46 protein-coding genes are annotated in these 56,243 nt (G+C 65.8%); 31 read left to right on the top strand and 15 right to left on the bottom strand.

The window, feature by feature from the left end; genetic code table 11:
* The first annotated feature begins 60 nt into the window (after positions 1 to 60).
* On the top strand, positions 61 to 1,425 hold the full coding sequence (locus PMN64_RS14010; RefSeq protein ID WP_411781096.1) for an MFS transporter: 1,365 nt from the start codon (positions 61 to 63) through the stop codon (positions 1,423 to 1,425).
* 22 nt (positions 1,426 to 1,447) lie between these two features.
* A complete protein-coding gene (locus PMN64_RS14015; protein WP_321177649.1) occupies positions 1,448 to 1,822 on the top strand; it encodes an SPW repeat protein in 375 nt (124 codons plus the stop codon).
* 89 nt (positions 1,823 to 1,911) lie between these two features.
* Here PMN64_RS14015 and PMN64_RS14020 read toward each other — a convergent pair whose 3' ends face one another.
* Positions 1,912 to 2,184 (bottom strand): hypothetical protein, encoded by a 273-nt coding sequence (locus tag PMN64_RS14020; protein WP_321176984.1) that lies wholly within the window; start codon positions 2,182 to 2,184, stop codon positions 1,912 to 1,914.
* A 207-nt stretch (positions 2,185 to 2,391) separates the two neighbouring features.
* Between PMN64_RS14020 and PMN64_RS14025 the strand changes: the two genes are divergently transcribed.
* Positions 2,392 to 2,616 carry a hypothetical protein gene (locus tag PMN64_RS14025; protein WP_057016719.1) on the top strand — a complete coding sequence of 75 codons (225 nt, stop codon included), beginning with the start codon at positions 2,392 to 2,394 and terminating at the stop codon, positions 2,614 to 2,616.
* Between the two features lie 68 nt (positions 2,617 to 2,684).
* Here the strand turns inward: PMN64_RS14025 and PMN64_RS14030 are convergent, their stop codons facing one another.
* Positions 2,685 to 3,386 carry a fumarylacetoacetate hydrolase family protein gene (locus PMN64_RS14030; RefSeq protein WP_411781097.1) on the bottom strand — a complete coding sequence of 234 codons (702 nt, stop codon included), beginning with the start codon at positions 3,384 to 3,386 and terminating at the stop codon, positions 2,685 to 2,687.
* 153 nt (positions 3,387 to 3,539) lie between these two features.
* On the opposite strand from PMN64_RS14030, the gene PMN64_RS14035 reads away from it, so the two are divergent.
* Entirely contained in the window at positions 3,540 to 4,718 is a 1,179-nt protein-coding gene (locus PMN64_RS14035) for a dipeptidase (RefSeq protein ID WP_411781098.1), read from the top strand.
* Between the two features lie 6 nt (positions 4,719 to 4,724).
* Here the strand turns inward: PMN64_RS14035 and PMN64_RS14040 are convergent, their stop codons facing one another.
* Together PMN64_RS14040 and galE are read right to left on the bottom strand one after the other, a co-directional pair.
* Positions 4,725 to 6,536 (bottom strand): ABC transporter ATP-binding protein, encoded by a 1,812-nt coding sequence (locus PMN64_RS14040; RefSeq protein ID WP_411781099.1) that lies wholly within the window; start codon positions 6,534 to 6,536, stop codon positions 4,725 to 4,727.
* Between the two features lie 109 nt (positions 6,537 to 6,645).
* The gene (galE, locus tag PMN64_RS14045; protein ID WP_411781100.1) at positions 6,646 to 7,659 is read right to left on the bottom strand and encodes a UDP-glucose 4-epimerase GalE; all 1,014 of its coding nucleotides are present in this window, start codon (positions 7,657 to 7,659) and stop codon (positions 6,646 to 6,648) included.
* A 138-nt stretch (positions 7,660 to 7,797) separates the two neighbouring features.
* Here galE and PMN64_RS14050 point away from each other — a divergent pair, with 138 nt between their 5' ends.
* On the top strand, positions 7,798 to 8,838 hold the full coding sequence (locus PMN64_RS14050) for a glycosyltransferase family 4 protein (protein WP_411781122.1): 1,041 nt from the start codon (positions 7,798 to 7,800) through the stop codon (positions 8,836 to 8,838).
* On the opposite strand, the gene waaF is transcribed toward PMN64_RS14050, so the two are convergent.
* Complete coding sequence (waaF, locus tag PMN64_RS14055) at positions 8,820 to 9,884, bottom strand: lipopolysaccharide heptosyltransferase II (RefSeq protein WP_411781101.1); 1,065 nt, start codon at positions 9,882 to 9,884, stop codon at positions 8,820 to 8,822. The genes PMN64_RS14050 and waaF overlap by 19 nt on opposite strands.
* 135 nt (positions 9,885 to 10,019) lie before the next feature.
* Between waaF and rfaD the strand changes: the two genes are divergently transcribed.
* The 6 genes from rfaD to PMN64_RS14085 all read left to right on the top strand — a co-directional run bounded on the left by rfaD (position 10,020) and on the right by PMN64_RS14085 (position 17,980).
* Positions 10,020 to 11,000, top strand: coding sequence for an ADP-glyceromanno-heptose 6-epimerase (gene rfaD / locus PMN64_RS14060; RefSeq protein ID WP_411781102.1), 981 nt, complete (start codon positions 10,020 to 10,022; stop codon positions 10,998 to 11,000).
* Positions 11,001 to 11,018: 18 nt separating this feature from the next.
* Entirely contained in the window at positions 11,019 to 12,491 is a 1,473-nt protein-coding gene (rfaE1, locus tag PMN64_RS14065) for a D-glycero-beta-D-manno-heptose-7-phosphate kinase (RefSeq protein ID WP_411781103.1), read from the top strand.
* An 8-nt stretch (positions 12,492 to 12,499) separates the two neighbouring features.
* A complete protein-coding gene (locus tag PMN64_RS14070; RefSeq protein ID WP_411781104.1) occupies positions 12,500 to 13,780 on the top strand; it encodes an O-antigen ligase family protein in 1,281 nt (426 codons plus the stop codon).
* 85 nt (positions 13,781 to 13,865) lie between these two features.
* The gene (locus tag PMN64_RS14075; RefSeq protein WP_141340692.1) at positions 13,866 to 15,779 is read left to right on the top strand and encodes a nucleoside-diphosphate sugar epimerase/dehydratase; all 1,914 of its coding nucleotides are present in this window, start codon (positions 13,866 to 13,868) and stop codon (positions 15,777 to 15,779) included.
* Between the two features lie 48 nt (positions 15,780 to 15,827).
* Positions 15,828 to 17,042, top strand: coding sequence for a glycosyltransferase family 4 protein (locus PMN64_RS14080; RefSeq protein ID WP_411781105.1), 1,215 nt, complete (start codon positions 15,828 to 15,830; stop codon positions 17,040 to 17,042).
* Positions 17,039 to 17,980 (top strand): NAD-dependent epimerase/dehydratase family protein, encoded by a 942-nt coding sequence (locus PMN64_RS14085; protein ID WP_253607831.1) that lies wholly within the window; start codon positions 17,039 to 17,041, stop codon positions 17,978 to 17,980. The genes PMN64_RS14080 and PMN64_RS14085 overlap by 4 nt, the downstream gene beginning before the upstream one ends.
* A gap of 5 nt (positions 17,981 to 17,985) precedes the next feature.
* Here PMN64_RS14085 and PMN64_RS14090 read toward each other — a convergent pair whose 3' ends face one another.
* Positions 17,986 to 18,996, bottom strand: coding sequence for a glycosyl transferase (locus tag PMN64_RS14090; RefSeq protein ID WP_253607832.1), 1,011 nt, complete (start codon positions 18,994 to 18,996; stop codon positions 17,986 to 17,988).
* A gap of 10 nt (positions 18,997 to 19,006) precedes the next feature.
* The gene (locus PMN64_RS14095) at positions 19,007 to 19,993 is read right to left on the bottom strand and encodes a lysylphosphatidylglycerol synthase transmembrane domain-containing protein (RefSeq protein ID WP_253607833.1); all 987 of its coding nucleotides are present in this window, start codon (positions 19,991 to 19,993) and stop codon (positions 19,007 to 19,009) included.
* Positions 19,994 to 20,347: 354 nt separating this feature from the next.
* Between PMN64_RS14095 and PMN64_RS14100 the strand changes: the two genes are divergently transcribed.
* The 6 genes from PMN64_RS14100 to PMN64_RS14125 all read left to right on the top strand — a co-directional run bounded on the left by PMN64_RS14100 (position 20,348) and on the right by PMN64_RS14125 (position 28,833).
* Complete coding sequence (locus tag PMN64_RS14100; RefSeq protein WP_411781106.1) at positions 20,348 to 21,760, top strand: mannose-1-phosphate guanylyltransferase/mannose-6-phosphate isomerase; 1,413 nt, start codon at positions 20,348 to 20,350, stop codon at positions 21,758 to 21,760.
* 263 nt (positions 21,761 to 22,023) lie between these two features.
* Complete coding sequence (locus tag PMN64_RS14105) at positions 22,024 to 23,028, top strand: Gfo/Idh/MocA family oxidoreductase (RefSeq protein WP_141713452.1); 1,005 nt, start codon at positions 22,024 to 22,026, stop codon at positions 23,026 to 23,028.
* 33 nt (positions 23,029 to 23,061) lie between these two features.
* A complete protein-coding gene (locus tag PMN64_RS14110) occupies positions 23,062 to 24,213 on the top strand; it encodes a DegT/DnrJ/EryC1/StrS family aminotransferase (RefSeq protein WP_411781107.1) in 1,152 nt (383 codons plus the stop codon).
* Positions 24,214 to 24,315: 102 nt separating this feature from the next.
* Positions 24,316 to 25,845 carry a murein biosynthesis integral membrane protein MurJ gene (murJ, locus tag PMN64_RS14115; protein ID WP_411781108.1) on the top strand — a complete coding sequence of 510 codons (1,530 nt, stop codon included), beginning with the start codon at positions 24,316 to 24,318 and terminating at the stop codon, positions 25,843 to 25,845.
* A gap of 128 nt (positions 25,846 to 25,973) precedes the next feature.
* A complete protein-coding gene (locus PMN64_RS14120; protein ID WP_411781109.1) occupies positions 25,974 to 28,283 on the top strand; it encodes a xanthine dehydrogenase family protein molybdopterin-binding subunit in 2,310 nt (769 codons plus the stop codon).
* Between the two features lie 103 nt (positions 28,284 to 28,386).
* On the top strand, positions 28,387 to 28,833 hold the full coding sequence (locus PMN64_RS14125; protein ID WP_304496181.1) for a c-type cytochrome: 447 nt from the start codon (positions 28,387 to 28,389) through the stop codon (positions 28,831 to 28,833).
* A 154-nt stretch (positions 28,834 to 28,987) separates the two neighbouring features.
* Here the strand turns inward: PMN64_RS14125 and PMN64_RS14130 are convergent, their stop codons facing one another.
* Positions 28,988 to 29,410, bottom strand: coding sequence for a CHRD domain-containing protein (locus PMN64_RS14130; RefSeq protein WP_028341629.1), 423 nt, complete (start codon positions 29,408 to 29,410; stop codon positions 28,988 to 28,990).
* A gap of 165 nt (positions 29,411 to 29,575) precedes the next feature.
* Here PMN64_RS14130 and PMN64_RS14135 point away from each other — a divergent pair, with 165 nt between their 5' ends.
* Positions 29,576 to 30,511 (top strand): c-type cytochrome, encoded by a 936-nt coding sequence (locus tag PMN64_RS14135; protein ID WP_209911139.1) that lies wholly within the window; start codon positions 29,576 to 29,578, stop codon positions 30,509 to 30,511.
* Positions 30,512 to 30,617: 106 nt separating this feature from the next.
* Here PMN64_RS14135 and PMN64_RS14140 read toward each other — a convergent pair whose 3' ends face one another.
* Positions 30,618 to 30,863, bottom strand: coding sequence for an Lrp/AsnC ligand binding domain-containing protein (locus PMN64_RS14140; protein WP_016845986.1), 246 nt, complete (start codon positions 30,861 to 30,863; stop codon positions 30,618 to 30,620).
* A 203-nt stretch (positions 30,864 to 31,066) separates the two neighbouring features.
* Between PMN64_RS14140 and thiD the strand changes: the two genes are divergently transcribed.
* The 4 genes from thiD (at position 31,067) to PMN64_RS14160 (ending at position 35,115) form a co-directional block, all read left to right on the top strand.
* The gene (gene thiD / locus PMN64_RS14145; protein ID WP_411781110.1) at positions 31,067 to 31,864 is read left to right on the top strand and encodes a bifunctional hydroxymethylpyrimidine kinase/phosphomethylpyrimidine kinase; all 798 of its coding nucleotides are present in this window, start codon (positions 31,067 to 31,069) and stop codon (positions 31,862 to 31,864) included.
* 304 nt (positions 31,865 to 32,168) lie between these two features.
* Positions 32,169 to 32,981 (top strand): UDP-2,3-diacylglucosamine diphosphatase, encoded by an 813-nt coding sequence (locus PMN64_RS14150; RefSeq protein ID WP_026193024.1) that lies wholly within the window; start codon positions 32,169 to 32,171, stop codon positions 32,979 to 32,981.
* Complete coding sequence (locus tag PMN64_RS14155) at positions 32,978 to 34,069, top strand: glycosyltransferase family 4 protein (protein ID WP_411781111.1); 1,092 nt, start codon at positions 32,978 to 32,980, stop codon at positions 34,067 to 34,069. Before PMN64_RS14150 ends, PMN64_RS14155 begins: the two co-directional genes overlap by 4 nt.
* Positions 34,070 to 34,125: 56 nt before the next feature.
* Entirely contained in the window at positions 34,126 to 35,115 is a 990-nt protein-coding gene (locus PMN64_RS14160; RefSeq protein WP_411781112.1) for a threonine/serine dehydratase, read from the top strand.
* Between the two features lie 139 nt (positions 35,116 to 35,254).
* Here the strand turns inward: PMN64_RS14160 and PMN64_RS14165 are convergent, their stop codons facing one another.
* A complete protein-coding gene (locus PMN64_RS14165) occupies positions 35,255 to 36,487 on the bottom strand; it encodes a hypothetical protein (RefSeq protein WP_411781113.1) in 1,233 nt (410 codons plus the stop codon).
* A 75-nt stretch (positions 36,488 to 36,562) separates the two neighbouring features.
* Between PMN64_RS14165 and PMN64_RS14170 the strand changes: the two genes are divergently transcribed.
* Positions 36,563 to 37,735 (top strand): MFS transporter, encoded by a 1,173-nt coding sequence (locus PMN64_RS14170; protein ID WP_411781114.1) that lies wholly within the window; start codon positions 36,563 to 36,565, stop codon positions 37,733 to 37,735.
* On the opposite strand, the gene dgcA is transcribed toward PMN64_RS14170, so the two are convergent.
* Positions 37,732 to 38,733 carry an N-acetyl-D-Glu racemase DgcA gene (gene dgcA, locus PMN64_RS14175; RefSeq protein ID WP_411781115.1) on the bottom strand — a complete coding sequence of 334 codons (1,002 nt, stop codon included), beginning with the start codon at positions 38,731 to 38,733 and terminating at the stop codon, positions 37,732 to 37,734. The two genes, PMN64_RS14170 and dgcA, sit on opposite strands and share 4 nt — an antisense overlap.
* A gap of 141 nt (positions 38,734 to 38,874) precedes the next feature.
* On the opposite strand from dgcA, the gene PMN64_RS14180 reads away from it, so the two are divergent.
* The 3 genes from PMN64_RS14180 to PMN64_RS14190 all read left to right on the top strand — a co-directional run bounded on the left by PMN64_RS14180 (position 38,875) and on the right by PMN64_RS14190 (position 41,770).
* Positions 38,875 to 40,008 carry an MlaE family ABC transporter permease gene (locus tag PMN64_RS14180; RefSeq protein ID WP_411781116.1) on the top strand — a complete coding sequence of 378 codons (1,134 nt, stop codon included), beginning with the start codon at positions 38,875 to 38,877 and terminating at the stop codon, positions 40,006 to 40,008.
* Positions 40,009 to 40,010: 2 nt separating this feature from the next.
* On the top strand, positions 40,011 to 40,781 hold the full coding sequence (locus PMN64_RS14185; RefSeq protein WP_168855021.1) for an ABC transporter ATP-binding protein: 771 nt from the start codon (positions 40,011 to 40,013) through the stop codon (positions 40,779 to 40,781).
* A 119-nt stretch (positions 40,782 to 40,900) separates the two neighbouring features.
* Positions 40,901 to 41,770, top strand: coding sequence for an MlaD family protein (locus PMN64_RS14190; protein ID WP_028341638.1), 870 nt, complete (start codon positions 40,901 to 40,903; stop codon positions 41,768 to 41,770).
* Between the two features lie 258 nt (positions 41,771 to 42,028).
* Here PMN64_RS14190 and PMN64_RS14195 read toward each other — a convergent pair whose 3' ends face one another.
* The gene (locus PMN64_RS14195; protein ID WP_411781117.1) at positions 42,029 to 48,049 is read right to left on the bottom strand and encodes a negative regulator of septation ring formation; all 6,021 of its coding nucleotides are present in this window, start codon (positions 48,047 to 48,049) and stop codon (positions 42,029 to 42,031) included.
* A 381-nt stretch (positions 48,050 to 48,430) separates the two neighbouring features.
* Here PMN64_RS14195 and PMN64_RS14200 point away from each other — a divergent pair, with 381 nt between their 5' ends.
* On the top strand, positions 48,431 to 48,808 hold the full coding sequence (locus tag PMN64_RS14200; RefSeq protein WP_411781118.1) for an Hpt domain-containing protein: 378 nt from the start codon (positions 48,431 to 48,433) through the stop codon (positions 48,806 to 48,808).
* A gap of 161 nt (positions 48,809 to 48,969) precedes the next feature.
* Complete coding sequence (locus PMN64_RS14205) at positions 48,970 to 49,290, top strand: 2Fe-2S iron-sulfur cluster-binding protein (RefSeq protein WP_018272592.1); 321 nt, start codon at positions 48,970 to 48,972, stop codon at positions 49,288 to 49,290.
* Between the two features lie 7 nt (positions 49,291 to 49,297).
* Here the strand turns inward: PMN64_RS14205 and PMN64_RS14210 are convergent, their stop codons facing one another.
* Positions 49,298 to 49,759 carry an acyl-CoA thioesterase gene (locus PMN64_RS14210; RefSeq protein WP_076825837.1) on the bottom strand — a complete coding sequence of 154 codons (462 nt, stop codon included), beginning with the start codon at positions 49,757 to 49,759 and terminating at the stop codon, positions 49,298 to 49,300.
* Positions 49,760 to 49,923: 164 nt separating this feature from the next.
* On the opposite strand from PMN64_RS14210, the gene PMN64_RS14215 reads away from it, so the two are divergent.
* Positions 49,924 to 50,952 carry an NAD(P)/FAD-dependent oxidoreductase gene (locus tag PMN64_RS14215; RefSeq protein WP_411781119.1) on the top strand — a complete coding sequence of 343 codons (1,029 nt, stop codon included), beginning with the start codon at positions 49,924 to 49,926 and terminating at the stop codon, positions 50,950 to 50,952.
* Positions 50,953 to 51,079: 127 nt separating this feature from the next.
* On the top strand, positions 51,080 to 51,646 hold the full coding sequence (locus PMN64_RS14220) for a DUF2147 domain-containing protein (RefSeq protein WP_411781120.1): 567 nt from the start codon (positions 51,080 to 51,082) through the stop codon (positions 51,644 to 51,646).
* A 170-nt stretch (positions 51,647 to 51,816) separates the two neighbouring features.
* Here PMN64_RS14220 and PMN64_RS14225 read toward each other — a convergent pair whose 3' ends face one another.
* Together PMN64_RS14225 and PMN64_RS14230 are read right to left on the bottom strand one after the other, a co-directional pair.
* The gene (locus PMN64_RS14225) at positions 51,817 to 53,784 is read right to left on the bottom strand and encodes a hypothetical protein (protein WP_411781121.1); all 1,968 of its coding nucleotides are present in this window, start codon (positions 53,782 to 53,784) and stop codon (positions 51,817 to 51,819) included.
* Between the two features lie 103 nt (positions 53,785 to 53,887).
* Positions 53,888 to 54,964, bottom strand: a complete 1,077-nt coding sequence (locus PMN64_RS14230; RefSeq protein ID WP_028337716.1) for a YbhN family protein — start codon at positions 54,962 to 54,964, stop codon at positions 53,888 to 53,890.
* Between the two features lie 618 nt (positions 54,965 to 55,582).
* Here PMN64_RS14230 and PMN64_RS14235 point away from each other — a divergent pair.
* On the top strand, positions 55,583 to 56,243 hold a 661-nt coding region (locus tag PMN64_RS14235; RefSeq protein WP_411781123.1), incomplete at its 3' end, for an MFS transporter.

A 56,243-nucleotide genomic window follows, 5' to 3' on the forward strand; every position in this document is an offset into this window, starting at 1 on the left:
TTCGTACTCAAACGAACCACAGTCAATATCCGTCCGGGGGCCTGCGAGGGAGACACCCCCATGGCAACATTTGGCTCAACGCTTCGTCCACCCCCCGGCCTCGACGCCAACCAGCTCACGCCATCCGAGCATCAGCTGCAGATGCGCCGTGCGGTGATCGCCTCCACCGTCGGGACCGCGATCGAGTGGTATGACTTCTTTCTCTACAGCACCGTCACCGGCCTGGTTTTCGCAAAACTGTTCTTTCCGCATTCCGATCCCTGGGTCGGCACGCTGGAAGCCTTCGCCATCTATGCGGTCGGCTTCGTCGCGCGGCCGATCGGGGCTGCGATCTTCGGGCACTATGGCGACCGCATCGGCCGCAAGTCGACGCTGATCGCGACGCTGCTGTTGATGGGCCTGGCGACCGCTGCGGTCGCATTGGTGCCGACCTATTCCAGCATCGGCATCTGGGGCGCGGTGATCCTGACCGTGCTACGCTTCATCCAGGGCGTCGGCGTCGGCGGCGAATGGGGTGGCTCGGTGCTGATGTCGATGGAATGGGCGCGCAACGATCGCTCCCGCGGCCTGATCGCGTCGTGGCCGCAATTCGGCGTGCCCTGCGGGCTGTTCCTCGCCAATCTCGCTGTGCTGGCTTTCAGCCAGATGTCGGGCGACCAGTTCCTGGCGTGGGGCTGGCGCGTTCCGTTCGCGCTCAGCATCGTCCTGGTCGGCGTCGGCCTCTACATCCGGCTCGGCATTCTGGAAACGCCTGTGTTCAGCAAGCTGCTGGCCGAGCGTCAGCTCGACCGCACGCCGATGCTGACGGTGATCCGGGACCATCCGAAGGAGATCCTGCTGTCCGCCTTCGCGCGGATGTCCGAGCAGGCGCCGTTCTACATCTTCACCGCCTTCGTGTTCTCCTACGGCACCGGCACGCTGCACGTTTCGCGCGATTTCCTGCTCACCGCGGTGCTCGCGGCCTCGGTGCTGTCGTTTGTCTCGATCCCGGCGTTCGGGCATCTGTCGGACCAGATCGGCCGCAAGAACATGTACATGATCGGCGCGTTGGTGACCGGCATCTTCGGTTTCATCTACTTCGCGATGCTCAATACCGGATCGGAGTCGATCATCTTCCTCGCGATCATTCTCTCGCTCATTCCGCACGATATGCAGTACGGGCCGCAGGCCGCGCTGATCGCCGAAAGCTTTACCGGACGGCTGCGCTACAGCGGCGCCTCGCTCGGCTATCAGCTCGCATCCGTGATCGCCGGCGGTCCCGCGCCGCTGATCGCGGCGTGGCTGTTCGGCACCTATCATTCGTGGATCGCGATCGCGGTCTACATCGCGCTCTGCGCCGTCATCACGCTGGTCGCGACCGCGCTGATGACCGACTTTACCGGCAAGGACATCAATGCGGCCGGCGCGCATGAACGCCGGGCTTGAGACAGCAATGGAGCAGCAGATGATGAAATGGCGAAAAGAATCGGCGCTCGATCTCTATAACCTCGTCGCCGCGATCTTCCTGCTCGCTGCGCCGTGGCTGTTCGTGCAGGCCAATCCGACCGCGGCGATCGATCTCAGGATCAGCGGTGCGGCGATCGCGATCATGTCGCTGGCGGCGATCGTCGCGTTCTCGATCTGGGAAGAATGGATCAACCTGGTCGTCGGGTGCTGGCTGATCGTCTCGCCCTGGCTGCTCGGCTTCACGCATACCCGCGCGATGCATTTTGCCATCGCCGCCGGCGCGGTGGTGGCGTTCATGGCGCTGCTCGAGCTGTGGCTCGAATACGAGAAGACGCATTTCGGCCCGGACACGCCGCAGGCTGCCGAAAGGCAGTAAGCTCCGCCGCCGGAGAGACCGAGGTGTGGCTCTTCGTCTTTGAGCATGGTCTTCTCGGAAAACCGCTTCGCGCTTTTCCGGATCATGCTCTAGCAGCCGCGGCAAATCCCCTTGATCTTGCGGTCGACGATCGCGTCCTCCTGATCGATGACCTGCTGCGATGTCGATGTCGTCGCCGGAATATCGGCGGCGCGCGGTTGGCGATGGCCGACCGGCGCCGACCACGGCCTGCTCGCGGTTTCGTTTGACGCGTAGGCGCGGGGCTGCTGGACCGCCGCCTGTGCAAAGCAAGCGGTCGCCATTGCCGCGGACATAATCGCAGCCAAGCCCAGTCGTACGCCGGGTCGTCGAAGATCGATCATGAAAATCTCCATACATTCGTCGCCGCGTTTGTGCGCGGCCTTGATGACATGGAGTGCTCCGGTCGCTCCGGTATTCCCCGCTCCATCCGATGTGATCAGGCGCTCGCGGCGCGGTGATCGCGCGTGATGAAATAATTTCCGGGCACTCGCGGTCCTTGATCACAGGAGCCGAGCTAGGTCGGCTTCACCACCGTACGGAGAAATCGCATGACCAAATTGACCCTCGCGGCGCTTGCGCTGGTTGCCGCAGCCGCCTGTTCGGCGCAGGCGTCGGCCGCCGGCAACAACGCTGCGGTGCGGCGCGCCAATGCTTCGATGACGACAACGACGGTCAGCAGCAAGACCACCGATTGTGTGCGCGCGCCGAAGGTCGGATCGTTCGCGACCGCCCCGTTCACCGAGCCGCCCTGCATGCCCGGCACGATGCGCTGACCGCGCACAGCAAAAAGCCCCGGACTCGAGGTCCGGGGCTTTGGGCCTTGCCTCGTCTGCTGAGGCGGTTATTCCGGCTTGCCGATCGTCACCGCGAGCTTGCCGACGCCGTCGACACCGCATTCGAGCTTGTCGGCCACCTGCAGCTGCGAGACGCCGGCGGGCGTGCCGGTCATGATGATGTCGCCGGCGGCGAGCTTCACCTGCTGCGAGAGCTGCCAGATGATTTCAGGCACGTTCCAGATCAGCTCGGTGAGGTCGCCCTTCTGCGCTTCCTTGCCGTTGACGGTGAGCCAGATCTTGCCCGCGGTCGGGTGGCCGATCTTCGCGGCCGGCTGGATCGCCGAGCAGGGCGCGGAATAGTCGAACGACTTGCCGATCTCCCAGGGCCGCTCCTTCTTGCGCGAGGCGATCTGCAGGTCGCGGCGGGTCAGGTCGATGCCGACGGCATAGCCGTAGACATGCTCGAGCGCCTTGTCGGCGGGAATGTTCAGCCCGCCACTCTTCATCGCCACCACCAGCTCGACCTCGTGATGCAGGTCCTTGGTCAGCGGCGGATAGGGGATGGTCGCGCCGTCGGGCACCAGCATGTCGGCATGCTTGCCGAAGAAGAACGGCGGCGCGCGCTCGTCATTGCCCATCTCCCTGATATGCTCGAGATAGTTGCGGCCAACGCACCAGATGCGGCGGACCGGATAGGTGCCGGATTCACCGACGACGGGAAGCGAGGGCTGCGGGGGAAGCGGAATGACGGTGGATGCGGCGTTCATGAACGGGTCCCGGAGGGTTGAAGGAGGGAGCGCGGGCGGTATTTACGCGCTTACGCCGCTCAGGGCTAGTGGCCGCGGCTGCATCCGGCGCAGAGGTGAGGCCAGCTTTCCGCCGAGCGCGGCCGCCTTTGGTCGACAATGGCGGTGGGGCCCATGAGGAAATGGCTTTCGATCGGCGTGGTGCTGATCGTTGTGGCCCTGATCGCCGCCGCCGTCCGCTTTTTCATGGTCGTCCCGGAGCGGATCGACCGGGCGCAGAACAGGGTCCAGCGCGTGGCGCTGGATATCACGCCCGCCGCAACGGACTTGCAGGCGACGCTCGTCGTGGCGGACATGCATGCGGACAGCCTGCTGTGGAAGCGTGACCTGATCGCGCGATCCGATCGCGGCCATATCGATCTGCCGCGCCTGATCGAGGGACACTACGCGCTGCAGGTGTTCTCGTCGGTCACCAAGTCGCCCAGGGGCCAGAACTATGATGCCAACGGCGCCGACACCGACACCATCACGGACCTCGCCATCATCGATCTGCAGCCGCCGCGGACGTGGTTCTCGTTGCTGCAGCGCTCGCTGTGGCATGCCGAGAAATTGCACAGCTTCGCCGAACAGTCCGCCGGACGGCTGCGCCTGATCGCAACGCCGGCCGACCTCGATCGCCTGCTCGCCGACCGCAAGAGCGGCGCGACGGTGGTTGGCGGCATGCTCTCGATCGAGGGTTTGCAGGACATCGAGGGCAATATCGCCAATCTCGACGTGCTCTACGCCGCCGGATTCAGAATGGCCGGTCTCGCGCACTTCTTCGACAATGATGTCGCGGGCTCGATGCACGGCGTCGCAAAGGGCGGGCTGACGCCGCTCGGCCGGCAGGTGGTGCAGCGGATGGAGGCGATGGGCATGATCGTCGACCTCGCGCATGCGAGCCACGCGGCGGTCGGCGAGGTGCTGGCGATGGCGACGCGTCCGGTGGTCTCGAGCCACGGCGGCGTTCAGGCGACCTGCAAGGTCAACCGCAACCTCACCGACGACGAAGTCCGCGGCGTCGCGCGGACCGGCGGCGTGGTCGGCATCGGTTTCTGGCAAGGCGCGGTCTGCTCGCTCGATCCGAAGGACGTGGCGCGGGCGATCGCCCATGTGCGCGACCTGGTCGGAATCGGCCATGTCGGCCTCGGCTCGGATTTCGACGGCTCGACCACGACGGGCTTCGATGCCAGCGAGATCGTCGCCGTGACCCAGGCGCTGATGTCGCGCGGGTTCTCGGAGGACGACATCCGCAAGGTCATGGGCGGCAATGTCCTGCGCGTGCTGCGCGCAGGCATTGCCCCGAGGGGATGACAGGCCCTAGCCGGTGGCGCTGATCGGCGCCAGCGCCAGCGGCGACGGGTCGTGGTGGTGCTGCAGGCGGAAGAACGAGGCGTAACGGCCGCCGCGGCGCAGCAGCTCCTCGTGCCGTCCGCGCTCGACGATCTCGCCGCCCTCGACCACCAGGATCGCGTCGGCATGCATGATGGTGTGCAGGCGGTGCGCGATCACGATCGTGGTGCGGCCCTGGCAGAGATGCTCGATCGCTTCCTGCACCTGCTTCTCGGACTCCGAGTCGAGCGCGGCGGTGGCCTCGTCGAGCAGGATGATCGGCGCGTTCTTGATCAGCGCGCGGGCGACCGCGATGCGCTGGCGTTGCCCGCCGGACAGCTGGGTGCCGTGCTCGCCGACCGGCGTGTCGTAGCCGAGCGGGAAGCTCATGATGAAGTCGTGCGCGCAGGCGGCCTTGGCGGCGTCGACGATCTCTTGCTCGCTGGCGCCCTGCTTGCCGAAGGCGATGTTGGCACGGATGGTATCGCGGAACAGATAGACGTCCTGTCCGACATAGGCGGTCTGCTGCCGCAGCGACTTGCGCGACACTGACGAGATCGGCTGTCCGTCGATCAGGATGTCGCCCTCGCGCGTCTCGTAGAAACGAAGCAGCAAGGCCAGCACGGTTGATTTGCCGCCGCCGGAGGGGCCGACCAGCGCGGTCACCTTGCCGGGCTCGGCCACGAAGCTCATGCGGTTCAGCACCGGCTCGCTCGGCCGATAGGCGAAGCTGACGTCGCGCAGCTCGATCCGCGCGTCGGAGAGTTTCAGGGCCGGCTTGCGGTCATCGGACTGTTCGCTCGCGGGGCTATCGACCACCTCGAGCAGCATCCGCGCGCCGACCAGCTGGCTGTTGAGGTCGATGTTGAGCCGCGCCAGCCGCTTGGCCGGCTCGGTCGCCATCAGGAAGGCGGTCAGGAACGTGAAGAACTGGCCCGGCGTGGAACCGAGCGCCACCACGCTGTAGCCGCCATACATCAGGCAGCCGGCAACCGCGAAGCCGCCGAGCATCTCCATCAGCGGATTGGAACGGTTGGCGACGCGCGCCATCTTGTTGGCATTGCTCTCGACGGTTGCGATGTGCTCGTCGATCCGCTGCTGCATGGTGCCTTCCAGCGTGAACGCCTTCACGGTGCGGATGCCCTGCAGCGATTCCTGCATCGTCTCCATGATGTCGGCGGTGCCGGTGAACTGGTTGTAGGCGAGCCCCTTGATCCGCTTCACCAGCCTGCGCAGCATCAGCATCGCCGGCGGCACCGCCACGAGCCCGATGAACGACATCAGCGGGTCCTGCCAGACCATGACGGTGACCATGCTGATCAGCATCAGGAAGTCGCGGCCGATCGCATTGACCAGCATGTTGAGTACGTCGGTGATCGACTTGGCGCCGGCGGTCAGCCGCGCCAGGAATTCCGACGAGTGCCGCTGCGAGAAGAAGCCGATGCTCTCGCTCATCAGCTTGGCGAACAGTTGCCGCTGGTTGCTGGCGAGGATGGCGTTGGAGATCTTGTTCAGGATCACCATGTGGCCGTAGGTCGCCACGCCCTTGATGAACAGCAGCACCACCGTGATCCCGGCGAACATCGCGATGCCGGGGATGTTCTTGTCGACATAGGCCTGGTTGATCACCTGGCCGAGCACGTAGGTGGCGCCGGCCGTCGAGCCGGCCGCAATGGCCATCAGGGCGAACGCTGTCAGATAGCGCCGCCAATAGGTAATCCCTTGTTCCATGACCAGGCGGCGAATCAGGATCGCCGCGCCATAGGGATCGTCGGTAATTTTCTTTGGAAACTGGGCCATCCGCGTTCCATTGACGGCGGGCAGCGCCGGCCGTCAGGGTTGCGGGACCTCCTTGCCCGCTTGGCGGGGCTTTTTCAAGTACAATAACTGCTTGATAACGGTTTGTTTTTTAGGCCGATTCCGCGTGTCGCGCGGAGCCGGCGCGCTCCCGGAACAGCTTCTCCTCCCAGGCCAGTGCGTGGCTCGCGATGGTCTCGAGATCATCGTAGCGCGGCGTCCAGTCGAGCAGAGAACGGATCCTTGTCGTGTCGGCCACCATGGTCATGATGTCGCCAGGCCGGCGCGCGGCGTAGGCGACCGCGAAATTGCGCATCGAGACCCGGCGCACCGCCTCGATCGTCTCGAGCACGGAATAGCCGCGGCCATAACCGCAATTCATCGTCACCGATTGCCCGCCGGCGCGCAGATAGGACAGCGCCGAGCGATGCGCCTCGACGAGGTCGCTGACATGGATGAAATCCCTGATGCAGCTGCCGTCCTGGGTCGGATAGTCGGTGCCGAACACGTCGATCTTGGCGCGCTGGCCGGTCGCGGCCTCGACCGCGATCTTGAGCAGATGGGTGGCGCCGATGGTGGCAAGGCCGGCGCGGCCCGTCGGGTCGGCGCCGGCGACGTTGAAGTAGCGCAGCACGACGTAGCTCATGCCGTGAGCGGACGCGACGTCGTGCAGCATGATCTCGGTCATCAGCTTCGACGAGCCGTAGGGCGACAGCGGACGCGTCGGTGCGATCTCCGGCACCGGCACCTGGTCCGGGTTGCCGTAGACGGCCGCGGTCGAGGAGAAGATGAAGCGGCTGACGCCGCCCTTCACCGCCGCGTTGAGCAGGCTGCGCGTCGTCATGGTGTTGTTGCGATAGTAGCCGAGCGGATCGCGCATCGAGTCCGGCACCACGACGGAGCCCGCGAAATGGATGATGCTGTCGATGCCGTGCTGGGCGATCACGCCCTCGACGAGGTTCTCGTCGCCGGCATCGCCGATGAACAGCGGCACGCCTTCGGGCAGGAACGCGGAGAAGCCGGTGGAAAGGTTGTCGACCACGACGACGCTCTCGCCGGCATCGACCAGCGCATGAACCATGTGACTTCCGATATAGCCGGCGCCGCCGGTCACGAGCACGGTCATGGATAGAGCTCTCCCGATGTTCTTTAACCGGCGATGCTAGCGGGAGTGCGGTGAAGAGGGGGTTTCGCCGCGGCCGAACTGGCCGCTATGCTTAATGTTGCGTATAGGAACTGGCACGAAACGGAGACTTGAGTGCCGATCGAGAACACACCTGCCGGCGAGCTCGAGCTCATCGTGCCCAATCTGCACCGACGCTATTCGGGTGTTACCGCGACCAATCGCATGGTCGCGCCGAAGCTCGCCAAGATGTTTCGCGCAGCCTGGCTCGGCTCGCATCGGCCCGACGGCATCGACGCGATCGGATTCGCCGGTCTCCTGCGGCTGTGGCGGCGCGCATCGCCGCTGATCTGGCATGCGCGGCGCAACGACGAGATGATCGTCGGGCTCGCGCTGCGGGCGCTCGGCTGGCCGCTGAAACTGATCTTCACCTCGGCCGCGCAGCGCCATCACACCTGGCTGACGCGCTGGCTGATCCGCAACATGGATGCGATCATCGCCACCAGTCCGCTGTCGGCCTCCTATCTGAAGCGCGACGCGACAGTGGTGATGCACGGCGTCGACACCGACCGCTATGCGCCGCCGGCCGATCGCGCGAGCGCCTTCGCCGAGAGCGGATTGCCGGGACGCTATGCGATCGGCTGTTTCGGGCGGGTGCGCGCGCAGAAGGGCAGCGACGTCTTCGTCGAGGCGATGTGCAGGCTGCTGCCGCGCTATCCCGATTTCACCGCCGTCATTGTCGGCGCCGTGGTGCCGGAGCAACTCGCCTTTGCCAACGAGCTGAAGCGGAAGATCGAGGCCGCCGGCCTGCAATCGCGCATCATCATCACGGGCGAACTGCCCATCGAGGACGTCATGCGCTGGTATCAGCGGCTGACGATCTACGCCTTCACCTCGCGCAATGAAGGTTTCGGCCTGACCCTGATCGAGGCGATGTCTGCGGGCGCGGCGCTGGTGGCAGCGCGCGCGGGCGCGGCCGAGTTCGTCGTCGAGGACGGCGTCACCGGCGTGCTGACGCCGCCTGGCGACGCCGATGCGCTGGTGGCCGCGCTGGAGCCCTTGATGCGCGATCCGGCTGCGGCCGCGGCGATGGGGGCGCGGGCGCGGCAACGAGTTGTGGATAAGTTCAGCCTCGATGCCGAGGCGAACGCGATCGCCAAGGTCTACCGCGCGCTGACCTGAGCCAGCACGCGCTGCGCAATCTCCACGACCTCTTCGGGTGCGATGTCGCGCATGCAGCGATGGTCATTCATGGTGCAGACCGTGCGCTGGCACGGCTGGCACGACAGCTTGCTCCTGGTCTGCAGCACCGTCGCGGCGAGGCCGTTGAGGGGCGCCCAGAGATAGGGATCGGTCGGGCCGAAGATGCCCATGGTCGGCGTGCCGATTGCGGCGGCGATGTGCATCAGGCCGGAGTCGTTGGTCACAGCGACGCTGGCCGCGGCCATCGCAAAGATGCCGTTGCGCAGATCGCTGCCGGTGAGGTCGCGGACCCGCGCGCCGCCGACGGCCGAAATCTCCTGCGCCAGCGCCTTCTCGCCGGGGCCGCCGACCACCCAGACGTCGAAGCCGCGTTCGGCGAACAGGCGCGCGGCCTCCGGATAATAGGTCCAGCGTTTCGAGGCGCCGACCGAGCCGGGGCCGAGCGCGATGGCGGGACCGCGGCCGAGGCCGTTAGCCTGCCGCCAGCGTTCGATTTCGTCCGCGGGAACCCGAAGCTGCGGCACCGGCCATTCCGGCGGGCGGGCAGTGCCGTCAGGCAGCGCCAGGATCGCGTTCTTGTCGATGAAGCGCGGCTGCTGCTTTTCACCCCATCGCATCGCGTTGATCAGGCCGAATCGCACCTCGCCAAAGAAGCCGACCCGTTCCGGGATGCCCGCCAGCGCCGGCGCGAGAGCGGCCTTCCAGGTTCGCGGCAGCACCAGCGCGGTGGCGTAGTTCCGTCGGCGAAGCTCGGCCGCGAGGGCCTGCTGCTGGGCCAGCGCCAGCCGGCTGCGCGGCAGGTCAGACACGATCCCGGCGCGAACATCGGGCATATAATCGACCAAAGGGGCGCAAAGCCTGGACGTCAGAAGGTCGATCGGCCGGTTCGGCCAACGCTTGCGGAGCACCCTGACCACGGTGTGGCCGCGCACGAAATCGCCGATCCAAACATAGGGCACGACGAGGATAGGTCTGGTATCCCCGGCATCCTGTGTTTCGATATCAGATATTGAATCAATATTCATTTCTAAATAGGCCAAGGCCGATCGGGCGCGGCCAAGTCGGTAACCGGTTCGCGATGAGAGGTAAAGCCGTCGTTGCCTGCGACGCGGGAGTGGGGCAAAGCTGACGGCTGCAAAGGAATCTGGCGGGATTTCATCATGTTTCTGGTAACCGGGGGCGCCGGTTTTATCGGATCGAACGTCGTGGCCGCGTTGAACGACGCCGGGCGCAGCGACGTCGCGGTCTGCGATCTGCTTGGGCAGGACGGCAAGTGGCGGAACCTGGCCAAGCGCCAGCTTGCCGATGTCGTTCCGCCGGCCGAGCTCGGCGACTGGCTGAAAGGGCGGCGGCTCACCGCCGTGATCCATCTCGGCGCCATTTCCGAGACCACGGCAACCGACGGCGACCTGGTGATCGAGACCAATTTCCGTCTCTCGATGCGGCTGCTCGACTGGTGCACGGCGAATGCCACGCCGTTCATCTATGCCTCCTCGGCCGCGACCTATGGCGACGGCGAACAGGGGTTTGACGACGACGCGTCGGTCGAGGCGCTCAGGCGGCTGCGGCCGATGAACCTGTACGGCTGGAGCAAGAACCTGTTCGACCTTGCGGTCGCCGAGCGCGCGGCGAAGGGCGCGCCTCTGCCGCCGCAATGGGCCGGGCTGAAATTCTTCAACGTGTTCGGCCCCAATGAATATCACAAGGGCCCGATGATGAGCGTGCTGGCGCGCCGCTTCGACGACATCAAGGCGGGCCGCGCCGTGCAGCTGTTCAAGTCGCATCGCGAGGGCATCGCCGACGGCGATCAGCGCCGCGACTTCATCTATGTCGACGACGTCGTGCGGGTGATGATGTGGCTGATCGCGACGCCGCGGGTCTCCGGGCTGTTCAATGTCGGTACCGGCAGGGCGCGCAGCTTCAAGGACCTGATCGTCTCGGCCTATGGCGCGCTCGGGCTGGAGCCGAACATCCAGTATGTCGACATGCCCGAGCAGATTCGCGGCAGCTACCAGTACTTCACCCAGAGCGTAGTCGATCGTCTCGGGCGCGCCGGATACAATGGCGGTTTCACCCGCCTGGAAGACGCAGTCGGGGCCTATGTGAAGGGCTTTCTCGACCGCGCGGATCGCTATCGCTAGAGCGGATGACGGTGACTGATGTTCGATTTTGAAGCGATCTCGCGTGCGATGTCCGGCCAGACCGTGCTGTGCGTCGGCGACCTCATGCTCGACGAGTTCGTCTACGGCGAGGTGTCGCGAATCTCGCCGGAGGCGCCGGCGCCGGTGATCGCGGTCAGGCGCAGCGAGACCAATATCGGCGGCGCCGGCAACGTCGCGCGCAACATCGCTGCGCTTGGCGGGCGCTGCATCTTCGTCGGCCTGATCGGCGAGGACGCCGCCGGCGCGGCGCTGGCGCTGGCGCTGGCGAAGGAAGCCGCTATCGAGACCGTGCTGGTGCGCGACGCCGCCCGTCCGACCACGCGCAAGGTGCGCTTCGTCTCCGAGCAATTCTCGACCCACATGCTGCGCTCCGACTGGGAGTTCGCCGCGCCGGCCGCGCCGGCCATCGAGCAGCAGCTGATCGACGCGATCCTGCCGCGGCTTGCGCGGGCCGACATCGTGCTGCTGTCGGATTACGCCAAGGGCGTGCTCACCGCGCGGGTGATCCGCAATGTGATCGACGCGGCGCGCCAGGCGCAAAAGCGCGTCATCGTCGACCCCAAGAGCGCCAATCTCGCGATCTATCGCGGCGCGACCGTGCTGACGCCGAACCGCAAGGAATTCGCCGAGGCGACCCGCAGCCGCGCCGACAGCCAGGACAGCATCGCGCAGGCCGCGCCCGATGCGATGTACCTCGCGGATTGCGAGGCGATGCTGGTGACGCAGGGCGAGCGCGGCATGACGCTGGTGACGCGGGGCGGCGAGTCGATCCATGTGCCGGCGCTGCCGGTCAAGGTGCGCGACGTCTCCGGCGCCGGCGATACCGTTGCCGCGGCGCTGGCGCTGGCGCTGGCGGGCGGCGCCGACTGGGAAGGCGCGCTGCGGATCGCGAGCGCGGCGGCGGCGGTTGCGGTCGGCAAGACCGGTACCGCGATCGTCAAGTCCGCCGAATTGCGCCGAAGGATCCTGCCGCACGCTTCGCTGGCGGCCGAGGAGAAGATCGTCCCGGCCGGCGGCGACATCGATGCATGCCTCGAGGAGTGGCGCAGGCAGGATCTGCGCATCGGCTTCACCAATGGCTGCTTCGACATCCTGCACCCCGGCCACGTCAAGGTGCTGACCGCCGCGCGCGGCGCCTGTGATCGCCTCGTCGTCGGGCTGAACAGCGACGCCTCGGTGAAGCGGCTGAAGGGCGAGGGGCGTCCGGTGCAGGACGAGCGCGCCCGCGCCGAGGTGCTGGCGGCGCTGGAAGCCGTCGACCTCGTCGCGATCTTCGAGGAGGACACGCCGATCAATCTGATCACGCAGGTGCGGCCGAGCGTGCTGGTCAAGGGCGGCGACTATACCCGCGAGCAGGTGGTCGGCTACGAGATCGTCGAAGCCGCCGGCGGCGAGGTGGTGCTGGTCGAGATCCTGCCCGGCCACAGCACGACGTCGCTGGTTGCGCGGGCCCGTGAGGGCAAGGCGTGAGCGCAAGCATGGCATCCCCGGCAGGCGCCGCGGCGTGTCCGGCCTGGCGCGATCCGGCGCGCTGGCAGACCGCGACCGATGTGGTCGCGGTCCTGATCGCGCTGTCGCTGCCGTGGTCGACCTCGCTGGTCGGCATCTTCGGCGTGGTGCTGCTGATCGCGATTGCGCCGACGGTCGATCTGAAGGCGTTCTGGGCGCTGCTGAAGCGGCCGATCTGCCTGGCGCCAGTCGCGTTGTTTTGCCTCGCGCTTGTCGGCACGCTCTGGTCGGACGCGGCCTGGGGCGCGCGATTCTACGCGGTCGGGCCGACCGCAAAGCTCCTCGTGCTGCCGGTCCTGCTCTATCATTTTCAGCGCTCGGCCCGCGGGACCTGGGTGTTCGTCGCTTTCCTGGTCTCCTGCACGCTGTTGATGCTGATGTCCTGGCTGGTGCTTGCCTATCCGCACCTCGCGCTGAGGGCGCCTGCGCCGGGTGAGCAGGGAGTTTTCGTCAAGAACTACATCGACCAGAGCCAGGAATTCACCTTGTGCGCGGTCGCGCTGGCCTATCCGGTCGTGATGCTGCTGCGGGCCAAACGCATCCTGCCGGCCATGTTGCTGATTGCGATTGCGCTCAGCCTGTTCGCCAACATGGCGATGGTGGTGGTATCGCGGACTGCATTGGTGACGGTTCCGATTATGTTCGCGGTGTTTGCGCTGCTCCATCTGCGCTGGCGCAGCATCGTCCTGATCCTTTGCGCGGCCGCTGCGTTCGCCGTGGTGGCGTGGTATGGCTCGCCGCAATTGCGCTCGACGGCCGAGTCGTTCGAGCGCGACTACAAGCTCTACATGCAGCGCAACGAGCCGACCTCGGTCGGTCTGCGGCTCGAATTCTGGCGAAAGTCGCTCGGCTTCTTCGCCGAGGCCCCGGTCATCGGCCATGGCACCGGAGCGACCCGGGGCCTATTCGAGCGCGTGGCAACGGGTGGTGTGACCCAGGCCTCCGGCGAAGTGATCGGCAACCCTCACAATCAAACGTTGAACGTCGCCGTGCAGTGGGGCATTGTGGGTGTGGCGATCCTGTATGCGATGTGGCTGCTGCACCTCTTGCTGTTCCGCGGCGACGGTCTCGTCAACTGGATCGGGCTTCTCGTCGTAGTACAGAATATTACGAGTTCGTTGTTTAATTCACACATCTTCGACTTTCACGAAGGCTGGATGTATGTGCTGGGCGTCGGGGTCGCGGGCGGCATGGCGTTGAAGGGGCAATTGGGGGCCGATATGGAACCCGAACCTCCTGCTCGTCCATGATCGCTGGCAAGGGCGCTGCAGATGCGCTATCAGCCTGCCAAATGTCTCACCGCAAACTCCCAGTTGCCGGCAACCCGTCCGTTAGATGACGCGTCTTTCACAATTTACCCTGCGCAACTTCCTGATTTTGCTGCATGACGCGCTCGCGACGACGTTTGCGTTGCTGGCGAGCTTCTATCTGCGTTTTGAGGGCAGCCTCCTTACCGATCGACTGCCGCATCTGCTGCTGATTCTGCCCTGGTTCGTGCTGTTCAGCGTTTTCGTCAGCTATTTCTCCAATCTGACCACGGCGAAATGGCGCTTCACCTCGCTGCCGGACGCGGTGAATATCCTGCGGGTCGCAGCGGTGCTGACGCTGGCACTGGTCGTGCTGGACTACGTCTACTTCTTCACCGGAACGAATTCGCAAAGCCCGGTGTTCCTCGGCCGGGTCACGATCATCCTGTTCTTCTTCCTCGAGGTGTTCGCGCTGAGCGCGTTGCGCCTCGGCTACCGCTATTTCCGCTATTCGCGCACGCGGCTGCATGCCCGATCCGACAATGCCGCGTCGGCGCTGCTGGTCGGACGTACGGCCGATGCCGAAGTCGTGCTGCGCGGCATCGAGAATGGCGCCATCAAGCGGCTCTGGCCGGTCGGCGTGCTCTCGCCGTCGGACGCGGACCGCGGCCAGATGATCCGCAACATTCCCGTGGTCGGCGGTGTCGACGACATCGAGGCCGTGATTCGGGATTTCGAGACCCGCCAGCGGCCGATCAAGCGCGTGGTCATGACACCGTCGGCCTTCGAACCCGAAGCACATCCGGAGAGCGTGCTGATGCGCGCCCGGCGGCTCGGCGTGATGGTCAGTCGCCTGCCGTCGCTGGAGGGTGGCGATGCGCCGCGACTGACCAACGTCGCCGTCGAGGACCTGCTGCTGCGCCCGAGCCAGAAGATCGACTACGCGCGGCTCGAGACGCTGGTGCGGGGCAAGTCGGTCATCGTCACCGGCGGCGGCGGCTCGATCGGCGCCGAAATCTGCGAACGGGTCGCGACCTTCGGCGCCGCGCGCCTCCTGGTCGTGGAGAACTCGGAGCCGGCGCTCTATGCGGTCACCGAGGCGCTGTCCGCGCGCGACTCCGGCCCCGAGATCGAGGGCCGGATCGCCGATATCCGGGATCGCGAGCGCATCACGCGGCTGATGAGCGAGTTCAAGCCCGACATCGTGTTCCATGCCGCGGCGCTCAAGCATGTGCCGATCCTGGAGCGCGACTGGAGCGAAGGGGTCAAGACCAACATCTTCGGGTCGGTGAACGTGGCCGACGCCGCGCATGCCGCGGGCGCGAGCGCAATGGTGATGATCTCGACCGACAAGGCGATCGAGCCGGTGTCGATGCTGGGCCTGACCAAGCGGTTCGCCGAGATGTATTGCCAGGCGCTGGACCATGACCTGATGACCGAGGCAAAGGGCAAGCCGCACATGCGGCTGATCTCGGTGCGGTTCGGCAATGTGCTGGCGTCCAATGGATCGGTGGTGCCGAAATTCAAGGCGCAGATCGAGGCCGGCGGACCGATCACGGTAACCCATCCGGACATGGTTCGCTACTTCATGACGATCCGCGAGGCCTGCGATCTCGTGATCACCGCGGCGACGCACGCCGTGACGCCGGCGCGGCCTGACGTCTCGGTCTATGTGCTGAACATGGGGCAACCGGTGAAGATCGTCGATCTCGCCGAGCGGATGATCCGTCTGTCGGGCCTGCAACCCGGCGTCGACGTCGAGATCGTATTTAGCGGCATCCGCCCCGGCGAGCGGCTGAACGAGATCCTGTTCGCAAGCCAGGAGCCGACGCTCGAGATCGGGGTCGCCGGTGTCATGGCGGCCAAGCCGAACCAGCCTCCGATGTCGACGCTGCGCAAGTGGCTCGCGGCGCTGGAGGATGCGATCGAGAGAGATGACCGTGTGACCATCCGCGCCGTCCTTCAGGACGCCGTGCCCGAGTTCGGATCGAATGCCGCCTGACCGCGCCGTTCTGCGGACGCCGAGACAGGACCGTTTCGAAAGCCATTGATGCGTAGTTCTCGAAAAGTCGTGGTCGTCAGCCAGCACTATCCGCCGGACCACAGCACGACCGCCGCGATCATGTCTGCGATCGCCGAACGGATCGCGCAGGAGTCGGAGGTGCTGGTGGTCTCCGGGATGCCGGGCTCGGCGCGGGCGCCGGCGCCCGGGCGTCCCGCCGTCGTCGAGATCAGGAACTGGCTGCCTGGAAAGGCGGCGCTGATCAAGCGCGCGCTGGCCGAGGCGCTGTTCACCGGCCGGATCTTTTTTGCGCTGTTGTCGCGCCTGAAGCGGGGCGACGTGGCGCTGACGGTGACCGCTCCCTTCGCGCTGCCCTATGCGGTTGCCGCCGCGGCAAGGTTGAAGGGGGCCAAGTCGGCGCTGATCCTGCACGACCTGTTTCCCGATGTGCTCGTGATGGCCGGGCTGCTGCGGCCGTCCTCGCTGGTCGCGCGGGCGATGCGCGCGATCAACGCGCTGATGTTCCGGGCCCTGAACGCTGTCATCGTGATCGGCCGCGACGCCGAGAAGCTGCTGCTGCGCTATGGCGGAATGACACAGGACAAGATCAGGTTCATCCCGAACTGGGCCACGCTCGCGCCCGGCAACCGTCCCGTGAGCCCCGACAATCCGTTTCGCAAGGCGATCGCCGCGCGCTTCGTCGTCGGGCTGTCCGGCAATCTCGGCTTCACCCACGATCCGGACATCGTGTTCGAGGCCGCGCGGCTGCTGCGTGACGAAGGCGAGATCCATTTTCTGCTCTCGGGGTGGGGCATCGGCTTCGCGCGGCTCAAGGAGCTGCGGGCCACCGCGCGGCTTGCCAACGTCACGCTGGTCGACCGCGTCGCGGACAGCGAGCTGGATGCGCTGCTCTCCAGCGCAGACGTCTGGCTCATTCCCTATCGCAAGGATGTCGCCGGCGTGTCGGTGCCGAGCCGGTTCTACAATCTGCTCGCTGCCGGCCGGCCCGTCATTCTCGTCTCCGAGCCAGAGGCCGAGGCTGCGCTCACCGTCAGCGAAAACCGGCTGGGCTGGGTCGTCACGCCGGGAAGGCCCGATCAACTCGCCGAAGCCATCCGCCTGGCGTCGCGATCGCGGGACACCGCGATGGCCGAGCGCGCCGTCGCGACCGCGCGGAACTTCAGTCCCGAGCGGGCGCTCGCGAGCTACGCTGCGCTGGTCCGGGAGCTGCTATCCAATCGCGATGTGGAGCGGACGGTATGAATAATGGTCACCGGACGGTTCTGGTCACGGGCGCCAGCGGCTTTGTCGGCCGCCATGTGGTGCCCGCGCTGGCGCGCGGCGGCTGGGTGGTGCGACGCGCGGTGCGAACTCCACCGCGCGATGCAAACGACGTGATGATCGGCTCGCTCAGTCCCGCCACCGATTGGCGCGCCGCGCTCGACGGGGTGGAGGCGGTTGTGCATCTTGCGGCCCGCGTTCATCAGCAGTCCGACGAACGCGCGATAGAGCTCTATCGCAACGTCAATATCGAGGGCACGCTGCATTTGGCGCGGTCCGCGGTCGCTGCGGGCATTCGCGATTTCATTTTCGTCAGCACGATCCTGGTGCATGGGCGCAGCAATTACGGGCGTCCTCCGTTTCGCGAGGACGATGTCCTGACGCCGCGCGGCCTCTACGGAAACTCGAAGGCGGCCGCCGAGGTCGGCTTGAAGGAAATTGTGCCGGGCAGCGGCATGAGGGTGACCGTCATCAGGCCGCCGCTAATCTACGGGGCCGGTGCGAAGGGAAATTTCGCCCTGCTCAAGCGCGCGGTGCTCAATGGCTTGCCGCTACCGCTCGCTTATGTGAAGAATCGCCGCGCGTTCCTGTCGGCGGAAAACCTCGCGTCGTTCATCTTGCACCGGTTGTCGCACCCGGGAGATGATTTCGACGTGTTCCTGGTGGCTGACCGCGAGCAGGTCTCGACGCGGGAATTCGTCGAGCGTCTGGCCCGGGCGGCGGACACCTCGCCGCGTCTGTTCTGGCTGCCGCCGCTGCTGTTGAAGATGGCGCTCGGGATCAGCGGCCGCAAGGAAGCCTATGACAGCCTGTTCGCCTCGCTCGAGCTTGATCTTTCCAAGATCGCGGGCACCGGATGGCAGCAGCCGATCAGCCTCGACGAGGGGCTGCGGCGCGCGCTGCGTCAAACGGACAGCTGAGGCGATCAGAGCGGTCGGGAGAACCGCCGCAGCTGCCAGGCGACGGTGAGCGCGCCGGCCAGCAGCAGCGCGATGTCCGCAGTGAGCGAATTGAGGGCGACCGAGGTGAATGCGAGCAGCGCCAGCGCCGCGTTAAGCGCAAACACCTCGCCGACGACGCGCCACACCGTGAACCCGTTGTCGGTCGCGCGCTGGTAGAAGTGCGAGCGATGCGCGGCCCAGAATGGCTCGCGCCGCGCCATGCGGCGAAACAGCGTGACCGTCGCATCCGTCAAATAATACAGCGGCAGCAGCAGCGCGGCGGCGAACTGCCGGTGCAGGGCGAGCTCGAGCAGGCACCAGCCGAGCAGCAGGCCGATCGGCAGGCTGCCGACATCGCCGAGGAATATCCTTGCGACCGGTCGGTTGAACGGCGCGAAGCCGAGCAGCGCGCCGCACAGCGCTGCCGCGACCAGCGCGGGAGCTGCGGGGAGATAGCCGAAGCTGCCGAGCAGGGCGATCGCCACGGTGATCGGCACGGCCTCGGCCGCGGTCATCAGGTCGAGCCCGTCCATGAAGTTGACGAGGTTCACGAACCAGAGGCCGGCGATCAGCAGCAGGCCGCGTTCGAGCCAGACCGGGCCGGCCGGAACCAGCCTGAGACCATCAGGCGCGGAAAACACCACGGCCGCAACGGCGGCGGCCTGCAGCAGCAGCCGCGGGACGACGGGCAGCGAGCGGATGTCGTCGGCAAAACCCACCACCGCGATGAACAGGCAGGCCGCGAACACGATGAAGGGAATAGTCAGGTTCTGCGATCCGGCCAGGACGATGACGATTCCGCCCGCCAGCAGCGTCGCCGCCGTGACCGCGATGCCGGCACCCTGCGGCGTTGGAATACGGTGCGACGAGCGCGCATTCGGCTTCGCCAGCGCCACACGCAGCAGCAGCGGCCGCGTCGCCTGGATCAGGACAGCCGAGATCGACGCAGCCAGAACCGCCGCGATCAATGACAGGAGGATTTCGAAAGCGCTCATTCTGGTCCGGCTATTGCGATCCCGGGACTCGCGATTGCGATCCCGGGACTTCGATCGGTTCTGTGCCCTTGGCGGCCTTTTCCGGGCTCAGGATCCAGACCAAGCCGCCAAACACGCCAACCACGAACGATACCGCGCCGAATAACAGCGAGATGTTGACGCCTTCATTGGCGATCAATCCGGCGTAGCCGAAGGCCAGCGCCATCGTGGCCTCGCGTACGCCCCAGCCCGCGATCGAGATCGGCATCATCGTGATCAGCATCACCGGCGGCAACAATTGGAATATCTGGCCGAAGGTGACGGGCGCGGTGATCGATTTCACCACGCACCAGGCGATCACGACGGTCACCACGTGAATGGCGATCGAGAGAATTGCGACCCTCAATCCGCGCTTGCGGCTGAACAACACCCGGTTCGCGATGACCGCGCAGGCGTGGATGTGATGCGTCGCCCACCATTGCTTCAGCCAGACCCAAGGCAACACGCCGATCAGCAGGAAGCCAAATCCGGCCGCGAGTGCGGCGAGGTCGAGAAGCAGCAACGCCATCCAGCCGTGGGAATCAGAAATCAGCCGATAGCTCCATGGCAGGGTGGCGGCGATGACGACGGCGAGGGCGATCAGTCCGATCGCGCGGTCGACGAAAATCGAATAGGTGGCTGCGCGCCAGCCCGCACCGGCGCGCGCGACGAGCCAAAGCCGGACCGCGTCGCCGCCGATCGAGGACGGCAGTGTCTGGTTGAAGAAGGTGCCGATCACGTTGAAGCGCATGGCCTGGCCTGTCTCCAGCGGGGCTCCGCACTCCACGCTGATCTCCCGCCAGCGCAACACCCCGAGGAAGATCTGCAGGAACGTGACCGCGATCGCGAGGCCGAGCCAGCCCAGGCTCTCGGCCTGGATACGGGAGGCAAGGTCGTACAGATTGACCTTGCGCAGCGAGAAATAGAGCAGCGCTGCCGAGATCAGGATCTTGACGGTCGAAAGCAGGATTCGGCGCATTTCCGTTCGGCTGCCAGGTTTCAGAATGTGTCAAAAACAGCGCAAAACGCTTTCGCGCGCCCAAATTCGCCGCCTTGGTATGGTTTCCGCGCCGATCTGGCAATACCCGTACTGGTCCCTATTGCGGCAGGCGCGAAGGGGTGGCTAAAGAGGCCGGAACGGGGGACGGCCGGCCACTCACCGGGGATTTACGTTACCGGTAAAATCCGACCAGACGCGTGGGGGCGCGTGCTACTGCTTGGATAGTGCTTCCGAGGCAACAGGGCCGCCGGCCGCGACGGCCCCGGGCCGACTTGGTGTGTCGTCCGCAGGCGGATACGACAGGACTTTTGCACGACAGGACTTGAGGCATCGATGGATCGACGAATTATTCCCCTGATCATGTGCGGCGGCGCGGGCACGCGGCTGTGGCCGGCGTCACGCGAGGTGCATCCGAAGCAGTTCCTGTCGCTGTTCGGGGCCCGCTCGACCTTCCAGGAGACGCTGCTGCGGGTCTCCGATGCCGGCCTGTTCGAGCGTCCGATCGTGATCACGAACGAGGCCTATCGCTTCATGGTGCTGGAGCAGCTGGCCGAGATCGGCCGCGAGGCCGACGTGCTGCTGGAGCCGATGCGCCGCGACTCGGGGCCGGCGATCGCGGCCGGTGCGGCGTTCGCGCAGAGCCGCGATAGCGAAGCGATCGTGCTGGCGCTGGCCGCCGACCATCTGGTGCGGGACACCGCGGCTTTCGTTGCCGCGTGCCGCGGCGGGTTGGTGGCCGCGGACGCCGGCCGCATCGTGACATTCGGCGTCAAGCCGGAGCGGCCGGCTACCGAATACGGCTACATCAATCCGGGTGAGGCGGTCGCCGGCGAGGTGCGCACGGTGGCGAAATTCGTCGAGAAGCCGGATGCCGCGACGGCGGCGGGCTATATCGATGCAGGTTATCTCTGGAACAGCGGCAACTTCATGTTCCGCGCCGGCGTGCTGCTCGACGAGTACCGCAATGTCGATGCGGACAGCGTGGCCTCGGTGGAGCAGTCGGTCGCGTCGGCGGGGCGCGATCTCGGCTTCGTCAAGCTCGATGCACCGGCCTTCGGTGCGGCGAAGGCGATCTCGATCGATTACGCGGTCATGGAGAAGACATCGCGTGCCGCGGTGGTGCCGGTGGCATGCGGATGGTCCGACATCGGCTCGTGGCGTCAGGTCTGGGAGCTGTCGGACAAGGACAGCCTGGGCAACGCTGCGCGCGGCACCGCGGTGTTCGAGGACTCCCGCAATTGCAACGTCTCGACCGACCGGGCGCTGGTTGCGCTCGAAGGCGTCGATGACCTCGTCGTGGTCGCGACCCAGGACGCCGTGCTGGTGTCACGCCAGAAGGACGCCAACGGACTGAAGCGGCTGGTCGCGAAATTGAAAGTGGCGGCGCCGGAGGTGACCGAGAATCACATCAAGGTGCATCGCCCCTGGGGCTCCTATCAGTCGGTCGACAATGGCGATCGCCACCAGGTCAAGCGCATCGTCGTCAAGCCGGGCGGACGGCTGTCGCTGCAGAAACACCATCACCGCTCCGAGCACTGGATCGTGGTGCGCGGCACCGCGCAGGTCACCGTCAACGAGCTGATCAAGACGGTGCACGAGAACGAATCGATCTACATCCCGATCGGCGCGGTGCACCGGCTGGAGAACCCGGGCAAGATCCAGCTCGAGCTGATCGAGGTGCAGACCGGCAGCTACCTCGGCGAGGACGACATCATTCGCATCGAGGATGACTATCGGCGCACCTGAGGCGAACGGGCCCCGCGCTCAAGATCGAGTCGCGGGCGATGTAACTCTTTGAATCAAAACGTGTCCGGATTTCGCCGTTGGCATTCGCCACATTTGTGACGCCGTGCTATAGCGGCTGCCAACGAAGCGGGTCGTGATTTGCGCCAAAGGCGCGGATCGGGCAGAGGGGCCTTGGTGCTGATTCCCTCGGAGCCGGGATGGCTCCCTGAGAAGCCGGGACAACCGCCAGAACGTTACTTGGGGTCTACGATATGAATGCAAAAATGTCCGCAGCCGGCGCGAAGGCCGATATCGGCCGCGCATTGCGCGTCGGCGTGATCGGCGCCGGCGTGATGGGCAGCAACCATGCCCGCGTGCTGGCCGGACTGCCCGGGGTGCTGTTGATCGGCATCGTCGATCCGCTGCCGGAACATCGCACGCGCGCCATCGACCTGGTCGGCTGCCGCGCCTTCGAAAGCCTCGATCAGCTGTTCGCCGAGGGCATCGATGCGGTGACAATCGCAGCCCCCACCCATCTGCATCATGAGATCGCGCTCGCCTGCATCGCGCGCAACATTCACATCCTGGTCGAGAAGCCGGTCGCATCCACGGTCGAAGAGGGCCGCGAGATCGTCGCGGCCGCCGAGCGGGCCGGCGTCACGCTGATGGTCGGCCATGTCGAGCGTTTCAATCCGGCGGTCGCCGCGATCAAGAAGGCGATCTCGGGCGAGGACATCCTGTCGATCGGCATCACCCGGGTCGGCCCGTTCCCGCCGCGAATGTCCAATGTCGGCGTCGTGATCGACCTTGCCGTGCACGACATCGACCTGATCCGCTGGTTCACCGAGTCCGACATCGTCGAGGTGCAGCCGCAGCTCTCGAGCGCTGTCGCCGAGCGCGAGGACATCGCGCTGCTGCAGTTCCGTACCGCTTCCGGCGTGCTTGCCCACATCAACACCAACTGGCTGACGCCGTTCAAGGCGCGCAACGTGACCGTCGCAACCCGCGGCAAGTATGTGATGGGCGATCTGCTCACGCGTCAGGTCACCGAATGTTTCGGCTTCAAGCCGGACGGCAGCTATTCGATGCGTCATCTGCCGGTCGGTCATGACGAGCCGCTGCGCGCCGAGCTGATCGCCTTCCTCGATGCCGTGCGTGGCGGCAAGCTGCCGGCAGTGTCCGGCGACGAGGGCGTGGCGAGCCTCGAGATCGCGATCCGCTGCCTGGAATCGCCCGCCAGGCCCGCCGCCTCGACGATGCGCAAGGGGCCGCGCCGCATCGCCGGCTGATTTTCATTCATTCAACACCTGCAAAGAGCTTCCATGAACCAGCATATGCAGCTTGAGCCCATTCCCTTCATCGATATCGCCGCGCAGCGCCGGCGGCTCGGCAAGTCGATCGATGACGCGGTCGCGCGCGTGCTCGACCATTGCCAGTTCATCAACGGTCCGGAAGTCACCGCGCTGGAGAAGGCGCTGGCGGACTATAGCGGCGCCAAGCATGTGGTGAGCTGTGCCAGCGGCACCGACGCGCTGCTCATGGTCCTGATGGCGAAGAATGTCGGCCCGGGCGATGCGGTGCTGTGCCCGACCTTCACCTTCTGCGCGACCGGCGAGGTCGTGACGCTGACCGGAGCGACGCCGGTTTTCGTCGACGTCGATGAGGAGACCTTCAACATCGACGTCAACTCGCTCAAGCGCGGCATCGCGACGGCGCGCGCGCGCGGGCTGAAGCCGGTCGCCGTGATCCCGGTCGACCTGTTCGGCCAGAGCGCCGATCACGATGCGATCGGCGCGGTCGCCGAGGCCGAGGGGCTTTTCGTACTTGACGATGCCGCGCAGGGCTTTGGCGCAACCTACAAGAACCGCAAGCTCGGCACCTTCGGGCTCGCGACCGGGACCAGCTTCTTCCCGGCCAAGCCGCTCGGCTGCTTCGGCGACGGCGGCGCGATCTTCACCGACGACGAGGAGCTCGCGCGCACCCTGCGCAGCATCCGCGTGCACGGCCAGGGCTCGGACAAGTACGACAATGTGCGGCTCGGCCTCACGGCGCGGCTCGACACCATGCAGGCGGCGATCCTGCTCGAGAAGCTGAAGATTTTCGACGACGAGATCGCGGCGCGCAACAAGGTGGCTGAGCGCTATTCGCGCGCGCTCGGCAACCTCGTCGCGGTGCCGCGCCTTGCGCCGGGCTGTACCTCGGTGTGGGCGCAGTACACCATCCGTTTGTCCGACGGCATCGATCGTGACACCTTCGCGGCGGCCCTGAAGGCGCAGGGCGTCCCGACCATGATCTACTATCCCAAATCGGTGCACCAGCAGACGGCCTACAGCCACTATCCGGTTGCCGACGGCGGCCTGCCGGTCAGCGAGCGCCTGTCCAAGGACGTCATCGCCCTGCCGATGCACCCCTATCTCGACGAGGCGACGCAGGACCGCGTCATCCAGGCTGTGCGCAGCGCGCTACAGGCATGATCCCGAAAAGTGGCTTCCGGTTTTCGGGCAGGAGCATGCCTAAATCGTTAACGGCCTGACAGGAAACTTTTTCGTACCGTAATCATGCGCTAGAAGCAGCGCATGCTTGGGCGCATCTTCACCGTCGGCGGCTATACCCTGCTATCGCGGGTGACCGGGTTCGCACGCGACATCATGCTCGCGGCGATCCTCGGTGCCGGGCCGGTTGCCGACGCCTTCTTCGTGGCGCTGCGGCTGCCCAATCATTTCCGCGCGATCTTTGCCGAAGGCGCCTTCAACGCCGCCTTCGTGCCGGCCTATGCCCATGTCCATGGCGAGCGCGGCGAAGCGTCGGCACGGCTGTTCGCCGACCGCATCTTCACGCTGTTGTTCGCCTCGCAGGTGATCCTGCTGGCGGTGGCGATGGCGTTCATGCCGCAGGCGATGAGCATCCTGGCGCCGGGCTTCACCGAGGACGCGGCGCAGCGCAAGCTCGCGATCGAGCTGACGCGGATCACCTTTCCCTATCTGCTGCTGATCACGCTGGTGACGCTCTATGGCGGCATGCTCAATGTGATGCATCGCTTCGCCAGCGCGGCTGCGGCGCCGATCTTCCTCAACCTCGCCATGATGATGACGCTGGCGCTCGCGGCGTTCTTTCCGAGCGCCGGCCACGCCGCGGCCTGGGGCGTCCTGATCTCGGGCTTCCTGCAATTCTTCCTGCTCGCCGGCGACCTCGCGCGCCATGGCGGCCTGCCGCGGTTCGCGCCCTTGCGGCTCGACGAGGACGTTCGCGGCTTCTTCCGCGCGCTGGGGCCGGCGACGCTGGGCTCGATGGGCACGCAGGTCGCGCTGTTCGCCGATACCATCATCGCGACCTTCCTCCCCGCAGGCGCGCTGTCGGCGCTGTATTATGCCGACCGCCTCAACCAATTGCCGATCGGCGTGATCGGGATCGCGATCGGCACCGTGCTGCTGCCGGAGATGTCGCGGCGGCTGAGCGCCGACGACCACGCCGGCGCGATGGCCGCGCAGCGCCGCGCCTTCGATTTCACGCTGCTGTTCTCGGTGCCGTTCGTGGCGGCGTTCCTGACGGTCGCCGATCCGATCATGCGCGCGATGTTCGCCCGCGGGGCCTTCTCCAAGGCCGATGCCGCAAGCGCCGGCGCCACGCTCGCGGCCTATGCGGTGGGGCTCATTCCCTTCGTGATGATCCGCAGCGCGGTTGCGACCTTCTACGCCCGCAAGGACACCGCAACGCCGGTGAAAGCGGCGCTGACCGGGGTCGCGGTCAACGTCGCGCTGAAGATCGCGCTGGTCGGCACGCTGGCGCAGGTCGGGCTCGCGCTCGCGACCGCGATCGGGGCCTGGGTCAATCTGCTGCTGGTGCTGATGTTTGCCGTGCGCCGCGGCTACCTCGCGCTCGATCGCGCGCTGATCCGCTCGTTCGGCACCTTCGCGCTGTGCGGCGTGCTGCTCGCGGTCGCGCTGTGGCTGACCTCGCATTTCGCGGTGGTGTGGTTCGCGCCGATGCAGATCTTTCGCGACGAACTGATCCTGCTGCTGCTGATTGCGGTAGGCGTCTTCGTCTATGCCCTCTCGATCCTCACGCTGTTCGGCCGCGGCTGGCTGTTCGCGCTCCGCCGCGTATAGTTTTACCTGTCAAATCAAATGCATAGGAGGCGGCTGTGTGATAGCGCCGCGCGTGGCGGAAAGCGGTTTGCGCTTCGCTGACAACCACGCCAATATGCATGCAAACAACCAAGGCAATTGGAGAGACGATGGCAGCTCCCATCAAATTCGGCGTCGGACAAAGTGTGCGGCGCAAGGAGGACGACGCTCTGATTCGCGGCAGGGGCCGCTACACCGACGACGTTGCACCGTCTCCCGCATTGCACGCGCTGATGCTGCGTTCGCCGCATGCGCACGCGACCTACACGATCGATGCCGGCAAGGCCCGCGGCATGCCCGGCGTGGCGCTGATCCTGACCGCGGCCGACGTCGCCGAGCTCGGCGGCCTGCCGTGCCTGTTCAATCTGGAAACCGATCCGTTCACCGCACCGCCTTATCCGATCCTCGCCAAGGACGAGGTGCGCCATGTCGGCGACGCGGTGGCCTTCGTGGTCGCCGATACCGTCGATCATGCCCGTGACGCGATCGAGGCGATCGACGTCAAATGGACGCCGCTGCCGGCGGCGGTCGGCCTCGTCAATGCGGTGAAGAAGGACGCGCCGCAGGTCTGGCCGGACAAGCCCGGCAATGTGCTGTTCGACGTCTCGATCGGCGACAAGAAGGCCGCCGAGGACGCGTTCGCCAAGGCGCATGCGGTGGCCGAGATCACCATCGTCAATCCGCGCGTCATCACCAATTTCATGGAGACGCGCGCCGCGGTCGCGGAATACGACGCCAAGAAGGACCATCTGACGCTGACGATCGGCAGCCAGGGCAGCCACCGCCTGCGCGAGATCCTCTGCGACATGATTCTGAAGATGCCGAAGGAGAACATGCGGGTGATCTGCCCGGATGTCGGCGGCGGTTTCGGCACCAAGCTGTTTCCATATCGCGAATATGCGCTGATCTCGGTCGCCGCGCGCAAGCTCAAGAAGAGCATCAAATGGACGGCCGAGCGCTCCGACCATTTCATGGGCGACGCGCAGGGCCGCGACAATCTCACCACCGCGAAGATGGCGCTCGCCGAGGACGGCAAATTCCTCGGCATGGATGTCGACCTGATGGGCGACATGGGCGCCTATCTCTCGACCTTCGCGCCTTACATCCCGCATGGCGGCGCCGGCATGCTGCCGGGCCTCTATGACATCCAGGCCTTCCACTGCCGGGTCCGCACCGTGTTCACCAACACGGTGCCGGTCGATGCCTATCGCGGCGCCGGCCGCCCGGAGGCCGCCTATGTCATCGAGCGCCTGGTCGATGCCGCCGCGCGCAAGCTCGGCATGACGCCGGACGCCATCCGGCGGAAGAATTTCATTCCGCCGAAGTCGCTGCCCTACACGACTGCGACCGGCAAGGTCTACGACTCCGGCGATTTCGTCGCGCATATGAAGCGTGCGATGGAGATTGCCAACTGGAAGGAATTTCCGAAGCGCGCCAAGGCCGCCAGGAAGGACGGCCTGGTGCGGGGCATCGGCATGGCGAGCTATGTCGAGGTCTGCGGCACCATGGGCGAGGAGACCGCCAATGTGGCGCTCGATCCCAATGGCGATATCTCGGTCCTGATCGGCACGCAGTCGAGCGGGCAGGGCCACCAGACCGCCTATGCGCAGATCGTCGCCGAGCAGTTCGGCGTGCCGCCTGAGCGCGTGCATGTGCTGCAGGGCGATACCGACAAGATCGCGACCGGCCTCGGCACCGGCGGCTCGGCATCGATCCCGTCCGGCGGCGTCAGCGTGCAGCGCGCGACGCATGATCTCGGCAACAAGCTGAAGGAGCTTGCGGCGCAGGCGCTGGAAGCCGGCGCCGGCGATCTCGAGATCGCCGACGGCCGCATCCGCATCGCCGGCACCGACCGCTCGATCAGCTTTGCCGATCTCGCCAAACGCCACGGCGGCGATACGTCGAAGATGAATGCGAGCGCGACCTTCGCCAGCGCCGACGGCACCTATCCGAACGGCACGCATCTCGCCGAGGTCGAGATCGATCCCGCCACCGGCATCATCAAGATCGTCGGCTACGTCATCGTCGACGATTTCGGCGTGACGCTCAATCCGCTGATGCTGGCGGGCCAGGTTCATGGCGGCGCGATGCAGGGCATCGGTCAGGCGCTGATGGAGCAGGCGGTGTACAGCCCGGCCGACGGTCAGCTCGTCACCGGCACGTTCATGGACTATGCGCTGCCGCGCGCCTCCGACGGGCCGTCCTTCGTGTTCGAGACCCATAACGTGCCCTGCACGACCAATCCAATGGGTGTGAAGGGCGCGGGCGAGGCCGGCGCGATCGGCTCGTGCCCGGCGGTCGTCAACGCGATCGTCGAGGGGCTGCATCGCGAGTACAAGATCGACCACATCGACATGCCGGCCACGCCTGAACGGGTCTGGATCGCGATCCGCGAGGCGCAGCGCCGCCATAATCTCTGATAAATTGTCGCAGGCGGAATGAAGATTCCGCCTGCGGTGTTTTGCAAACCAGGCCGGCCGCAGATCGCGGACCGGGACAGAGCGGAATTGAGGGGTTTTGCCGATGAAGCGGATTGTCGTCGTCGCAGCGATGCTTGCGTTGAGTGCAGGGGCGGTGGTGGCCGACCAAAATCAGGTCAAGCAGACCCAGGCCCAGATGAAGGAGACCGGCAAGAATGCGGGCGCGATAGCGGCGATGATCAAGGGCGAGAAGCCCTACGATCAGGCAGCGGTCGATGCCGCGCTGGTGAAGTTCGAAGACACTGCCAAGAAACTGCCGACGCTGTTCCCGGACAGCAGCAAGGGCCTCAAGCCGGATGGCGACTATTCCCCCGCGCCGAAGGTCTGGGAAGACAAGGCGGGCTTCGAGCAGCACATTGCGAGCTACGCCAAGGCGGTCGCCGATACCAAAGGCAAGGTCAAGGACCTCGACACGCTGAAGGCGGAAATGCCGCCGCTGTTCAAGCAGTGCGGCGGCTGCCACGAGACCTATCGCCTCAAGAAGGGCTGATCGCCGTTCGGTCAATGAACTGAAAAGGGCGGACGCTTCGAGGCGTCCGCCCTTTTTTGTGTCGGCCGTTTCTTGTTGGAGCGCGTATGCGACGATTGCTTGGTCGGGATTGCTTGGTGACGGATTAGTTCGTCGCTTGTTACTTCGTCACTTGTTATTTCGTCACCTGGCCGCGGATTTCGCCGCCCGGGTTGGCCGCGGTGTGGACGTTGACATAGTACTTGCCGGCGAGCAGATCGGCGGCCTGCGCGTCGGTCAGCGTTGCGCTGCCTTCGACCGGGCTCGACGTCGCGTTCGGGATCGCGACTGCGACACCGGAATTCTTGCCGGCCTCGGCGGGGCCGTGGAAATGCGCGGCGGTGACCGGGCCCGAGAGGCCGGAATAGGTCACCTTCCAGCTCAACTTCTTGCTGGCGGCATCATAGTCGATGTCGGCGGTGCCGGTGCCGGCGCTGGTATTCGGCGGCACTTCGCTCTTGCTATCCAGCTTCGCCGTGAACTTCTCGGCAAAGGCCGGACCGGCGAGGGCGATGGCGGCGCCGAGCGTCAGCGTGGCAAGCAAGGTCTTGTTCGACATGGTTCTCTCCCCTTTGACGTCACAGGATAGTTGCAATCTTCAAACAGCAGCTTTTCGGATTTATTCCCCAAATGATCGCGGGTGCGGCAAATTTGATGCGAGCTTGTCCGACTGGTTGCCATCATACTGGTCCATGAACTGACGCGACCAATGACGGATCGGTGAATGCTGCGACGAATTTTCCTCCTGGCGATTCTGGCCGGCGTAATCGGCGTTGGCGTGTTCTGGTGGCTGACGATCCCCGCGACCGTTGCCGCCGGCGCGCTGCCAGCCTATCAGCCTGACCTGGCCAACGGCCTCACAACGTTCAATGCTGGAGGATGTTCCTCCTGCCATGCCGTGCCGAAGCAGGACGACCGCACGAGGCTCGGCGGCGGGCTCGCGATCACCTCGCCGTTCGGCACCTTCTATGCGCCGAACATCTCGCCCGACCCGAACGACGGCATCGGCCGCTGGAGCGAGGCCGATTTCGTCACGGCGGTCATGAAGGGCACCTCGCCATCGGGTGCGCACTATTTCCCGGCGTTTCCGTACCCGTCCTATCAGCACGCCAAGGTCAGCGATGTGCGCGACCTGTTCGCCTATCTGAAGACCTTGCCGCCGGTCGCCGGCAAGGTGCGCGACCACGATTTGCCGTTTCCCTTCAACATCAGGCGCAATGTCGGCGTCTGGAAATTGCTGTTCATGAACGGCAAGCCGTTCATCGCGGATGCAAGCCGCTCCGCGCATTGGTATCGCGGCGCCTATCTCGTCAACAGCTTCGGCCATTGCGCCGAGTGCCACAGCCCGCGCAATGTGCTCGGAGGCATCGTCACCGCGCAGCGCTTCGCCGGTGGTCCGAATCCGGAGGGCGAAGGCTGGGTGCCCAACATCACGCCGAGGGGGATCTCGGACTGGAGTGTGAAGGATATCGCCTATTTCCTCGAGAGCGGCCAGACGCCGGACGGTGATAGCGCGGGCGGGTCCATGGTGCGCGTGATCCGCAACACCTCGCAACTCTCGTCGTCCGACCGCGACGCGATCGCCGAATACATCAAGTCGCTGCCCCCGGTCGAGGGACCGCCGAAGCCGGTGAAGAAAGAGAAGGAGTCAGCGGGATGAGTTTTGGTTGAACCGGCTCGCCGCGGTTTCACCTCTCCCAAGGAGAGGTGAACTCTCGACGTCGTTCAAGCTCGACCCAATCTCATCATGCTGTCGTGGGCGCGATCTACTTCGCGCCGAACGCCTTGAAGGTGATGATGGTGAGCGTGTCCTGGATGCCCGGGATCACCTGAACCTTCTCGTTGATGAAATGGCCGATGTCGGTGTCGTGGTCGACGTAGAACTTGACCAGGAGGTCGTAATTGCCCGCGGTGGAATAGATCTCGGACGCAATCTCGGCCTCCGCCAGCGCGTTGGCGACGGTGTAGGACTGGCCGAGCTTGCATTTGATCTGGACGAAGAAAGGAACCATCAAAGTCGTCTCCGGGGATTTCCGCGACTATAGGCCCAAAACGGGCGGCCAAGGCAAGGGGACAAGAGCGGGCAAGGCAGCGTCAGGGCAAAGCCAACCCGCGGTAAAGTCAGGCGAACTTGCCGTCGATCCGCGGCCGGGCTAGGACAGGCCATGGTCTTGTTCGCGATGGTCGCATTCGTATCAACCGCCGGTGCTGCACGATGACGCCGGTCGCGCTCACCATTGCCGGCTCGGACTCCTCGGGCGGGGCGGGTATCCAGGCCGACCTCAAGAGCTTTGCCGCGCTCGGGGTCTATGGCGCCTCCGCGATCACGGCGCTGACTGCGCAGAACACCAAGGGGGTCAGCGGCATCCATCCGGTGCCCGCTTCATTCGTCACCGCCCAGATCGACGCGGTGTTCTCCGATCTCGAGGTCGGCGCGGTCAAGATCGGCATGGTGGCGCAGGCCGAGACGATCGCGGCGATCGCCGATGGGCTGAGGCGCTGGGCGCCGCGCCATGTCGTGCTCGATCCGGTGATGGTCGCAACCTCGGGCGATCGGCTGCTTGCCGCCGAGGCGGTCGATGCGCTGAAGACCCTGCTGTTTCCGCTGGCCTCGCTGATCACGCCGAACCTGCCGGAAGCGGCGGCGCTGCTCAACGAGCCGGTCGCCGAGAGCGAGGCCGACGTCGAGCGACAAGGCAAGCGATTGCTGGCGATGGGATGTCGCGCGGTGCTGGTCAAGGGCGGCCACGGCCACGGCGCCGACAGCATCGACTATCTGATCGACGCCGAGCGCAGCATCGCGCTGGCTGCGCCGCGCATTGCGACCGCCAATACGCATGGCACCGGCTGCTCGCTGTCCTCGGCAATCGCAGCAGGGCTCGCGAAGGGCGAGAGCATGGAGACCTCCGTGCTCAACGCCAAGGCCTGGATTACTGAAGCAATCGCCGCTGCCGATCGTTTTGCCATCGGCCACGGGCATGGGCCGGTGCATCACTTTCACAAATATTATTGAGGCTCTTGTAGCCCGGATGGAGCGCAGCGAAATCCGGGAGCGCGCCATCCGCGCATGCAAGACCCCGGATTGCGCTTCGCTTCATCCGGGCTACGCATTCATCGCTGCTTCGTTGTCCGCCACGATATGCAGGCAACACAACACCTCTTCCCCGCAGTCGCGGCCGCCGATGTCGCCAGATTGTCGCACGCTGCTGTTATCCGCAGGGCAGGGGCGTGCTGCTGATTCTCGTTAACTGTTTGTGGGGCCTTGGGTCGCGGGGATCGTCATCGCCTTGTCACAGGAATCTGTTAGGTGCACAGGCATGGGAAGTGACTCCTTGAGTGAAGAAAGTCCCGAGCGGCACTTTCGCACTTTGTTTATCTCCGATGTCCATCTCGGAGCCCGCGGTTCGCAAGCCGACCGCCTGCTGGACTTCCTCCGCTCTCACGATGCCGACACGATCTACCTCGTTGGTGATATCGTCGACGGCTGGGCGCTGAAGTCGAACTGGTACTGGCCGCAGACCCATAACGATTTCGTGCAGAAGATGCTGCGCAAGGCGCGCAAGGGCGCCAAGGTGATCTACGTCCCGGGCAACCACGACGAGTTCCTGCGCAAATATTACGGCACGCATTTCGGCGGCATCGACGTGGTGGAGAACACGGTTCACACCGGCGCCGACGGCAAGCGCTACCTCGTGATCCACGGCGACATTTTCGATCTCGTGGTGCAGAACGCGCGCTGGCTCGCCCATCTCGGCGACAAGGCCTACGACTTCGCGATCCAGATGAATCGCTTCGTCAACTTCTTCCGCAAGATGTTCGGCGTGCCGTACTGGTCGCTGTCGCAATGGGCCAAGCTGAAGGTCAAGAAGGCGGTGAACTATATCGGCGCGTTCGAGGCGACGCTTGCCGGCGAGGCGCGGCGCCACGGCTGCGACGGCGTGATCTGCGGCCACATCCACTACGCGACGATTCATGACGAGCACGGCATCCGCTACATGAATTGCGGCGACTGGGTGGAGAGCTGCACCGCGCTCGCCGAGCACGAGGACGGCCATTTCGAGATCATCACCTGGACCGACCCGGTGCGCCGGATCGCGCCAGTTCCGCGAGTGACGGCACGCGCTGCATGACGCATATCCTGGTCGCGACCGATGCGTGGCATCCCCAGGTCAACGGGGTTGTCCGCACGCTGACCATGATGGCGCAGGCGGCGAAATCGCTCGGCGTCGAGGTGAGCTTCCTGACGCCGGACGAGTTCCGCACCTTCGCGATGCCGAGCTATCGCGATCTCCGGCTGGCGCTGCCCTACCGGGCCAAGGTGGCAAGTCTGATCGAGGCGGCGAGGCCCGACAGCATCCATATCGCGACCGAGGGCCCGATCGGGCTTGCGGTGCGCCGCTATTGCCGCAAGCGCGGCCTGCCGTTCACGACGAGCTTCCATACCCGCTTCCCCGAATACGTCTCGGCGCGGACGCCTGTCCCGGAAGCCTGGGTGTGGCGCGCATTGCGCTGGTTCCACCGGCCGAGCCGGGCGGTGATGGCGGCGACCCCGGCGCTGGCGGCCGAGTTGCGTCAGCGCGGCTTCCGCAACGTGGTGCTGTGGTCGCGGGGCGTCGATACTGCGCTGTTCCATCCGCGCGATGTCGATCTCTGCCTGCCGCAGCCGGTCTATCTCAGCGTCGGCCGGGTGGCGGTGGAGAAAAATCTTGAGGCCTTTCTTGACCTCGATTTGCCGGGAACCAAGGTCGTGGTCGGCGACGGCCCGGCGCGGGCGGCGCTGGAGCGGAAATATCCGGACGCCGTGTTCCTCGGCGCCCGCCATGGAGAAGAATTGGCTGAGATCTACGCGGCGGCCGATGTGTTCGTTTTCCCGAGCCGGACCGATACGTTCGGTCTGGTGCTGCTTGAAGCGTTGGCGAGCGGCTTGCCGGTTGCCGCTTTTCCGGTCACCGGTCCCCGCGACGTGATCGGCGCGGCGCCGGTCGGTGTGCTCGACGAGGATTTGCGCCATGCCTGCCTCGAGGCGCTCAGCATTCCGCGGCAGGCCTGCGTTGATTTCGCCGCGCTCCACACCTGGCAGGCGTCGGCCCGGGTGTTCATCGACCGTTGCATGAACGTCCGTCCTGCGCCGCCGGATGGCGAGGGGGAGGCGTTCGAATTTGGTGCCGAAGAGCACCATTTCGCCGTCCTGCCGACACCTCAGCCAAGCTCACGCTAGTTGGGTCACGCTAAAGCGTCTTGCCCGCCAGCCCGTCGCCGCGATACAAATCGCGAATGACGGACACCGTTCTCAATCCACCCGTCGCTGCCGCGGACATCGATGCCGCCGCAAGGGTGGTCGCGCCGTTCGCGGTGCGCACGCCGCTCCTGACCTTCCCCGTTCTCAACGAACGCGTCGGCACCCAGGTCTTCCTCAAGCCCGAAATGCTGCAGCGGACCGGATCGTTCAAGTTTCGCGGCGCCTTCAACAAGCTCGCCTCGATCCCGCAGGACAAGCGGAGCGGCGGCGTCGTCGCGTTCTCCTCGGGCAACCACGCCCAGGGCGTCGCCGCGGCGGCCAAGATCCTGAACATGCAGGCGACCATCGTGATGCCTGCGGACTCGCCGATCACCAAGCGCGAGCGCACCAAATCCTATGGCGCCGAAGTCGTGCTCTACGACCGCGATCGCGACGACCGCGAGGCGATCGCCAACGGCATTGCCGGCAAGCGCGGCGCGACCTTGGTGCGCCCCTACGACGATCCCTTCGTGATCGCGGGCCAGGGCACCGCCGGCCGCGAGATCGCCGAGGACATGGCCGCGCTCGGACTGACGCCGGACATCGTGGTCGCGCCGGCTTCAGGCGGCGGATTGATCGCCGGCGTCGCAACCGCGGTGAAGGCGAAATATCCGCAGGCCCAGGTGATCGTCGCCGAGCCCGCGGGCTATGACGATCACGCCCTGTCACTCAAGGTAGGACATCGCGAGGCGCATCCGGTCGCGGCGCGGACCATCTGCGATGCGCTGATGGCGATGATGCCGGGCGAGCTCACCTTTGCCATCAACAGCAAGCTGCTGGCGAACGGTGTCAACGCCACCGATGACGAAGTCGGCGCCGCCGTTGCCTTCGCCTATCGCGAGCTGAAGCTCGTGGTCGAGCCGGGCGGCGCGGTCGGGCTCGCCGCGCTGCTTGCGGGACGGATCGACGCCAAGGGCAAGAACGTCGTCATCGTGCTCTCGGGCGGCAATATCGACACCGACCTGTTCGCGAAACTCGTTGCCTGACACCGGGTTAGGCACAGATGCTGCCGCGGTACATGAGCCGGCTCACGTTGCGCGTGCGGTCCATGGAACATGAATGCTTCGCGCGCCTCGCGTCGTGCGCGGGTCAAGCCCGGCAATGAGAGGATATGAAAAGTCTAGGTTACGAGAAGAACGCGATCTTCTCGGCCTGGCTCATGCGGCGGATCGGCGCGAGTGGATCGTTGGCCGCGACGCTTGGCCTTTTCAGAAGACCGCTGGCGATGATCGTCGAGCCGAGTGAGATCTCCGCTGCGGGAGCAGGGGCAGGCTCAACGGCGGGCGGGAGAGGTGGCGGCATCACCAGAGTCTCGGCAATCGCCGCTGCCGCTCGCGGTGGCGGCTCCATCTTGACCTCGACCTTCGGCGCGGGCGCCGGTGCAGGCTCAGGCTGAATGGCTGGCGCAACCATTTCCGGCTCGGCGGCCATCGCCTCGGCGACACGCATCTCCTCGGCGGCGCGCATTTCCTCCGCGATCGCCTCTTCGTCGATGGGATCGGGCGCACCCATCTCCATCGCGATGAGGTCGAGCACCGCCTCGTCATGGGCGTCGGCCGTCGCTTCGTCGGTGACGCGGGCGAGTTCTGCGGCCTCGGCTTCGGCCAGCGCGGCTTCAGCCTTGATCCAGGCTTCGCTCGGCTGCGGCATCACGGCTGCAGCGGCCTCCTGAGGCGGCGCTGGCGGCGTAGCGGCCATATCGGGGGCTGCACTTTCGGCCACCGGTGGCGGCGCCGCGGGGGCCGCTGCCGGCGGCTCCGCAACCGGCGCCTCGGCCACATCAGGCTCGGCCGCAGGCGTCGCCGCCTTGTCCGGATCGAACTCGCTCAGGCGGCGCGCCAGCGCAGCGAAGCCGGCATCCAGCACGGCCTTGGCATCGTCCATCGAGACCTCGGCGGCGCCAGCCTCGATCGCGCTAACTTGCGAATCGATGATGTCGCAGATCCGGCCGTCATTGCCGATCTCGCGCAGCCGCCAGGAGATCTCCCTGATCACCCGCACGCCCTTGCGCACCGGCGCGAGGCTCTGCTCAAAGCTGATGCCGTCGAGCGCGGCGATGGCCGAGGCCTGGGCGGCCTCGATTGCGCCGCGCAGGGCGGCCAGCGCCTGCGCCAGCTGCTCGTCCCTGATCGCCGCTGCGGCGGCTTGCCGCTGCGCGCTGAGGCTTTCCTCGATCCGCGCCACCGCATCGAGCACCATGCGGGTATCGGCATTGCGGTTGCGCTTGGCGTATTCGCCGAGGAACCAGCGGCCCCGCGAAGTCTCCATGAAGGCCGCGCTGATCGCGGCATAGTCCTCCTCGCTCGGCAGGGCCGCGCGGGCGGATATCGGCGACAGGGCGAATGCTTCTTCGGCCATCACAATCTCTCCGCGCAAATCACTGCGCGTTACGCTAACGATCACCACGATATCGCGCGAATCGCAATTGAATTGATGTCTTCCGAATCACAAATCCCCATCGCAGCAAAGGTTGCATCGCGGCGATTCGCGAACCGACTCGCGGCATTCTACGCCACGCTGTTCGGCATGACCGGGGTTCACCTGCCGTTTTTCACGGTGTGGCTGAAGGCGATCGGCATCGACGCCACCTGGATCGGCATCATCACCGCGGTGCCGCCGGTGACGCGCTTCACCGTGCTGCCGCTGGTCACCGCGGCGGCGGAACGGCGCCAGATGCTGCGCGGCGCGATCATCGCCACCGGATTCGCAACAGCGTTCGGCTTTGCCGTGATCGGCACCCAGCACCAGCCGTTCGTGCTGCTGGCGATCTATGCGCTGACCTGCTGCGTCTGGACCCCGATGGTGCCGCTCACCGACGCCTATGCGCTGCGCGGCGTCAGGCAATTCGGCCTCAACTACGGACCGCTGCGGCTCTGGGGCTCGGCCGCCTTCGCGGTCTGCGCGCTGGTGAGCGGCTTCCTGCTCCGCTATGTCGCGGAGGTCGACCTGATCTGGATCGTCACGGCCGTGACGATGCTCGGCGCGCTGGTCGGGCTGACGCTGCGGCCGCTGGGCCGTCCAGTGGCTGCCGTCACACCTGCGGCCGGCGCGCCAAAACTGCTGCGCAATCCCACCTTCCTCGCCATCATCGTATCCTCGGCGCTGATCCAGGGCAGCCACGGCGCCTATTACATCTTCGCATCGATCGCCTGGCAGCAGGCCGGCTTCAGCGGCCTGACGATCGCTTGTCTCTGGGTGCTCGGCGTGATCGCCGAGATCGTGCTGTTTGCGGCCTCGCCGCGCTTCACGCTGCCGTCGGCTGTGCTGGTGATGATCGCGGCGTCCAGTGCCGCGGCGCGCTGGGCGATCACCGCGCAGGACCCGCCGCTTGCGGTGCTTGCAGTTGTGCAGCTCGGACACGGGCTGAGCTTCGGCCTGACGCAGGTCGGCATCATGGGCCTGATGGTGCATCACGTGCCGGTTCACGTGATGGCGCGCGCGCAAGGCTATCTCACCGCCTGCGGCGGCATTGTCGCGAGCACCACGGCGATCGTCAGCGGCATGGTCTATGCGCGCTTCGGGCTCGGCGTCTACGACATGATGGCCGCAATGGCGGCCACGGGCGGGCTCGTGATGTGGCTGGCGCGCAAGCGTCTCACCGATTAGCCCCAGAGCCCGGCGTCGGGCGGATAGACCAGGCTGCCCTCGTAGCGCAGGCCGTGGTCGCGGTCCTTCGCCAGCAGCAGCGGGCCGTCGAGGTCGACGAAGCGTGCCTGCTGCGCGATCAGCATCGCCGGCGCCATCGCAAGCGAGGTCGCGACCATGCAGCCGATCATGATCTCGAAGCCGAGCGCACGGGCGGCATCCGCCATCGCAAGCGCTTCGGTCAGGCCGCCGGTCTTGTCGAGCTTGATGTTGACGGCGTCATAGCGGCCGCGCAGGCCGGCAAGCGAGGCGCGGTCGTGCACGCTCTCGTCGGCGCAGACCGTGAGCGGGCGCTGGATCCGCGCCAGCGCCTCGTCCTTGCCCGCCGGCAGCGGCTGCTCGATCAGGGTGACGCCGGCATCGGCGCAGGCCGCGAGATTGGCGGCGAGGTTGTCCTCGGTCCAGGCTTCGTTGGCGTCGACGATCAATTCGGATCGAGGCGCCGCCTTGCGCACGGCGGCGATCCGTGCGCCGTCGCCATCGCCGCCGAGCTTGATCTTGAGCAACTGACGATGCGCAGCCTTTGCGGTGGCCTCCGCCATCGCCTCGGGCGTCCCGAGCGAGATCGTATAGGCGGTGGTGCGCGGCTCCGGCGCGGGCCGGCCGAGCAGGTTCCAGATCCGTTTGCCGGCGCGTTTGGCCTCAAGGTCCGCCAGCGCGCAATCCAGCGCATTGCGGGCGGCGCCGGCGGGCATCCGGGCCTGCAAGGCGATGCGGTCCATGCCGCCGGCGAGCGGCGCCTGCATCGCCTGGATCGCGTGCAGCGTCGCCTCGGGCGTTTCGCCATAGCGCGGGTAGGGCACGCATTCGCCGCGGCCAATGAGGCCGCCCTGGCTTGCCTCGGTGACCACGACGATGGCCTCGGTCTTGGCGCCGCGGCTGATCGTGAAGGTCCCTGCGATCGGCCAGCGCTCGATCCGACCGGTCAGGGAAATCGCTCCGGATGGGGTGGAAGTCATTTTAAAGTCTACTATTTCCTGAACCGTAGCTTGCGACGCGCAGCCAACTATGGCTGTTTAGCGGCAGATTCGACAAGCCGATCCGGCAGCGCCGGAGATCAGCGTTAGCGGCAGCCAGCCGGCTTGAGGGGTAGGCAAAAGGTGAGCGGCGACCCGACACTGGAGCGGATAGCCCAAGGCGAAGGACTGGCGTTGTGTGCGGCGGGCAACTGGACCGCCCGCTTTGCCTCTGCGCTCGAGCGTATCGTCTCCGACGCGGAGAAGCTGCGCGGCAGCCGGCCGCACATCTTCATCGACGTGTCGCAGGTCGCGAGCCTCGACACCTTCGGCGCCTGGCTGATTGAGCGGCTGCGCCGTAGCCTCAGCGACGCCGGCGCGGAAGCCGAGATCGCGGGCCTGTCGGCCAATTATTCCAGCCTGGTCGACGAGGTCCGCCGCGTCGGTCCCGCGCCCAGGGTCGTCAGCGACCGGCTGTCGATATCAGGCATGCTCGAGCAGATCGGGCGCACCGTGGCCGGGATCGGCGGCACGATCATCGGCCTCGTCGACATGCTCGGCGCGGTGCTGGTGGCCGCGGGCAAGGTGCTGATCCATCCGCGCAGCTTCCGCCTGACCTCGACGGTGCATCACCTCGAACAGGTGTGCTGGCGCGCGGTGCCGATCGTGGTGCTGATCACCTTCCTGATCGGCTGCATCATCTCGCAGCAGGGCATCTTCCATTTCCGCAGGTTCGGCGCCGACATCTTCGTCGTCGACATGCTGGGCGTCCTGGTGCTGCGCGAGATCGGCGTGCTGCTGGTCGCGATCATGGTCGCGGGCCGTTCCGGCTCGGCCTATACCGCCGAGCTCGGCTCGATGAAGATGCGCGAGGAGATCGACGCGCTGCGTACCATGGGTTTCGATCCGATCGAGGTCCTGATCCTGCCGCGCATGCTGGCGCTGGTGCTGGCGCTGCCGATCCTGGCCTTTCTCGGCGCGATGGCCGCGCTCTATGGCGGCGGCCTGGTGGCCTGGCTCTATGGCGGCGTCGATCCGGAGGCCTTCCTGCTCCGCCTTCGTGATGCCATATCGATCGACCATTTCATCGTCGGCATGGTCAAGGCGCCGGTCATGGCGGCGGTGATCGGTATCGTCGCTTGCGTCGAAGGCCTGGCGGTGCAGGGCTCGGCGGAGTCGCTCGGACAGCACACCACCGCATCGGTGGTGAAAGGGATCTTCTTCGTGATCGTGATGGACGGCGTGTTCGCGATCTTCTTCGCCTCGATCGGGATGTGATCATGGCGGAAGAGGACAACGACGCCATCATCCGGGTCCGCGACATTACCGTTCAATTCGGCAATACGCGGGTGCTCGACGGCCTCAACCTCGACGTCAGGCGCGGCGAGATCCTCGGCTTCGTCGGGCCCTCGGGCGCCGGCAAGTCGGTGCTGACGCGCACCATCATCGGGCTCGTGCCGAAAGTCGCCGGCCGCATCGAAGTGTTCGGTGTCGATCTCGACGCCGCGAGCTCATCGCAGCGCCGTGCCGTCGAGCGCCGCTGGGGCATCCTGTTCCAGCAGGGCGCGCTGTTCTCCTCGCTGACGGTGCGCCAGAACATCCAGTTTCCGGCGCGCGAATATCTGCGCGTCTCGCAGCGGCTGCTCGACGAGATCATGGTGGCGAAACTCGTGATGGTCGGGCTGAAGCCGGAAGTCGCCGATCGTTATCCGTCGGAATTGTCGGGCGGCATGATCAAGCGCGTCGCGCTGGCGCGCGCACTCGCGCTCGATCCCGAACTCGTGTTTCTCGACGAGCCGACCTCGGGTCTCGATCCGATCGGCGCCGGCGAGTTTGACGAGCTGGTGCGCACCCTGCAGCGCACTTTGGGGCTGACCGTTTTCATGGTAACGCACGATCTCGACAGTCTTTACACCGCGTGCGACCGTATCGCCGTTTTAGGGAACGGTAAGATCATTGCTGCAGGATCGATCGCCGACATGAAGGCATCGCAGCATCCATGGCTGCAGCAATATTTCAACGGCAAGCGCGCCCGTGCCGTTGTGGCCTAGCCCATGATCCCGAAACCTGGAGCCGATTTTCGGACGAAATCATGCGCCAACAGGGAATTCGACGGGCTCGAACGCAGGCTGACTGCGCGAGAGCCCAGAGTAATTAACGCGAGCAGTTGATGGAAACGCGGGCGAACTACGTCTTGATCGGGGCTTTCACGCTGGCGGTGATCGCCGCCGCGTTCGGCTTCGTGCTGTGGTTCCAGAGCCTCCACACCACCAAGCAGCGCAGCCCCTTGCGGGTGATCTTCGAAGGGCCGGCGTCAGGCCTGCGCAATGGCGGCAATGTCAATTTTAACGGTATTCGGATAGGGGAAGTGGTCTCGGTGAAGCTCGACAACCCGCGACGCGTGGTCGCGCTGGCGATGATCGAGAACAACGCACCGCTCCGCAAGGACACCCTGGTCGGTCTCGAGTTCCAGGGTCTCACCGGCGTCGCCGCGATTTCGCTCAAGGGCGGCGAGGAGGCCGCCCCGCCGGTGCCGCTGGACGAGGACGGCATCCCGGTTCTGACCGCCGACCCGAATGCGCTGCAGGACGTCACCGAGGCGATCCGCGCCACCCTGCAAAACGTCAACCGCATCGTCGCCGACAATCAGCAGTCGGTGAAGAACTCGCTGAAGAATCTCGAGGTCTTCACCCAGGCGCTGGCGCGCAATTCCGAGAAGATCGACAACGTCATGCTCAAGGTCGACGGCGTGATGGGCAAGGCCGACAGCCTGATGCTGGGCCTCAATGCGATCGCGGGCGGCAACAATGGCAGCGAGCTGAACCTGATGGTGAAGTCGATCCGCGAGCTCGCCGAGGATCTCGACAAGCGCTCCAATCTCCTGATCAACGACGGCCGCAGGACGCTGTCCGACATCAGCCGCGCGGTGAATAATTTCGACCGCAATCCGAGCCGGGTGATCTTCGGCGGCAGCAACAACGCCGCACCCGAACCCGCGCCGGCACCTGCCACCGCGCCCGGGCCGCGGCGGCGGCAATGACGTGACGGCCGAATGGTGCGTGGCGAATAGCGAATAGGGTTCGCCGCACCGCTGGTTGTTACGTCATTCCGGGGCGGTCCGCAGGACCGAACCCGGAATCTTGAGATTCCGGGTTCGATGCCTTGCATCGCCCCGGAATGACGATCAGAAGCTGTCGGGTCCTTCGTCCACACAGAGTTTTCGGGCCAATCTAGCCCCAAACAAAAACGGAGACCTTTCGGTCTCCGTTTTTCCATTCGCTATCAGCTATTCGCCAGCTTATCCCAGCCGTCCCGCGGCGTGCGCGAGCAGGGTGTAGACCAGCCCGGTCTCCGAGGTGAGGTGGCTGCTCAGCTCCTGCTGGCCGCGGCCGTCGCGGGCGACTTCGTCGAGCAGGCGCTCGAACTCCGCGATGTAGCGGTCGACCGTCTGCTTGAAGCCGCGGTCGGAGCGGTACTTGCGGGCCACCTCATCGAAGGCCTTCTGGCCGGCTGGCGTGTAGAGGCGCTTGGAGAACGCCTTGTTCTCGCCGCGCTGGTAGCGATCCCACATCTCGGCCGCAAGCGTGCGGTCCATCAGCCGGCCGATGTCGAGCGACAGCGACTCCAGCGGATTGACCGGCTGCTGCTGCGGACGCGGGCGCTGCTGGGCGTCGCGGCTCTGCGGGGCGGGCGGCGGCGCGTCGCTCCGGTTGAGCAGGTCGGACAGCCAGCCGTCACCGTTGTTGTTGGGGCCTGCCGGGCTGACCGGCGGGGCCTCGGTGCGGCGCGAGCTCGCCATGCCGAGATCCGGCGGCGGCAGCGTCGAGGCGCTGTTGCCGTTGTCCCGCATGCGCACATCGCCGCGGCCGCCGGCGGCAGCCATCACCGGCTCGTCGTGGCGAACGCTGGCGCGGTTGGTGCTGACCACGTCGAGTCCGCGGCCGTGATGAGCGACGATGCGGTTCAGCTCGGCCAGCGCCTCGATCTGGTCGACGATCACCTTGCGCATCTGCGCGGTGTTCTCGGCGGCCTCCTGCGGCATCTCGAGCACGCCGCGGCGCAGCTCGTTGCGGGTGGACTCGAGCTCGTTGTGCATCTCGCTCGCCATCTGCTTCATCGCCGTGACCATCGCGGAGAACTTCTCCGTCGATTCCTTGAACATCGCATCGGTCTCGGCATTGCTCTGCTGGTAGAGGTCGTTCATGGCGTCGACGGTCTGCTGACGCTCGTTCTCGGCTGCCTGGCGTACCGCCTCGAACTGCCTGCTGATCGCAGCCGAACCGGCGCCTGCGGTCTCCGCCACCACGCGGGCGATGTCGCGGGCGCGTTCCTCGGCCGCTCCGAGCGATTCATCGAGCAGCCCGGTGAAGCGCGACAGCCGCTGGTCGAGATCGGTGGTGCGCAGGTCGATGGTCGTGACCAGCGCTTCCAGCGCCGACTTGCGCTCGCTGACGGAGGCCGTCGTCGAGCGGTTGGCCTGCTCGACCACCGCAGCCGCATCGATCAGCGCCTTGCCATGGGTCTCGAACTGGCTCGACAGCGCGCCGAGATCTTCCAGCGCCTTGCCGGTCTTGCTGTTGAACACCGTGAGCTGGTCTTCCAGCGTCTGGGTTGCCACGCCGTTGCGCGAGGTGACGTCGTTCATGGCGGACACGAAGTCGGCCACGCGGGTCACCAGCGCGCGCTCCAGCGAGTTGAGGTTGTCGTGGGCGCCGGTCAGCACTTCCTGCAGGAGGATGTTGCCTTCGCGCAGCCGCTCGAACAGCGCGACCGTATCGGTACGCAGGATCTTGCTGGTCTCCTGCATCTCCGTGACGGCCGAGATCGAGACCTGGCGCGACTGGTCGATCGCCGCGCGCGAGGCGTGCTCGAGCTCCTTGAGCGACTTCGCCACCGCGCCGGTCGCCTGATCGCCGGCCGAGGTGATGTTGCGCGCGACATCGCTGCCGTGGGCCGACATCGTCTGCGAGAAGGCGAGGCCACGGGTTTCGATCGCCTTCAGCGCGTCAGCGGTGGCGCGATCCATGTCGCTCGACAGCTGCGTGGTCTTGGCGGTCAGCGCCTCGACCAGCGAGCCGCGGCGGCCGTCGACCATCTGCGACAGACGCTCAGTCTGCTGCTGCACATAGGTGACGATCTCGTCGGTCTTGCCGGTCATCGCCGAGCCGAAGGCGCTGGAGGCCGACAGCACCGAACGTTCGATGTCGGCGGAGGTCGTCTTGACCTTGGTCGAGACCTCGTTGGACATGGTGATCAGCGCGGCCTGCGCGTTCTGCGCCGAGGTCTGGATGTTGTCGGTGGTCTTGGCCGTGACCGCACCCAGCGCCCGCTCGATATCGGTCGAGAGCGTGCGGATCTGAGCGGCGGCATCGGCGGAGGTCGCCGCAAACGAGCCCTGGGCCTCGCGGGCGCTGCCCAGGATGGTCTGCGCAGTGTCCGCGCTGGCTGTGGTCAGCGAGCGCTCGATCTCGGCGGAGATCTCGCGGATCTGGCTTGCGGCCTCGCTGGAGGTTGCCACGAACGAGCTTTGGGCATCGCGAGCGCTGCCGAGGATCGCCTGCGCGGTGTTGGTGCCGACCGAGGTCAGGGTGCGCTCGACATCGACGGCCAGCGACTTGACGTGGTTGGCTGCCTCCGTCGACGCAGTGACGAGGGTGTTCTGCGCCTCGCGGGCGCCGGCCGTCAGCATCTCGACGGTGCCGGAGCCGGCCATCGACAGCGCACGCTGGATGTCGGCGGCAAGCGCAGACACCTTGGTCGCAGCGTCGGTCGACGCGTTGACCAGCGTGCTCTGGGCCTCACGCGCACCTGATGTGATCGATTCCGCGGTGGCGGAGCCTGCCATCGACAGCGAACGCTCCATGTCGGCCGCCAGCGAGCGGACCAGATCGGTGGCCTCGGTGGATGCGCCGGCGAGCGTGCTCTGGGCCTCGCGGGCGGAGGCGACGACGGCTTCCGCGGTGGCGGAGCCTGCCATCGACAGCGAGCGCTCGATGTCGGCCGACAGTGTCCGGACCAGGTTGGTGGCGTCGGTGGATGCGCCGGCGAGCGTGCTCTGGGCCTCGCGGGCGGAGGCGACGACGGCTTCTGCGGTGGCGGAGCCTGCCATCGACAGCGAGCGTTCGATGTCGGCCGACAGTGTCCGGACCAGATTGGTGGCGTCGGTCGACGCGCCGGCGAGCGTGCTCTGGGCCTCGCGGGCGGAAGCGACGACGGCTTCCGCGGTGGCGGTGCCGGCGGTCGAGAGCGAGTGCTGCACGTCGGCCGCGAGCGAGCGGACCAGGTTGGCGGCTTCGGTGGATGCACCGGCAAGCGTGCTCTGGGCTTCGCGAGCGGAGGCGACGACGGCTTCGGCGGTCGCGGTGCCGGCCATCGAGAGCGAACGCTCGACGTCACTGGCGAGCGACTTGACCTGGCCGGTGACGTCGGTCGAGGTCGCGATCAGCGTGGTCTGGGCCTCGCGCGCACCGGTCATGATCGCTTCGGCGGCGGCGGAGCCAGACATCGACAGCGACTGCTCGACATCGGCGGCCAACGACTTGACCTGGCTTGCGGCTTCGACCGAGGCGCTGACCAGCGTGGTCTGCGCGTCGCGGGCGCCGGACAGCACGGAGGCCGCGGTGGCGCTGCCGGCCGCCTGCAGCGTGCGTTCGACATCCTCGGACAGCGACTTGATCTGCGAGGCGACGTCGCCGGAGGCCGAGACCAGCGACACCTGGGCGTCGCGGGCACTGGTGAGGATCGAGTTGGCGGCGCTGGTGCCGACGGCGGTCAGCACGCTCTCGACCTCGGCCGAGCTCAGCTTGAGCTGGTTGCCGACGTCCGCGGACACGGTGAGCAGCGCCTGCTGCGCGGTGCGCGCGCCGGTCTGGATGGTTTCGCTGGTGTTGACCACGAGGTTGGTCAGCGAGCGCTCGGCGTCCTCGACATGGGACTTGATGCTCGACGACAACAGCTCGGCGCGGGACATCAGGTCCTCGCTCGCCTGGCGGCCGCTGCTCTCGATGCGGCCGGCGACGGCCTCGACGCGCGAGCCCAGCAGGTCCTCGAACTGCGCGACGCGGGTGTCGATGTCGCCGGCGATGACGCCGACGCGGCTCTCGATGCCCTGCTGGATGTCGGCGAAGCGCGCCGAGATGGTGTCGGTCAGGTTCGAGCTGTGACCATTGATGGTGTCGGCGAGGCGGGTGCTGTGGCCGTTGAGGGTGTCGACCAGGCGGACGCTGTGGCCGTCGATGGTTTCGGTAACGCCGTTGATGCGATGGTCGACCGCGGCGATCGCCTGCACGGTGCCTTCGGTCAGGGTGGTGGTGAGCAGGCCAAGCCGCGAGTCGATCGACTGGATCGCCTGGGAGGCGCCGTCGGTCAGCTGGGTCGCGAGCGTGCCGAGATGGCCGTCAATGGTGTCGGTGACCGACCTGGCGCGGCTCTCGAAGGTGACCTCGAGGGACTTCATGCGGCCGTCGATCGCATCATCGAGCGATTGCAGACGGCCGTCGAACGAGCCGATCTTGCTGGCGAGCGAACTATCGAACGACGACAGCTTGTCGGTCAGCGAGGCGTCGAGATTGGTAACGCGGCTGCCGAGCGTGGTTTCGAACTGCAGCAGGCGCTGGTCGAGCGAGGCGGTGATTTCGCCGCTATTCGTGGTCACGCGATGGTCGAAGGTGTCGACATAGGTCTTCAGGCTGTCGGCGATGTCCTGGGTCCGCTGGCCCATGCGCTCGACGATGTCGCCGCCGAAGGTCTTCACCGTGCGGTCGAATTCCGAGATGTGGCGGGTGATCAGCGCGCCGAGCGTGCCGGAGTCGCGGGCGAATTTCTCGGCGAGCTCGCTGCCATGGTTTTTCACCAGGTCGTCGAACGCGCTCATCTGCAACGACAGCGAGTCGTGCGCGGTCTCGGTCTGGCCCACCACCTTGGCGACCAGCGAGTTGACGGTGACGTCGAGCGCTTCGCTCGCCTTGTCGCCGGACGTCAGGATCTGGCCGGCGAGGCGGTTGCCGGCGTCGTCGATCTTGCTGACGAGGTCGTTGCTGCGCAGCTCGAGCTCGAGCAGCAGCGAGTCCGCGGAGTTCTTCAGGGAGTCGTGGACCTCTTCGGTGCGATCGGAGATGCCGTCGACGATGACGGACGAACGCTGCTCGAACTCGCCGGTGATGCGGTCGATGCGCTCGTTCAGCAGCTCGTGGACGCGATCGGCCAGATCGACGAACTCGTCATGGACGTGGCCGGTCTTGAAGTTGAGGCTGGTGGTCAGCCGCTCGGAGGCATCCATCACCGCGCGCGTGGTCTCGGCGCTGGCTTCCTCGAGGCGGTCGAGCAGGTCGCCGCCGCGCTCGCCGAGCGCGAGGATCATGTTGTCGCCGGCATGGCTCAACGCGGTCGTGATGTGCTGGCCGCGCTCTTCCAGCGCGCCGGTGATGCTCTTGGCGACCTCGTCGACGCGCGAGGCGATGGCGTCCGAGATCAGCGCGATGTCGTGGCGCAGGTCGATCTGCACACCGGAGATCGCGCTGCGCACCTGCTCGGCCTGGCCGACCAGGTTGTCGCGCTGGTGGGCGATGTCCTGCAGCAGCGCGCGGATGCGCACCTCGTTGTCGGAATAGGCGCGTTCCAGCGCCGCGACCTCGTTGGCAACGAGGGTCTCGAGTTCGCCGGCGCGCGCGATCGCGCGCTCGACGCCGTCGCCCATCGCCGCGACCTCGCGGCGGATCGCCTGGCCGACCGTCACCATGGAATCGGCAGCGGCGTTTTCCGGCTCGGAGAATCGCATCGCGACCTGCGCCATCGATTGCGCGATCATCTGCATGCGCTGACCGTGCGAGGCGAGGCTGGCGAGATAGTAGAACAGCAGGATCGGCACGGCGAACAGCGCGGCAAGGCCGGCGAGCACTAGGACGCCGGTGCCCTGGGTCATCGAGGCCTGCAGGGCCGGCCAGAACGCGATGGTGAGAATCATGCCGCCCAGCAGCCAGGCGCCGGAGCAGACAAAGAACAGCGTGAAGGCGTTGCGCGCGCGTCCTCCCTGCAGCGTCTGCAGCATCTGGCCGATGGTTTCGCGATCGTCGTTGGCGGCGCGGCGCGGCGCGCGCGGTTCTTCGATCGGCTCGAACGCCGAACGATCGGTATTATTCGGACGGGACTCGAACGATGCGGCTGAAAAATCGGCCGCGGACGGCGGCAGGTTCGGCGGCGCGGCGCCTTCGTTGAGGGGGCTGCGATTCTCCGCGCCCTGTTCGCTGATGTTGAGGGCTTCCTGGATGGCAGAAAGCGCGACTTCGGTGGGATCTTTGACCTTCTTGGGAGTGTTCGCCATGTTCAGTCTGAGCCCTCTCACTATTTTACGCGTCGGCGAGCCTGCGATCGTCCCCACGCAAGCTCGAAGCCGGTGCCCACAAGCGGAGCGCAAGCGGCCCCCTGGGCGGCTTGTCCGCTACATCCGCAAACATCCTATTGGGAGAGCGATGCGAATGAAATGCTTGCGATTAATACTTTCTTAATCATCGTTAACAGCTTTGCGCCATAAGGCCTTATGGGTACTCGAAATTCCGGCCGCAGAGCGCCGATTGTGTCCAGAAATTGTCCAGAATCGGGCGGTTTTGCCGATCATCCCGACAACAATCCGTTAACCAGTTTCGTGATTGGCTGGGCCAACGATCCGCCGGCGAGGGCCCGGCGGAGACGACAGGGACAGGCCATGCCGCTTCATCTCGAACGGATCGAATGGACGCAATCGCCGCCACTGGCGCCCGGCGCCGGGCCGATCGACGTCGATCATCTTCAGCGCATGACGCTGGGCGATCCGGGCCTCGAGCGGGAAGTGCTGGCCATGTTCGCGGCCCAGTCGGCCCGGATCCTCGGTGAACTGGCCGCCTTGCCGCCCGAGGCGGCGACCCACGCCCACACCCTGAAAGGATCGGCGCGGGCAATCGGCGCCCTCGGCGTCGCCGAGGCTGCGGCCCAGCTGGAGACCGCGCTGACGGGCGGTTCCGATGCGGCCCAGCCGCTTGCCGCGCTCGGCGCCGCGATTGCCGAGGCGCGCACGGCGATCGAGCTGATCCTGGGCCGCTCCTAGGCGTCCGGCGTCTCGGCAGCGCGCCGCGGCAGCTTGGGCGGCTTCCCAACCTGCGGGCAGGTTTTCGGTCTCCGCGCTAGCGCTGTGCGGATCGACCCGTTATACGACTGCCCGGGACCTTTCCATCCATCGTCCGGCGCATTCCGGCAGCACGAGCAATCATGGCCAAAATCCACTTTATCGACCATTCCGGCGAGAAACGCACAGTTGAGATCGAGAACGGCGCGACGGTGATGGAAGGTGCGATCCGCAACGCCATTCCCGGCATTGAAGCCGAATGCGGCGGCGCCTGCGCCTGTGCGACCTGCCATGTCTATGTCGATGAAGCCTGGCGCGAGAAGGTCGGCGCGCCGTCGCCGATGGAAGAGGACATGCTGGATTTTGGCTTCGACGTGCGTCCGAATTCGCGGCTGTCCTGCCAGATCAAGGTAACCGACGATCTCGACGGACTGGTCGTGTCGACGCCGGAGCGGCAGGCCTAAGATTCTTTCATTCGCCGTCCGGATTCACTCCGCGACGGACCCAGCGGCGGAAGTTCTGCTTGACCTCCGCCGGCAGCGGCGTCGGCCTGCGCGTGGCCTCATCGATCATCACCGTGACTGCCTTCGCCGACGCCACGCATCTGCCTTCCGAAAACACCACCTGGTCGAAGGTAGTCGATGTGCGTCCAAACTTGACGAGACCGAGCCCGAGCTCGATCTGACCCGGCCAGTGCAGCTCGGCACGGAAATGGATGTCGAGGCGCACCATGATCCAGCCGAGCCCCGCCGGCATCAGCCCCATGCTGCGGTCCTTCACCAGCGTGACGCGGCCGGTTTCAAAATAGCTCGCATAGACGGCGTTGTTGACGTGCCCGTTGGGGTCGAGATCGGCAAAGCGCACATTGTCGGACAGGCGGTAGGGAAAGTCTTCCAGGCGCGGCGCATCGTCAGCACGGACAGGGGCATTCACGAGGGGGATCTCCGTCGGTTTCCCGCCCATACAGCCGAGTTGCGCAGGCTCGGCAAGGGGTTGCCGCGCCAGCCGCTGTCCCTATTATGCATGTCGCGATCCGGCCCACTTGGCTGGACAGGCGAAAAAGCCGTCCAGTCGATTTCAACTGAAAAGAAGCGGACATGAGCGAAGCGATCAAGACCGATGTGCTGATTATTGGCGCGGGCCCCTGCGGACTGTTCGCCGTGTTCGAACTGGGCCTGCTCGACATGAAGGTGCATCTGGTCGACATCCTCGACAAGATCGGCGGGCAGTGTGCCGAGCTCTATCCCGAGAAACCGATCTACGACATTCCCGGAATTCCCTTCGTCACCGGCCAGGGCCTCACCGAGCAGTTGATGGAGCAGATCAAGCCGTTCAATCCGACCTTCCATCTCAACGAGATGGTGGAGAGCATCGAGAAGATCGGCGATCCATTTTTCCGCGTGAAGACCGATGCCGGCAAGGAGTTCGAGTGCAAGGTCGTCGTGATCTCGGCCGGTGGCGGCTCGTTCCAGCCGAAGCGCCCGCCGGTGCCGGGCATCGAGGCCTATGAAGGTACGTCGGTGTTTTATGCCGTGCGCAAGATGGAGCAGTTCCGCGACAAGAACATCCTGATCGTCGGCGGCGGCGACTCCGCGCTCGACTGGACGCTCAACCTGCATCCGATCGCTCAGCGCATTACGCTGCTGCACCGGCGTGACGATTTCCGCGCGGCGCCGCACAGCGTCGAGCAGATGCGTGCGCTGGTTGCCGACGGCAAGATGGATCTGAAGATCGGCCAGGTCACGGGGCTCGAAGGCGCCAACGGTCAGCTCTCGGGCGCCGCGCTCAAGGGTAACGACAATGCGGTCTCGACGATCGCCTGCGATACGATGCTGCCGTTCTTCGGGCTCACCATGAAGCTCGGCCCGGTCGCGAACTGGGGCGTGGCGCTGGAGAACAATCTGGTGCCGGTCGACACCGCGGCGTTCGAGACCAACGTGTCAGGCATCTTCGCGATCGGCGACATCAACACCTATCCGGGCAAGCTCAAGCTCATTCTCTCCGGCTTCCACGAAGGTGCGCTGATGGCGCAGAAAGCGCACCGCTACGTGTATCCGGACAAGCGGCTGGTGTTCCAGTACACAACCTCGTCATCGAGTCTGCAGAAGAAGCTTGGGGTGAACTGATTTCACTCGAGCGGAGACCAATGCCAGGGGCATGGGCCATTTCCTGCGCGGCGCGAGTACTGGAACACTCCGTGAAATGGCCGTAGTCTGCTTGTAGTCGAGTTGGTCGATTGATCAGGTGATGATGATGCGGAATACGCTATCCAGACTTCGGCTGATCCTCGCGATCGCCACGGCCTTTGCGCTAGCTGCTCCGCTTGCGGCCTCGGCGGCCGACCCGTCGGCGGCCGGCCTGTGGCAAAAGGTCGAAGACGGCAAGCCCGAGGGCTGGTTCCTGGTGATCGAGCGCAATGGTCTGTTCGAAGGCATGATCGCAAAGATGTTTTCATCGCCCGGCGATCCGCCCAATCCGGTCTGCTCGAAATGCACCGACGATCGCAAGGACATGCCGTGGCTCGGCATTCCCCTCATCCGCGACATGAGGCGCAACGGGCTCGCTTATGAAGGCGGCAACGTGCTCGATCCGCGCAACGGCAAGGTCTACAAGGCCAAGATGACGTTGAGCGCCGATGGTCAGACGCTGACGATGCGCGGCTTTCTCGGCATCTCGCTGTTCGGCAAGGATGAGGTCTGGACCCGGCTGCCTGACACCGCGGTGGCCCAGCTCGATCCCGCGATCGTCGCCAAATATCTGCCGGCGCAAGCCGCGGTGGCGAAGCCGGCGGCGCCGGTGCCCGCGACGAAGCGGCACTAAAGCGCGATGAGATTAGGTTGAATCGTCATCGCGCTTTAGTTCTTTGTTTGAGCATGATCTTTTCGGAAAACCGCTTCGCACTTTTCCGGATCATGCTTTAGCACTTCTCTCTGGCTAACGCTCCGATCTGCGCGCGCTCACGCTCCGCTCTTGCGTGGCAGCGTGAGCGTTCAGCGCTGTCCCGTCGGTGCAATCGGCATCGGCAGTGGCGCGACCGGCTCGGAAATCACTTCAGGCACGGCGGTGTTCAACTGCAGCACGGTGGCGGCCGCGGGGACCGCGGCATCGGCCATCGCCGCATGGCCTTCGGCGCTCGGATGCACCGCGCCGCCATACACCGCCGACAGGATGCCCCATGTCGCGTCGTGGATGTCGCTTGGCTGCATCGACGACGGCAGGCCCTGCGGGTAGGTCATCGCCGTGAAGTAGCTGTCATTGGCGTCGCGGATCCAGCGCGCGCGCGGCAGATAGGCGCGGTATTCGCCGGCGCTGCGGCCGCATTTGAGCGGCTGGTTGGCCGCGGCGACGATGTCCGACACAAAGCTGTCGCCATTGGCGGCGAAGCAGTCGCGGTCGAATTCCGGATCGGTCGACGCGCGTGCGCAGAAGCCATGGCTCGCAAACGCGTCCTGATGCGCATCGACGAAGGTCATGCGGTCGGCCTGCGGATTGCGGCAGATGATGCCGGACTGGCACTGCGCGATCGCCTTGAGCTGCGGCAGGAACTCGTTCTGCACGAAGCTCGAGACCGACGCGAGGCGTTTGGGATCGGCGTTGAAAGAGGGATGGATCTCGAAGCCGGCGCGGCCGCCGGGGCAGGGTGCGCCGCCATTGGCCAGCGCCGGATTGGCATAGGCCGTGTAGATCACGTGCGAGAGATCGCCGCCGACCAGCGTCTTCAGCGCATCGCGCAGCTTGGCAAAATCGGCCGGCAGGTCGCGCGCCAGTGCCGAACGGGCATCTTCGACGCTGGCCATCGAGCCGCCGCGGCTGAACAGCGTGCGCTCGGTCGGCGTGTCGACGATCACGTTGGCGACGAGGCCGGAGAAGTAGATGTCGTTGGCGCCGATCGACAGCAGCACGAGGTCGAGGGTGCGGTCGGGCTGACGGCGCTTGGCGGCGGCGAGTGCCGTGCGCAGCTCCGCGATCTGGCCGTTGACGGTGCCCGAGCAGGTGTTGGCTGTCTTCGTCGGCAGACATTCCCGCGCCTGCTGCGAGCCGAGCAGGCCGTCGGCGATGGTGGCGCCGGTGCAGGCCAGCGGCAGATAGGTCACCGCGATGTGCGGATATTGCACGGCGAGCGCGAGCGCCGTGCGCGTCTGGTAGCTGTACAGCGACCGGTGACAGGCCGAGTTGAGCCACAGCGCGCTCTGGCGCTGCCAGTTGGTCAGGGTGTCCGGTGCTTCGCAGGCGCGGCCGCCTTTGTAGCCGGCGCGGCTCGGCCGGTAATATTGCGCCCCGCCGAGATAGGAGCGGAAGCAGAATCCCTCGTCGGAGAGCGCAATCGCGCGGTCGGGATTGCCCTCGCCGGATGCGATGCTGTCGCCGAGGCCCGCGATCAGCAAGTCGCGCACCTCGATCGGCGTCGTCACGCGCTGGTTGGCGTCCGAGCCGCTCGCGACGTCGACGGTCGCGACCGTGGTGCGGCCGTAGCGGACGCGCAGATTGATCGGCTCGGCGCAATCGAATGTCGAGGATTGCGGCCCGTCGCCGTCGTCGAACGACCAGGCGCAGGTCGCGCCGACCGGAACCGGTCCGGTGAGCCGCACGACGATCGGATGGTCGATCGGCGTCAGATAGCTTTCCTTGACGTTGTCGCGGGTGCAGGGCTCGCTGACGCGGCCCTGCAGGTCGATGCAGAGCCGGTTCACGGTGTTGCGCGCCCAGCCGCGGCCGTCGCTTTGCAGTTCCAGCGCCTGTTCCGAGGCCAGTACGCTGCGGCCAAGCCCGCTTTCGACATGCAGGCGGAAGTCGCGTTCCTCGCGGAACAGGCGGAAGCGGTTGCGGACCTCCCAGGAGATCTGCAGCTGATTGTCCTGCGCGTCCGCGGCTGATGCGAATACCGCTGCCAGCGCGCTGCCGAGCAGCACACTGCAGACCGTCACCCGAAACGAAAATCGAACCAAAAAGCCAATCATGGCGCGGTTTGACGCGAGCGGTACGGCGAAAATAAGAGAAGCGGCTGCGAGGATCGAAAATCCGGGGTCGAGGGGCCCGCACGAGGGCCGATAACGTTGTCTGTTACCGTTTCAGCTGCCTGACCCGCTGCTGCCGGCTTTCGATCGGTTGCCGCACGGTCGCCGAAGCCGTGCAGGCTTGGCTTAGTCGCTTCCGCTCTTGCCAGGGCTGCACCACGTTGAGCCAGAGCTCGCGCATGCCCATGATCGAGATCGAAATCCCGAATGGGATCAGGAAGTAGAGGATGCGGAACACGACCAGCGTCGCCAGCAATTGTTCCTTGCTGAACTCCGGCAGCGCCACCAGCATCGCGGCGTCGAACACACCGATCGAGCCGGGGGCGTGGCTGGCGAAGCCGAGCAGCGTCGCCAGGATGAACACGACCGCCAGCGAGACGAAGTCGATATGCGGCTCGGTCGGCATCAGCAGGTACATTGCGAGCGCGCAGAAGCCGAGATCGACCACGCCGATCAGGATCTGCAGCAGCGTCAGCTTGGCCGAGGGCAATACCACCTTCCAGCCGTTCTGGCCGAGCTCGCGGCGCTTCTCGCCGGTCAGGAGCCAGACGAAATAGGCGCCGATGCCGGCAAGGCAGCCGAGCGCGATCAGCCGGTTCATCGCCGGCGGCAGCAGGTCCATCGCCGACGCCGCCGCCGGGTGCCAGGCCATGCCGAAGCCGAGCACGAACAAATTGCCGAGCCAGAAGGTCAGGCCCGACAGAAAGCAGATCTTGGCGACGTCGATCGCGGAGAGGCCGTAATCGGAATAGATCCGGAAGCGGATCGCGCCGCCGGTGAAGACCGTGGCGCCGATATTGTGGCCGATGGTGTAGCTCGTGAAGCTCGACAGCGCTGCGATGCGGTAGGGGACATGGATCTTGCCGATCGTGCGCAGCGCGAAGAAGTCGTAGAAGGTCAGCGTGCAGAACGCCCCGACCACGCAGAGAGCCGCCAGCGCGATCCGATGCGGCGCGATGTTGGTGAGCGCGGTGAGAATGATGCCGGTATCGACGCCCTTCAGGGTGTGAACAAGCGACGTGATCGCGAACGCGATGATCAACACACTCGCGGCGATCCCGAGCCGTTTCCAGCCGATCTTTTCCTTGAAACCACGCCCAAGCGTGGTCAGCAGCCGAAGCATTCATCCTCCCGGCGGGGCGGCAATTTCAGTGGGACCCGGTCACGGACGGCGACGGGTGACGGGCAAACGCACCGTACGCGATGACCCATAAGGCAAAACCGATGCGTTGTGCAGCCCTTGACAAGCCAAGCTTCGGCCCTCGTCCAGCGTCATTGTCATATTGGCTACATATGTTCTCGCTCTGCGGAATGTGAGTCGCAGGACGGCGACGGGGCCACTGCATGTTCCGCCGTTCCAAGCGATTTCGTCGGCTTTTTCGCCGATTTTGCCGCCGTTCCGGCGTCGATGCGGGTCAGTTGGCGCGAGCCGAATAGACGGTATGCATCAGCACGGGGACGCCTGAGCCGGCTGTGGCGTTTACCAAAGTGTGAAGTCGACGCGCGCTTGCGCATGATCCGCCCTGCGCTCGGGGCCAAGTGAGGCGCGCGAGGGCGGTCCGTAGGTCTATTGAGGCAAAACGCCGCGCAAGCGGGCCGCCGTCGGGCAGGCCGGCCAGGAATGCGATTTCACACTTCGATCGGTGGCGAAGTGTTGCGGCGAAACGAAGGCCTATGTCTCGCATTGGTTGCCGAGAGCAAGGACAAGACCATGCAACAGACATCCCTGAACGTCCGGCACATGCCGGACCGCCGTGCAACGTCGCATCAGCAAACGAGCGGGCTCGCGGCGACGTTGACGCTCGCCGCGATGAGTCTCGGCTATGGCGTCGTGCAGCTCGACGTCACCATCGTCAACACGGCGCTCAATGCGATCGGCGCCTCGCTTGGCGGCGGCGTTGCCGAACTGCAATGGGTGGTCAGCGCCTACACGATTGCCTTTGCGGCCTTCATCCTGACCGCGGGCGCGCTCGGCGACCGGATCGGCGCCAAGCGCATCTTCATGGCCGGGTTTGCGATCTTCACCGCGGCATCGGTTGCCTGCGCGGTCGCGCCTGATGCGGCGACGCTGATCGCCGCCCGCTGCGTGCAGGGGCTGGCGGCAGCCATCCTGGTGCCGAACTCGCTGGCGCTGCTCCGCCATGCCTATGAAGACGAGAAGGCGCGGGGACGCGCAGTCGGGGTCTGGGCCGCGGGCGCGAGCCTTGCGCTGACCGCCGGCCCGTTCGTCGGCGGCGGACTGATCGCGCTGGTCGGCTGGCGCGCGATCTTTCTGGTCAACCTGCCGATCGGCCTCGCCGGCTTGTGGCTCGCCTGGCGCTTTGCCAGTGAAACCACGCGTCATCAGCAACACCGGCTCGATCCTGTCTCTTATACACATCTGACGCTGCCGACGACCATGG

The sequence above is a fragment of the Bradyrhizobium sp. UFLA01-814 genome, assembly GCF_046718885.1.
Lineage (GTDB): Bacteria > Pseudomonadota > Alphaproteobacteria > Rhizobiales > Xanthobacteraceae > Bradyrhizobium > Bradyrhizobium elkanii.

Bases quoted from the DNA above. Each gene is read 5' to 3' on its own strand.
- PMN64_RS14225 (WP_411781121.1), bottom strand. From the start codon at position 53,784: ATGATTGGCTTTTTGGTTCGATTTTCGTTTCGGGTGACGGTCTGCAGT.
- PMN64_RS14215 (WP_411781119.1), top strand. From the start codon at position 49,924: ATGAGCGAAGCGATCAAGACCGATGTGCTGATTATTGGCGCGGGCCCC.
- PMN64_RS14015 (WP_321177649.1), top strand. From the start codon at position 1,448: ATGAAATGGCGAAAAGAATCGGCGCTCGATCTCTATAACCTCGTCGCC.
- PMN64_RS14195 (WP_411781117.1), bottom strand. From the start codon at position 48,049: ATGGCGAACACTCCCAAGAAGGTCAAAGATCCCACCGAAGTCGCGCTT.
- PMN64_RS14095 (WP_253607833.1), bottom strand. From the start codon at position 19,993: ATGCGCCGAATCCTGCTTTCGACCGTCAAGATCCTGATCTCGGCAGCG.
- PMN64_RS14160 (WP_411781112.1), top strand. From the start codon at position 34,126: ATGACGGACACCGTTCTCAATCCACCCGTCGCTGCCGCGGACATCGAT.
- PMN64_RS14075 (WP_141340692.1), top strand. From the start codon at position 13,866: ATGACGCGTCTTTCACAATTTACCCTGCGCAACTTCCTGATTTTGCTG.
- PMN64_RS14125 (WP_304496181.1), top strand. From the start codon at position 28,387: ATGAAGCGGATTGTCGTCGTCGCAGCGATGCTTGCGTTGAGTGCAGGG.
- PMN64_RS14230 (WP_028337716.1), bottom strand. From the start codon at position 54,964: ATGCTTCGGCTGCTGACCACGCTTGGGCGTGGTTTCAAGGAAAAGATC.
- PMN64_RS14010 (WP_411781096.1), top strand. From the start codon at position 61: ATGGCAACATTTGGCTCAACGCTTCGTCCACCCCCCGGCCTCGACGCC.
- galE (WP_411781100.1), bottom strand. From the start codon at position 7,659: ATGACCGTGCTCGTGACCGGCGGCGCCGGCTATATCGGAAGTCACATG.
- PMN64_RS14100 (WP_411781106.1), top strand. From the start codon at position 20,348: ATGGATCGACGAATTATTCCCCTGATCATGTGCGGCGGCGCGGGCACG.
- PMN64_RS14190 (WP_028341638.1), top strand. From the start codon at position 40,901: ATGGAAACGCGGGCGAACTACGTCTTGATCGGGGCTTTCACGCTGGCG.
- PMN64_RS14185 (WP_168855021.1), top strand. From the start codon at position 40,011: ATGGCGGAAGAGGACAACGACGCCATCATCCGGGTCCGCGACATTACC.
- waaF (WP_411781101.1), bottom strand. From the start codon at position 9,884: ATGAATATTGATTCAATATCTGATATCGAAACACAGGATGCCGGGGAT.
- PMN64_RS14150 (WP_026193024.1), top strand. From the start codon at position 32,169: ATGGGAAGTGACTCCTTGAGTGAAGAAAGTCCCGAGCGGCACTTTCGC.
- PMN64_RS14110 (WP_411781107.1), top strand. From the start codon at position 23,062: ATGAACCAGCATATGCAGCTTGAGCCCATTCCCTTCATCGATATCGCC.
- PMN64_RS14030 (WP_411781097.1), bottom strand. From the start codon at position 3,386: ATGAACGCCGCATCCACCGTCATTCCGCTTCCCCCGCAGCCCTCGCTT.
- PMN64_RS14130 (WP_028341629.1), bottom strand. From the start codon at position 29,410: ATGTCGAACAAGACCTTGCTTGCCACGCTGACGCTCGGCGCCGCCATC.
- PMN64_RS14105 (WP_141713452.1), top strand. From the start codon at position 22,024: ATGTCCGCAGCCGGCGCGAAGGCCGATATCGGCCGCGCATTGCGCGTC.
- PMN64_RS14205 (WP_018272592.1), top strand. From the start codon at position 48,970: ATGGCCAAAATCCACTTTATCGACCATTCCGGCGAGAAACGCACAGTT.
- PMN64_RS14035 (WP_411781098.1), top strand. From the start codon at position 3,540: ATGAGGAAATGGCTTTCGATCGGCGTGGTGCTGATCGTTGTGGCCCTG.
- PMN64_RS14070 (WP_411781104.1), top strand. From the start codon at position 12,500: ATGGCATCCCCGGCAGGCGCCGCGGCGTGTCCGGCCTGGCGCGATCCG.
- PMN64_RS14170 (WP_411781114.1), top strand. From the start codon at position 36,563: ATGTCTTCCGAATCACAAATCCCCATCGCAGCAAAGGTTGCATCGCGG.
- PMN64_RS14120 (WP_411781109.1), top strand. From the start codon at position 25,974: ATGGCAGCTCCCATCAAATTCGGCGTCGGACAAAGTGTGCGGCGCAAG.
- PMN64_RS14085 (WP_253607831.1), top strand. From the start codon at position 17,039: ATGAATAATGGTCACCGGACGGTTCTGGTCACGGGCGCCAGCGGCTTT.
- PMN64_RS14025 (WP_057016719.1), top strand. From the start codon at position 2,392: ATGACCAAATTGACCCTCGCGGCGCTTGCGCTGGTTGCCGCAGCCGCC.
- PMN64_RS14135 (WP_209911139.1), top strand. From the start codon at position 29,576: ATGCTGCGACGAATTTTCCTCCTGGCGATTCTGGCCGGCGTAATCGGC.
- PMN64_RS14165 (WP_411781113.1), bottom strand. From the start codon at position 36,487: ATGGCCGAAGAAGCATTCGCCCTGTCGCCGATATCCGCCCGCGCGGCC.
- PMN64_RS14090 (WP_253607832.1), bottom strand. From the start codon at position 18,996: ATGAGCGCTTTCGAAATCCTCCTGTCATTGATCGCGGCGGTTCTGGCT.
- rfaD (WP_411781102.1), top strand. From the start codon at position 10,020: ATGTTTCTGGTAACCGGGGGCGCCGGTTTTATCGGATCGAACGTCGTG.
- PMN64_RS14140 (WP_016845986.1), bottom strand. From the start codon at position 30,863: ATGGTTCCTTTCTTCGTCCAGATCAAATGCAAGCTCGGCCAGTCCTAC.
- PMN64_RS14040 (WP_411781099.1), bottom strand. From the start codon at position 6,536: ATGGCCCAGTTTCCAAAGAAAATTACCGACGATCCCTATGGCGCGGCG.
- PMN64_RS14220 (WP_411781120.1), top strand. From the start codon at position 51,080: ATGCGGAATACGCTATCCAGACTTCGGCTGATCCTCGCGATCGCCACG.
- dgcA (WP_411781115.1), bottom strand. From the start codon at position 38,733: ATGACTTCCACCCCATCCGGAGCGATTTCCCTGACCGGTCGGATCGAG.
- PMN64_RS14155 (WP_411781111.1), top strand. From the start codon at position 32,978: ATGACGCATATCCTGGTCGCGACCGATGCGTGGCATCCCCAGGTCAAC.
- thiD (WP_411781110.1), top strand. From the start codon at position 31,067: ATGACGCCGGTCGCGCTCACCATTGCCGGCTCGGACTCCTCGGGCGGG.
- PMN64_RS14080 (WP_411781105.1), top strand. From the start codon at position 15,828: ATGCGTAGTTCTCGAAAAGTCGTGGTCGTCAGCCAGCACTATCCGCCG.
- PMN64_RS14020 (WP_321176984.1), bottom strand. From the start codon at position 2,184: ATGATCGATCTTCGACGACCCGGCGTACGACTGGGCTTGGCTGCGATT.
- PMN64_RS14200 (WP_411781118.1), top strand. From the start codon at position 48,431: ATGCCGCTTCATCTCGAACGGATCGAATGGACGCAATCGCCGCCACTG.
- murJ (WP_411781108.1), top strand. From the start codon at position 24,316: ATGCTTGGGCGCATCTTCACCGTCGGCGGCTATACCCTGCTATCGCGG.
- rfaE1 (WP_411781103.1), top strand. From the start codon at position 11,019: ATGTTCGATTTTGAAGCGATCTCGCGTGCGATGTCCGGCCAGACCGTG.